This window comes from Novosphingobium sp. (genome assembly GCF_039595395.1).
In the GTDB taxonomy this organism is placed as follows: domain Bacteria; phylum Pseudomonadota; class Alphaproteobacteria; order Sphingomonadales; family Sphingomonadaceae; genus Novosphingobium.
The window spans coordinates 2,159,172-2,216,663 of record NZ_JBCNLP010000001.1 but is presented as its reverse complement, the minus strand read 5'-3'; the positions used below and the strand labels follow the sequence as shown (position 1 = coordinate 2,216,663).

47 protein-coding genes and 1 pseudogene (1 of these 48 cut by a window edge) are annotated in these 57,492 nt (G+C 64.4%); 22 read left to right on the top strand and 26 right to left on the bottom strand.

Features of this window, described 5'->3' with window-relative positions; genetic code table 11:
- Positions 1-272: 272 nt before the first annotated feature.
- Positions 273-1,757: a permease gene (locus ABDW49_RS10220; protein WP_343611663.1), complete on the top strand. Its 1,485-nt coding sequence runs from the start codon at positions 273-275 to the stop codon at positions 1,755-1,757.
- Positions 1,754-2,770 (top strand): serine hydrolase domain-containing protein, encoded by a 1,017-nt coding sequence (locus ABDW49_RS10215; protein ID WP_343611662.1) that lies wholly within the window; start codon positions 1,754-1,756, stop codon positions 2,768-2,770. Before ABDW49_RS10220 ends, ABDW49_RS10215 begins: the two co-directional genes overlap by 4 nt.
- Positions 2,771-2,841: 71 nt before the next feature.
- On the opposite strand, the gene ABDW49_RS10210 is transcribed toward ABDW49_RS10215, so the two are convergent.
- Positions 2,842-5,685 carry a TonB-dependent receptor gene (locus tag ABDW49_RS10210; RefSeq protein WP_343611661.1) on the bottom strand — a complete coding sequence of 948 codons (2,844 nt, stop codon included), beginning with the start codon at positions 5,683-5,685 and terminating at the stop codon, positions 2,842-2,844.
- Positions 5,686-6,088: 403 nt separating this feature from the next.
- Between ABDW49_RS10210 and ABDW49_RS10205 the strand changes: the two genes are divergently transcribed.
- The 6 genes from ABDW49_RS10205 to dgcA all read left to right on the top strand — a co-directional run bounded on the left by ABDW49_RS10205 (position 6,089) and on the right by dgcA (position 14,554).
- A complete protein-coding gene (locus ABDW49_RS10205) occupies positions 6,089-6,973 on the top strand; it encodes a LysR family transcriptional regulator (protein WP_343611659.1) in 885 nt (294 codons plus the stop codon).
- A 94-nt stretch (positions 6,974-7,067) separates the two neighbouring features.
- The gene (gene dgcN / locus ABDW49_RS10200; protein ID WP_343611658.1) at positions 7,068-8,078 is read left to right on the top strand and encodes an N-acetyltransferase DgcN; all 1,011 of its coding nucleotides are present in this window, start codon (positions 7,068-7,070) and stop codon (positions 8,076-8,078) included.
- Positions 8,079-8,154: 76 nt separating this feature from the next.
- Positions 8,155-9,363 carry a dicarboxylate/amino acid:cation symporter gene (locus tag ABDW49_RS10195; RefSeq protein ID WP_343611656.1) on the top strand — a complete coding sequence of 403 codons (1,209 nt, stop codon included), beginning with the start codon at positions 8,155-8,157 and terminating at the stop codon, positions 9,361-9,363.
- A 29-nt stretch (positions 9,364-9,392) separates the two neighbouring features.
- Positions 9,393-10,994, top strand: coding sequence for an amidohydrolase family protein (locus ABDW49_RS10190; RefSeq protein ID WP_343611655.1), 1,602 nt, complete (start codon positions 9,393-9,395; stop codon positions 10,992-10,994).
- 153 nt (positions 10,995-11,147) lie between these two features.
- Entirely contained in the window at positions 11,148-13,523 is a 2,376-nt protein-coding gene (locus ABDW49_RS10185) for a penicillin acylase family protein (protein ID WP_343611653.1), read from the top strand.
- A 68-nt stretch (positions 13,524-13,591) separates the two neighbouring features.
- Entirely contained in the window at positions 13,592-14,554 is a 963-nt protein-coding gene (gene dgcA / locus ABDW49_RS10180; protein ID WP_343611651.1) for an N-acetyl-D-Glu racemase DgcA, read from the top strand.
- A 13-nt stretch (positions 14,555-14,567) separates the two neighbouring features.
- On the opposite strand, the gene ABDW49_RS10175 is transcribed toward dgcA, so the two are convergent.
- Positions 14,568-15,551: a LacI family DNA-binding transcriptional regulator gene (locus ABDW49_RS10175; RefSeq protein WP_343611650.1), complete on the bottom strand. Its 984-nt coding sequence runs from the start codon at positions 15,549-15,551 to the stop codon at positions 14,568-14,570.
- 357 nt (positions 15,552-15,908) lie between these two features.
- Between ABDW49_RS10175 and ABDW49_RS10170 the strand changes: the two genes are divergently transcribed.
- Positions 15,909-17,633: a sulfatase gene (locus ABDW49_RS10170; RefSeq protein ID WP_343611648.1), complete on the top strand. Its 1,725-nt coding sequence runs from the start codon at positions 15,909-15,911 to the stop codon at positions 17,631-17,633.
- A gap of 43 nt (positions 17,634-17,676) precedes the next feature.
- Here ABDW49_RS10170 and ABDW49_RS10165 read toward each other — a convergent pair whose 3' ends face one another.
- Positions 17,677-17,805 carry a hypothetical protein gene (locus ABDW49_RS10165; RefSeq protein WP_343611647.1) on the bottom strand — a complete coding sequence of 43 codons (129 nt, stop codon included), beginning with the start codon at positions 17,803-17,805 and terminating at the stop codon, positions 17,677-17,679.
- Here ABDW49_RS10165 and ABDW49_RS10160 point away from each other — a divergent pair.
- Positions 17,804-19,207, top strand: a complete 1,404-nt coding sequence (locus ABDW49_RS10160) for a nucleoside hydrolase-like domain-containing protein (RefSeq protein ID WP_343611645.1) — start codon at positions 17,804-17,806, stop codon at positions 19,205-19,207. The two genes, ABDW49_RS10165 and ABDW49_RS10160, sit on opposite strands and share 2 nt — an antisense overlap.
- A 42-nt stretch (positions 19,208-19,249) precedes the next feature.
- On the opposite strand, the gene ABDW49_RS10155 is transcribed toward ABDW49_RS10160, so the two are convergent.
- From ABDW49_RS10155 to ABDW49_RS10125, 7 genes and pseudogenes are all read right to left on the bottom strand, one after another.
- Positions 19,250-20,674: an efflux transporter outer membrane subunit gene (locus ABDW49_RS10155; protein WP_343611644.1), complete on the bottom strand. Its 1,425-nt coding sequence runs from the start codon at positions 20,672-20,674 to the stop codon at positions 19,250-19,252.
- Positions 20,667-20,924 (bottom strand): efflux RND transporter permease subunit, encoded by a 258-nt coding sequence (locus tag ABDW49_RS10150; RefSeq protein WP_343611642.1) that lies wholly within the window; start codon positions 20,922-20,924, stop codon positions 20,667-20,669. The genes ABDW49_RS10155 and ABDW49_RS10150 overlap by 8 nt, the downstream gene beginning before the upstream one ends.
- A complete protein-coding gene (locus tag ABDW49_RS10145) occupies positions 20,903-21,190 on the bottom strand; it encodes an efflux RND transporter permease subunit (protein ID WP_343611641.1) in 288 nt (95 codons plus the stop codon). The genes ABDW49_RS10150 and ABDW49_RS10145 overlap by 22 nt, the downstream gene beginning before the upstream one ends.
- Before the next feature lie 195 nt (positions 21,191-21,385).
- Positions 21,386-21,703 carry a hypothetical protein gene (locus tag ABDW49_RS10140; RefSeq protein ID WP_343611639.1) on the bottom strand — a complete coding sequence of 106 codons (318 nt, stop codon included), beginning with the start codon at positions 21,701-21,703 and terminating at the stop codon, positions 21,386-21,388.
- A gap of 477 nt (positions 21,704-22,180) precedes the next feature.
- Positions 22,181-23,793, bottom strand: a pseudogene (locus ABDW49_RS10135) (efflux RND transporter permease subunit).
- Position 23,794: 1 nt separating this feature from the next.
- Complete coding sequence (locus tag ABDW49_RS10130; protein ID WP_343611637.1) at positions 23,795-24,865, bottom strand: efflux RND transporter periplasmic adaptor subunit; 1,071 nt, start codon at positions 24,863-24,865, stop codon at positions 23,795-23,797.
- A 41-nt stretch (positions 24,866-24,906) separates the two neighbouring features.
- The gene (locus ABDW49_RS10125; RefSeq protein WP_343611635.1) at positions 24,907-25,044 is read right to left on the bottom strand and encodes a hypothetical protein; all 138 of its coding nucleotides are present in this window, start codon (positions 25,042-25,044) and stop codon (positions 24,907-24,909) included.
- A gap of 188 nt (positions 25,045-25,232) precedes the next feature.
- Between ABDW49_RS10125 and soxR the strand changes: the two genes are divergently transcribed.
- On the top strand, positions 25,233-25,694 hold the full coding sequence (gene soxR / locus ABDW49_RS10120; RefSeq protein WP_343614233.1) for a redox-sensitive transcriptional activator SoxR: 462 nt from the start codon (positions 25,233-25,235) through the stop codon (positions 25,692-25,694).
- A gap of 4 nt (positions 25,695-25,698) precedes the next feature.
- Here soxR and ABDW49_RS10115 read toward each other — a convergent pair whose 3' ends face one another.
- The 5 genes from ABDW49_RS10115 to ABDW49_RS10095 all read right to left on the bottom strand — a co-directional run bounded on the left by ABDW49_RS10115 (position 25,699) and on the right by ABDW49_RS10095 (position 29,973).
- Positions 25,699-26,412, bottom strand: a complete 714-nt coding sequence (locus ABDW49_RS10115) for an SDR family oxidoreductase (protein ID WP_343611632.1) — start codon at positions 26,410-26,412, stop codon at positions 25,699-25,701.
- On the bottom strand, positions 26,405-27,595 hold the full coding sequence (locus ABDW49_RS10110; RefSeq protein WP_343614231.1) for an MFS transporter: 1,191 nt from the start codon (positions 27,593-27,595) through the stop codon (positions 26,405-26,407). Before ABDW49_RS10110 ends, ABDW49_RS10115 begins: the two co-directional genes overlap by 8 nt.
- Before the next feature lie 157 nt (positions 27,596-27,752).
- On the bottom strand, positions 27,753-28,511 hold the full coding sequence (locus ABDW49_RS10105; protein WP_343611630.1) for an SDR family oxidoreductase: 759 nt from the start codon (positions 28,509-28,511) through the stop codon (positions 27,753-27,755).
- Positions 28,511-29,032 (bottom strand): cupin domain-containing protein, encoded by a 522-nt coding sequence (locus ABDW49_RS10100; RefSeq protein WP_343611628.1) that lies wholly within the window; start codon positions 29,030-29,032, stop codon positions 28,511-28,513. Before ABDW49_RS10100 ends, ABDW49_RS10105 begins: the two co-directional genes overlap by 1 nt.
- Entirely contained in the window at positions 29,029-29,973 is a 945-nt protein-coding gene (locus ABDW49_RS10095) for a fumarylacetoacetate hydrolase family protein (RefSeq protein WP_343611626.1), read from the bottom strand. The genes ABDW49_RS10100 and ABDW49_RS10095 overlap by 4 nt, the downstream gene beginning before the upstream one ends.
- Before the next feature lie 182 nt (positions 29,974-30,155).
- Here ABDW49_RS10095 and ABDW49_RS10090 point away from each other — a divergent pair, with 182 nt between their 5' ends.
- The 3 genes from ABDW49_RS10090 to ABDW49_RS10080 are packed head-to-tail and all read left to right on the top strand — an operon-like array spanning position 30,156 to position 32,037.
- Complete coding sequence (locus ABDW49_RS10090) at positions 30,156-31,307, top strand: alpha/beta hydrolase (RefSeq protein ID WP_343611625.1); 1,152 nt, start codon at positions 30,156-30,158, stop codon at positions 31,305-31,307.
- Positions 31,308-31,311: 4 nt separating this feature from the next.
- On the top strand, positions 31,312-31,719 hold the full coding sequence (locus ABDW49_RS10085; protein WP_343611624.1) for a VOC family protein: 408 nt from the start codon (positions 31,312-31,314) through the stop codon (positions 31,717-31,719).
- A gap of 9 nt (positions 31,720-31,728) precedes the next feature.
- Positions 31,729-32,037, top strand: a complete 309-nt coding sequence (locus ABDW49_RS10080) for an antibiotic biosynthesis monooxygenase (RefSeq protein WP_343611622.1) — start codon at positions 31,729-31,731, stop codon at positions 32,035-32,037.
- 252 nt (positions 32,038-32,289) lie between these two features.
- Here the strand turns inward: ABDW49_RS10080 and ABDW49_RS10075 are convergent, their stop codons facing one another.
- The 4 genes from ABDW49_RS10075 to ABDW49_RS10060 all read right to left on the bottom strand — a co-directional run bounded on the left by ABDW49_RS10075 (position 32,290) and on the right by ABDW49_RS10060 (position 36,047).
- Positions 32,290-33,348 (bottom strand): VOC family protein, encoded by a 1,059-nt coding sequence (locus ABDW49_RS10075; RefSeq protein ID WP_343611620.1) that lies wholly within the window; start codon positions 33,346-33,348, stop codon positions 32,290-32,292.
- Positions 33,349-33,424: 76 nt separating this feature from the next.
- Positions 33,425-33,655, bottom strand: a complete 231-nt coding sequence (locus ABDW49_RS10070) for a hypothetical protein (protein ID WP_343611618.1) — start codon at positions 33,653-33,655, stop codon at positions 33,425-33,427.
- Positions 33,655-35,238 (bottom strand): NAD(P)/FAD-dependent oxidoreductase, encoded by a 1,584-nt coding sequence (locus tag ABDW49_RS10065; RefSeq protein ID WP_343611616.1) that lies wholly within the window; start codon positions 35,236-35,238, stop codon positions 33,655-33,657. The genes ABDW49_RS10070 and ABDW49_RS10065 overlap by 1 nt, the downstream gene beginning before the upstream one ends.
- Positions 35,235-36,047, bottom strand: coding sequence for an SDR family NAD(P)-dependent oxidoreductase (locus tag ABDW49_RS10060; protein ID WP_343611614.1), 813 nt, complete (start codon positions 36,045-36,047; stop codon positions 35,235-35,237). Before ABDW49_RS10060 ends, ABDW49_RS10065 begins: the two co-directional genes overlap by 4 nt.
- 133 nt (positions 36,048-36,180) lie before the next feature.
- Here ABDW49_RS10060 and ABDW49_RS10055 point away from each other — a divergent pair, with 133 nt between their 5' ends.
- Positions 36,181-36,621 carry a helix-turn-helix domain-containing protein gene (locus ABDW49_RS10055; RefSeq protein ID WP_343611612.1) on the top strand — a complete coding sequence of 147 codons (441 nt, stop codon included), beginning with the start codon at positions 36,181-36,183 and terminating at the stop codon, positions 36,619-36,621.
- 9 nt (positions 36,622-36,630) lie between these two features.
- Here ABDW49_RS10055 and ABDW49_RS10050 read toward each other — a convergent pair whose 3' ends face one another.
- The 3 genes from ABDW49_RS10050 to ABDW49_RS10040 all read right to left on the bottom strand — a co-directional run bounded on the left by ABDW49_RS10050 (position 36,631) and on the right by ABDW49_RS10040 (position 41,030).
- Positions 36,631-37,650 (bottom strand): LysR family transcriptional regulator, encoded by a 1,020-nt coding sequence (locus ABDW49_RS10050; protein WP_343611611.1) that lies wholly within the window; start codon positions 37,648-37,650, stop codon positions 36,631-36,633.
- A 13-nt stretch (positions 37,651-37,663) separates the two neighbouring features.
- Positions 37,664-38,584, bottom strand: a complete 921-nt coding sequence (locus ABDW49_RS10045; protein ID WP_343611609.1) for an NAD-dependent epimerase/dehydratase family protein — start codon at positions 38,582-38,584, stop codon at positions 37,664-37,666.
- 73 nt (positions 38,585-38,657) lie between these two features.
- The gene (locus ABDW49_RS10040) at positions 38,658-41,030 is read right to left on the bottom strand and encodes a TonB-dependent receptor (RefSeq protein ID WP_343611607.1); all 2,373 of its coding nucleotides are present in this window, start codon (positions 41,028-41,030) and stop codon (positions 38,658-38,660) included.
- A 175-nt stretch (positions 41,031-41,205) separates the two neighbouring features.
- Here ABDW49_RS10040 and ABDW49_RS10035 point away from each other — a divergent pair, with 175 nt between their 5' ends.
- The 6 genes from ABDW49_RS10035 (at position 41,206) to ABDW49_RS10010 (ending at position 50,424) form a co-directional block, all read left to right on the top strand.
- Positions 41,206-42,345: an FAD-dependent monooxygenase gene (locus ABDW49_RS10035; RefSeq protein WP_343611606.1), complete on the top strand. Its 1,140-nt coding sequence runs from the start codon at positions 41,206-41,208 to the stop codon at positions 42,343-42,345.
- Between the two features lie 191 nt (positions 42,346-42,536).
- Entirely contained in the window at positions 42,537-42,863 is a 327-nt protein-coding gene (locus ABDW49_RS10030; protein ID WP_343611605.1) for a hypothetical protein, read from the top strand.
- A 585-nt stretch (positions 42,864-43,448) separates the two neighbouring features.
- On the top strand, positions 43,449-46,079 hold the full coding sequence (locus tag ABDW49_RS10025; protein WP_343614230.1) for a TonB-dependent receptor: 2,631 nt from the start codon (positions 43,449-43,451) through the stop codon (positions 46,077-46,079).
- A 74-nt stretch (positions 46,080-46,153) separates the two neighbouring features.
- Positions 46,154-47,665, top strand: coding sequence for a tryptophan halogenase family protein (locus ABDW49_RS10020; protein ID WP_343611603.1), 1,512 nt, complete (start codon positions 46,154-46,156; stop codon positions 47,663-47,665).
- A gap of 50 nt (positions 47,666-47,715) precedes the next feature.
- A complete protein-coding gene (locus tag ABDW49_RS10015) occupies positions 47,716-49,752 on the top strand; it encodes a hypothetical protein (RefSeq protein ID WP_343611601.1) in 2,037 nt (678 codons plus the stop codon).
- Between the two features lie 189 nt (positions 49,753-49,941).
- Entirely contained in the window at positions 49,942-50,424 is a 483-nt protein-coding gene (locus tag ABDW49_RS10010) for a hypothetical protein (RefSeq protein WP_343611600.1), read from the top strand.
- 11 nt (positions 50,425-50,435) lie between these two features.
- Here the strand turns inward: ABDW49_RS10010 and ABDW49_RS10005 are convergent, their stop codons facing one another.
- The 4 genes from ABDW49_RS10005 to ptsP form a co-directional block, all read right to left on the bottom strand.
- Entirely contained in the window at positions 50,436-51,668 is a 1,233-nt protein-coding gene (locus ABDW49_RS10005) for a carbohydrate porin (RefSeq protein ID WP_343611598.1), read from the bottom strand.
- A gap of 187 nt (positions 51,669-51,855) precedes the next feature.
- Positions 51,856-53,541, bottom strand: coding sequence for a fructose-specific PTS transporter subunit EIIC (locus ABDW49_RS10000; protein WP_343611596.1), 1,686 nt, complete (start codon positions 53,539-53,541; stop codon positions 51,856-51,858).
- Positions 53,538-54,527: a 1-phosphofructokinase gene (gene pfkB, locus ABDW49_RS09995; RefSeq protein ID WP_343611594.1), complete on the bottom strand. Its 990-nt coding sequence runs from the start codon at positions 54,525-54,527 to the stop codon at positions 53,538-53,540. Before pfkB ends, ABDW49_RS10000 begins: the two co-directional genes overlap by 4 nt.
- Positions 54,527-56,998: a phosphoenolpyruvate--protein phosphotransferase gene (gene ptsP, locus ABDW49_RS09990; RefSeq protein ID WP_343614228.1), complete on the bottom strand. Its 2,472-nt coding sequence runs from the start codon at positions 56,996-56,998 to the stop codon at positions 54,527-54,529. Before ptsP ends, pfkB begins: the two co-directional genes overlap by 1 nt.
- A gap of 197 nt (positions 56,999-57,195) precedes the next feature.
- Here ptsP and ABDW49_RS09985 point away from each other — a divergent pair, with 197 nt between their 5' ends.
- A protein-coding gene (locus ABDW49_RS09985) for a LacI family DNA-binding transcriptional regulator (RefSeq protein WP_343611592.1) crosses the window boundary here: on the top strand, positions 57,196-57,492 show its 5' portion. Its footprint extends 711 nt past the window's final position; 297 of the gene's 1,008 nt are visible here — the first part of the coding sequence; it begins with the start codon at positions 57,196-57,198; the stop codon falls past the right edge of the window.

The following is a 57,492-nucleotide window of genomic DNA, read 5'->3' as shown; positions in this document are numbered from 1 at the left end:
CATGATATATATCTAGGTATGAGACTTTTCAATGGGCCTCGCTGGCTGGGTATTGAGCAAAGCTTCACCGCATTCATGGCGGCGCAGGATATGAGGCCATAACCTCCATCTATATAGGCAGGCGCGCGCGCCCGTGGCATAAGCCAGGCTCTGTAGATCGTTGTTCTGAGACGCTTTGCTCACGCGGAACATCGCCCTATCGTCACAAGGACCAGTTGCGGCATGAGGGAACGCCCCCTGCCCCGCGCTGTCGCAGGGGGAGAGTGTTGTCAGTGCCCGATGCCGTTGTTTCGCAAGCCCCGCATAACCGGCGCCTGATGGCGCTATTCGCCGTGCTGGGCTTTTCGGCGGGGTTGCCTTTCTATCTCTTTGCCACGGTGCTGTTTCTGCGACTGGCCCGGCACGGCGTGGATCTGACGATCATCGGCTTTTTCGGTTGGGTCTCTCTGCTGCCGACGTTCAAATTTGCCTGGGCGCCGCTGCTTGACCGTTTTGCCGCCCCCGGCTTCACCCGCTTCTGGGGACTGAGGCGCGGCTGGATCATGCTGGCGCAATTGGGGATTGGCATCTCGATTGTCGGGCTGGCTCTGGCCGATCCGGACCGCAATCTGGCGATCACCGCCTTCTGGGCCGTGCTGCTGGCCTTCTGGACCACCACCGTGGAAATCGCCGCCGACGCATGGCGCGTGGAACTGGCCCCCGATACTGCCACTCAAGGCCCGCTCTCGGCGGCCAACCTGTGGGGCTATCGCTCGGCCATGGTCGCGGCGGGATCGGGCACGCTGATCATCGCGGACCATTGGGGCTGGACGCTGGCCTATCTCGCCATCGCCGTTACGGCCTGCTGCGCCTTCCCGCTGGTGGCGATCACGTCGCGCGATGCGCATGCCACCACCGCCAGCCGCTGGAACGCGCTGGGCGTGGGCGCGCTGGCCACGCTGGTCGCTTACATCGCGATTGCCGTGCTGGTGGCGGCAGCGGGCTGGGTCGTGCTGGCCATGGCCGATCATCTGGGCATCGGCGCCAAGAGCAATGTCACCACGCCGGTGCTGGTGATTGCCCTGCTGCCCTTTGTGCTGATGGCGCTGGCCTTGCCGAAAATCCGCCGCATGGGGCCGGAGGCACCGCTGCGACGCTCCGCCGCTTTGGGGCCTTATATCGATATCTTCTGGCGGTTCGGTTATGGCTCGATGGTGCTGCTGGGCTTTGTCGCCTTTTATCGCATGGGCGATGTGCTGGCGCTCAACATGTCGAAGCCGCTGGTCAATGCGGTGGGCTATACGCTAACTCAGGTCGGGCTGGCCGACAGTTGGGTGGCGTTGGTCACCAGCATGGCGGGTGTGGCGCTGGCGGGATGGATGGTGACGCGCTGGCCCTATGGCCTCTCGCTGACGATCGGCGCCAGCCTTTCGGCCATCGGCAATTACAGCTTTGTATGGCTGTACCATATGCCGGTGGCGCCCTGGGTGCTCTATGTCGCCACGGGGCTTGAGCAGTTCGGCCATGGGTTCGAGGGGACGGTCTTTGTCGTCTATCTCTCGTTGCTGGTGAACCCGCGCTATGCCGGGTCGCAATATGCCTTCTTTTCCGGTTTCGCCTTTCTGCTGCCGCGCCTGATCGCGGGAGCGGCGGGGGCCTTGACCAAGGTGATCGGCTATGATGGCATTTTCATCATTTCGGGCACGCTGACGCTGGCGCCGTTGATCTTTTTGCCCTTTCTTGCCCGCCTCAAACCGCGAATGGCCACAGACCTATGAGTGACACGATGATCGACGCCGCCTTCGCCCCCGCCGCCGCCAGCGTGGCGCAGGGGCTGATCCCCGGCGCCACGCTGGGCGTGGTGCGCGCCGATGGTAGCCGCGCCGTGCGCTGGGCGGGATTGGCCGCGCGCGAACCCGAGCCCGAGGCGCTGACCCGCGAACACTGGTTTGATCTCGCCTCGGTCAGCAAGGTGATCGCCACCACCACCGCCGTGCTGAAGCTGGCCGACGAAGGGCTTATCGATCTGGATGCGCCGATCATCACCGCCATCCCCGATCTGCGGCAATATGATGTGCTGAATGCTCCGGAACGCCGCATCACCTTCCGCGACTGCCTGACGCATCACACCCATTTCCCCGCCGTCGAGCCGATCTACACCTATGGCGACGATCCGGCGCGGCTGAAGGCCTTTGTATTGCAACGCGAATGGAAAGCTGGGCCGCCGGTCTATTCGGACATCAACTACATCCTGCTGGGCATCGCCATCGAGCGCATCACCGGCCAGCCTTTCGATACGCTGCCCCTGCCCCCGGGGCTCACCTTCCATCCCGACCCCGCGATGAGTGTCGCCACCGAGCATTGCATGTGGCGCGGGCAGATCATGAAGGGGCAGGTGCATGATGAAAACGCCTATGCGCTGGGCGGAGCGGCGGGCCATGCCGGGCTGTTCGGCACGGTGGATGGCGTGCTGGATTTCGCGCTGAGCCTGCTGGACGGTTCGGGCATGTCGGAGGCCGGGCTTTCGGCCATCAGCACCCCCTACGCCCATCACCGCACCGCCGGTTGGGAGCATGCCTTCCCCGGCTGGTCGGGCGGGGAGATCTGCTCACGCGCCACCATCGGCCACACCGGCTTTACCGGCACCGGGCTTTGGGTCGATTTCGAGAAGGGGCTGGCCTGGACGCTGCTGACCAACCGCGTCCACCCCACGCGTCATTTTGACAGCGGCATCTTTACCCTGCGCCCCGCCACCGGCGATGCGGTGATCGCGGCCTTCGCGCCAGACTGAACACCCCCATAAAGAAAGGCCGGGCCACCCTCCTGCGGTGCCCCGGCCTTTCCACTCTGCCCGAGGCAGGATCAGAGCTGGAGGCGCAGCCCCATGCGGAAGCTGCGACCCAGCAGATCGAAATAGCTGCCGGTGGTCGAAAGACCGCCGCTGGCGACGATCGGCGGATCCTTGTCGAGCAGGTTGGTGATGTTGAAATAGACCTCCAGCGAGGAACGGCCCAGCGGCACCTTGCGCGAGAGCGAAAGGTCCAGATAGGTCGCCCCGCCGACATGGTTCTGGTCGATGGTGGGGTAGGAGGTGGTGCTGGCCGGGCAGCCGCTGGCGCACTGGACATAGCTGTTGCTGATCGTGCCGGGCGAGACGCCGCGCACCACCAGCGCACTGGTGAAGTCTTTCAGCGTATAGGTTGCCGCAAAGCGATAGATCCACTGCGGCACGCCATCGCTCATCGAGCCGACATAATCGATGGGCCGGTCGATACCGTTGTTGATGTAATCCTTCAGATATTTCGTGGCCATGCCGCGCAGCGACAGTTCACCCGGCAGCGAAATGCGGCTGAGCGGCAGTTGATACGACGCCTCGAAATCGATGCCGCGAGCATGGATGGTCGAGAAGTTGAAGGGGCTGAGGTTCACCGTCAACTGCGTCACCCCATTGGGCGTGCGCGTGATCGCCGAGCAATAGGCCGTCAGCCCGTTGTAGCAGCGGTTGACGATCTCCTGCGAATAGACCTGACCGATCGCGCCGCTGATCTGGATGTCGTAATAGTCGGTCGACAGGCTCAGCCCCGGAATGAAGCGCGGCTGCACCACCCCGCCGAAGGTCAGCGTGTTGGCGATTTCCGGCTTCAGATTGCGGTTGCCGGTGGTCACCTCCAGGAAGCTGGTGACCGCATTGCCGTTGAAAGGATCGTTGAGCGTGTTGGTGCGCGAGGTGCCCGCCTGATAGAGTTCGCTCAGATTGGGCGCCCGGATATCGCGCGAGCGGGTGAAGCGCAGCGTGATGTCATGGATCGGCTGGAAGGTGGCGCCGCCCTTCCAGGTGGTGACATAGCCCGAGGTGGAATAGCCGGTGAAACGTCCGGCCCCGTTGATGGTCAGCCCCATCCCCAGCGGGACCACGGTTTCGATGTAGCCTTCCTTGACGTCATAGCTGCCAAACGTCGGCAGGAAATTGCCCACCGACCAGCCGGTCTGATACTGGGAGGGCACATAGCCCGAGACCTGCTCGCGCCGATAGGCAAAGCCGGTGGAGAGCGACACCGCCCCCGCCCAGGTGCTGAAGGGATCGACCGAAAGGTTCGCTTCCGCCACGGTCTGCTTGAAGGTCTGGTTGCGATAGGGGTTGCCCAGCACATAGCCCAAAGCCGAGGCGCTCGACACATTGGTGCCAAGGATGTTGAGCGGCGAACAGCCATTGCCAGTGTTGGTCAGGCTGGAGCGGCACACAACCGTCCCCGCCGCCACGCCCAGCGCATTGCCCGCCGGAGCCGACACCGCATCGAGCGCCAGCGCCAGATTGGCGTTGTTGATGATGTTGCGCTCCATCTCATGCGTGTTGGTCACGCCATATTGCGCATAGCTGGTCCAGCGGAAGGTCTTGCCCAGCCATTCGAACTTGCCGTCACCGCCCAGCACATAGCGCTGCACGCTGCGGGTGTTGTCATTGACGCGATAGGGGAAACCCGCGTTCGAGCTGCCCACGGTGATGGTGTTGGTGCCGGTGAGCAGGCTGCCCAAAGTCTGCTGCACGTAAGGGTTGGTTGCCTGCAGGGTGGCCGATGAAATCAGCGAAGGGCCCGCATTGAACACCGTGTGGTGCCAGTTGTAGGAGGCCTCACCATAGATGTTGAGCGCATCGGACACTTCAAAGCTGGTGCGCCCAAACACGCCCCGGCGGTCTTCCTGCGCGTCCAGACCGATGCGGCGGTTGCCATCGGCCAGGGCCCAGTTGCCGCCAACCGAGGTGGTGGTGTTCGAGGTGGTGCCGTAATTGTAGCGGTTGACCGTGCCATTGGCGCCAAAGTAGATGCCGCGCAGCGCATTGGCGGTGGCGCCCGCCGAAGCGTTGATGATGCCGCCGGGCAACGTGTTGTTGGTGCCCGCGCCTGTCACGACCAGATATTGCGGCTGCCCATTGGTGGCAGAATAGCCGGGGTTGGTGAGCAGGCGGTCGCCATTCTGGTTCCAGCTATATTTGCTGGCATCGAAAATGCCGTCCTTATGCGCCCATTCGCCGTCGAGCAGAACATGGCCGCGCCCGCCTGAAAACTTCATGCCCGCCGCGACGCTGCCCTTGTAGTTGAAGCCATCGCCCTTCTGGTTAAAGCCGGATTCAACATTCATCCGCAGGCCGGTGAAGCCCTTGTCCAGCACGAAGTTGACCACGCCCGAGACAGCATCCGAACCATAAGCCGCCGAGGCGCCGCCGGTGACAATTTCGACCCGCTTGATGAGATCCTGCGGAAAATCGTTGACGTCAACATCACCCGTGATGTCCGACCCCACCGAGCGATGCCCATCCAGCAGCACCAGCGTGCGCGTCGTGCCCAGATTGCGCAGGTTCAGAGCATTGATGCCCGCCAGACCCGAGGAAATCGCCAGACGCGAGTTCGCCGGCCGCGTCGATCCCGCCACGGCAGGCAACGTGTTGACGAAATCGGCCACATTGTTGCTGACCGACTGGGTGCGCAACTCGGTCTCACCGATCACATTGAGCGGCGTAGGGGACTGGAAGCCCGAACGCACGATGCGCGATCCGGTCACCAGAATGTCGCTGTTGACCTGTTCTTCGGCCTTGGGCTCGTCGCTCCCGGCCGGGGTGCTGTCCTGCGCCTGGGCTATCGTGGGGCCCCATACCAGGGCCACCGCCAGCGCACCGCTGGCAATCATGCGCTTATGTGCTCGATTCATTTCCGGAGCCCCCATGCTCAATGTTCGTAACAGGTTGACCGCGCCACAAACCATGGCGGATTCCAGTCCTGCACGCTTGATGTTCCCTGCGCCTTCACGTCAGCCTCCCTCCTGTTTTCGCGTCCGGGCGGTCATGCATGTGCCGCCCGATCCGCGTGCCATGGCCTTGACTGTTGCCCAGCCCGGCCATGGTCATGATGTTGCAATCGAGGACGGCTAATCTTTCGAACCGGTCCTTAATTGGTATCAGGCTGCACCTGCCGCTTGTTTCCGTCAATCGCCCAGACCGTTCCTATTGTTGGGTTATCCATAGACTTAGGGCATAAGGTGCAGGATTCCGGCATTTGCAAGGGAAGAGCTACCACTTGACGCCAGACCACTTGAGAGCAATCATGCTGCCTTCATGAATTTTCGGCACATCGAAATCTTCCATGCGGTCTATGTCCATGGCTCGGTCAGCGCCGCGGCCAATGCGCTGAATGTCTCGCAGCCCTCGGTTTCCAAGGTGCTGCGCCATGCCGAACAGACTTTGGGCCTCGAACTGTTCCAGCGCACACGCGGGCGACTGGTGCCCACACAGGATGCCCATGCCCTTTTCGCCGAAGTGGCCGAGGTGCATGACAAGGTCCGCTCGCTGCGCCAGACCAGCCGCAATCTGCGCGATGGGCGCGGCGCGGTGCTGCGGGTGTCGGCGCTGCCCTCGCTGGGGCTGGATCTGATCCCTCAGGCGGTGGCCAGCTATTTACGCCAGCACAGCGAGGTGCTCTTCGACCTGCAAACGCTGCATCACGATGAAATCCTGCGCAAACTCTATGAGCGCGAGACCGATGTGGCGATCAGCTTCCATGTCCCACCCGGCGCGCCTGTCGCTCACCGCGTGATCGGCGAGGGTGAGCTGGTGGTCCTCTACCGCGAGGAGGATATGCCCGAGGCCCCGCCCCGCCTCTCGCTCGACAGTCTGGACGGCCAGCGCTTTATCAGCCCCGTTCAGGCCGGGCCCTTGGGCTGGCTGCTCTCGGGCGAAATGGAGCGGCTGGGCGTCACCCTTCAGGAAACGGTGTCGGCGCGCACCTATTATGTTGCCGCTGGTCTGGTGAAGGCCGGGGTCGGCATGGCTATCGTCGACAATTTCACTGCCGAGGCGGCGCGCGAAAGGGGCCTCTCCTACCGCCCGCTGCAACCGGCGATTGCCTATGATATCAACGCCGTCTTCCTGCAGAGCCGCCCGCCCTCGCAGGCCATGAGCGACTTCCTCGACAGGCTAACAGCGATCATCGACGCCTTATAACCGCCATCTATAGGGTGCGGGAGCAAGGCTATTGGTGCCCGCCCCGCGCTCTCGATAGGCTTGTTTGCACACCTTCTACGCAAACAGGCACGCCATGATCCTTTCTCCCTATCTACTCTACATCGGCCATTCGCGTGACGAGATCGGCATCAAGACTTCCCGAGGTCTGGCCGCCTTCCGCCCGCAGGATTGCACCGGCGAATTCCGCCATGACGATTGCCCGCTAACTCTCGGCCTGCCCCGCCAGACTTTGGCCGAGGGCGTGGCGGCAGGCGCGCGCACTCTGGTGCTGGGCGTGGCCAATGCCGGGGGCCGCATGGGCGAGGATCTGGTGGCCGATGCCCTGGCCGCGATGGAGGCAGGGCTCGACATCGCCTCGGGCCTGCATCAGCGTCTGAAGGATGTGCCCGAACTGGTTGAAGCCGCCAAGCGCCTTGGCCGCAGCCTGCACGATGTGCGCGATCCGCGCCCCGATATCCCCGTCGGCAATGGCCGCAAGCGTGCGGGCAATCGCCTGCTCACGGTGGGCACCGATTGCTCGGTGGGCAAGATGTATACCACGCTGTGCCTTGAGAAAGGTCTGCGCGCGCGGGGCGTCGCCGCCGATTTCCGCGCCACCGGCCAGACCGGTATCCTCATCGCCGGATCGGGTGTGCCGCTGGACGCTGTGGTGGCGGATTTCATCTCCGGCGCCATCGAGCAGATCAGCCCCGAGCGCCATGACGGCGGCTGGGATCTGATCGAGGGTCAGGGCTCGCTGTTCCATCCCTCTTTCGCCGGGGTCTCGACCGGCCTGCTGCATGGCGCCCAGCCCGATGCGCTGGTGCTGTGCCATGATCCCGCGCGCCAGCATATGCGCGGCCTGCCCCATTACGGCCTGCCCGCGCTGGAGGACTGCCTTGAGGCCAATCTGCGCGTTGCCCGCCTGACGAACCCTCAGGTGCGCGCGGTGGGCATTGCGCTCAACACCTCGGCGATGGAGCCCGAGGCCGCCCGCCGCCTCTGCCGCGAGACCGAAACGCGTATGGGCCTGCCCTGCAGCGATCCCTATGCGATGGGTGTCAGCGACATTCTCGACCAATTGCTGGGCGTGCAAGCGGCCTGACAAAGCGGGCCTTGTCAAATGGATGGCAAGGCGGGATGACACGCAAAACACAAGCGTGGGCAAGGAAGCGAAAAGCATGGTGATCGTGAAGCGCTGGCTGGCGTGGCCCCTGTGGCTAAGAGTGCTGGGGGCGCTGCTGCTGGGCGTGCTGCTGGGGCTGACGGCGCCGAGCTTTGTCAGCGGCATCAGCTTCATCGGCGACCTCTTTATGCGGCTGATCCGCATGCTGGTGGTGCCGGTGGTGCTGATCAGCATCGCCAGCGGCGTGGCTGCCATGGCCGACCCGCGCCGACTGGGCGCGGTTGGCGCACGGACGCTGGGCCTGTTTGCGCTCACCACCATCTGCGCGGTCTCGCTGGGCATGGCGATCGGGCTGGTGCTGCATCCCGGCCTCGGCGCCAAGCTGGGGCAGTTGCCGCCCCATGCGCTCGGCCCGACGCCCAGCCTTGGCGAGCAACTGCTGGCCATCGTGCCCACCAACATTCTGGCCGCTCTGGCGCAGGGCGATATGTTGGCGATCATTTTCTTCTCGGTGCTGCTTGGCCTTGCAACCATGACAGCGGGCAGGCAGGGCCGCGCGATGGCGCATGGGCTGCGCTCGGCCAATGCGGTGCTGTTCCAGATGGTGCGGCTGGTGATGGAGGTCACCCCTTTTGGCGTGCTGGCCCTGATCGGCAATGCGGTGGCCAAATTCGGCGTGGCGGTCTTTGCCAATATGGGCTGGCTGGCGGCGGGCGTGATGCTGGGCGTCGTGGCGCAGATGCTGCTGGTCCACGCCCCATTGGTGACGACTTTGGGCCGCATGAGCCCCACCCGCTTCTTCCGCGCCATCCCCGAAGCGCTGCTGGTCGCCTTTTCCACGGCTTCCTCGGCGGCAACCCTGCCCGCCGCGCTGAAGGTTTCGCGTGAGGGACTGGGCGTCGATCCGGCCGTCGCCTCCACCGTGCTGCCCATCGGGGCGAGCATCGGCAAGGATGGCACGGCGATGTATGTCGGCCTGCTCAGCATGTTCGCGCTTCAGGCGCTGGGCATCACGCCCGATCTGCCGATGCTGGCCATCGTGCTGCTGACCGGCGTGCTCGCCGCTTTCGGTACAGCGCCGATCCCGGCGGCCTCGCTCTTTATGCTGAGCGCGGTGATGTCGGCGGTCGGCGTCTCGCCCGAGCGCTGCGCGCTGGTGGTGGGCTTCGTGCTGCCCTTCGACCGCCTGCTCGACATGACCCGCACCGTTGCCAGCGCCAGCGCCAATCTGGCCGTCACCACCGCCGTGGCGCGCAGCCAATAACCTATCCCCCCGCGAAAGGCCCGCTTGCGATGAAACGCTTCAAACTCACGGCTCTCATGCTGGCCACCACCTTGCTGACAGGCGCTGCCGCGCCATCCGGTCAGGCCGATGTCGTGATCAAGGGCGGCACGATCTACGATGGCGGCACCGGCAAGCCCTTCGTGGGCGATGTGGCGATCAAGGGCGACCGCATCCTCTATGTCGGCCCGCACAGCCCGCTGCGTGCCACGCAAACTGTTGACGCCAAAGGCATGATCGTCAGCCCCGGCCTGATCGATGCGCATAGCCATCCCGACACCTATATCCTCTCGCCCGACGCTGCGGTGCGGGTCAATGCGCCATGGACGCGGCAAGGCGTCAGCACGATCCTGGTGGGCGTCGATGGCTATGGCACGCCCGATATCGCCGACTATGCCGCGCAGCGCACCAAGGCCGGCGTGGGCACCAATCTGGTGCCGATGATCGGTTTTGGCGCGGTCCGCCAGCGCGTGCTGGGTCAGGACGCCCGCGCACCCGATGCCGCCGAACTGGATCGCATGAAGGCGCTGGTCGCCAAAGGCATGTGCGAGGGCGCGGTCGGCCTCTCCACCGGCCTGTTTTACCCCCCGCAGAGCTTCGCCAAGACCGAGGAAGTGATCGCTGTCGCCCGCGAGGCGGCCATCCGCGGCGGCCTTTACGACACGCATCAACGCGATGAATCCAGCTACACCATCGGCCTGAAAGGATCGGTGCAGGAGGTGCTGCGCATCGGGCGAGAGGCAGGCATGCCCGTCCATTTCGCCCATATCAAGGCACTGGGCGTCGATGTGCAGGGGCAGGCGCCTCAGGTCATCGCCATGATCGAAGCGGCCCGCAAGGCCGGGCAGGATGTCACCGCCGACCAGTATCCGTGGCTGGCATCAGGATCGAGCCTTGAGGCTTCGCTGCTGCCCGGCTGGTCGGTCGATGGCGGACCGAAAAAGATGCTGGAGCGCTTCGCCGATGCCGCCACCATGGCCCGCATCCGGGCCGAAATGGACAAAAACATGCGCCGCAGGGGCGGGCCGGGCAAGATGCTGCTGATCTCGGCGGGCTTCGACTGGACCGGCAAGACGCTGGAGCAGATGGCCGCAGCCTGGCACCTGGGCCCTCTCGATGCCGCGCTGAAGATCATCACGCAGGACGCCAACAGCGACGACAGGCATTATGGCGGCGCCATCGCCTCCTTCAACATGATCGATGCCGATGTGGATCTGTTTATGAAGCAGCCATGGGTCGTCACCAGCTCGGACGGGTCTGACGGCCATCCCCGCCAATTCGCCACCTTTCCCGAAAAATACGCCCAATATGTGCAGAAACGCCATGTGATCGATCTGGCCAGTTTCATCCGCCAGTCGACCGGGCGCACCGCCGATATCTACAGACTGGACCATCGCGGCTATCTGCGCGTGGGTTACTATGCCGATGTGGCGGTGATCGATCCGGCGCATTACGCTCCGCGTGCCGATTACGTCCATCCGCGCGAACTCAGCGTGGGGGTGCGCCAGCTCTATGTGAATGGGCGGCTGACAGTGGAGTCCGATGCCAACACCGGCACTCTGGCAGGCCGTGTTCTGCTGCGTCCGGCCCCAAAAGCCTGCCCCGCGCATTGAGTATAGACAGGCGGCATACCGCTGCCACCAATTAGCATAGCACAGGGCGGGCCGCCCGCCCTACCCTGTGCCTCCCCCCTGAAGCGAGCGTCCGGGCCTTCCCCTCCCCCCAAGGCAAGGTCGGTCCGGGCGCTCCAACCACCGGGATTGTTCATGTTTCGCATCAATCGCCGCAGGCTCCTGCGTTCTTCCATCGCTCTGGCAACATTGGAAACCGTCATGTGCAGCCCTGCTCTGGCCCGTTCGCTGCCCCTTGCCGCGCGCCGCAACGTGCCCGGAGCGCAAGGCCGGATCGAGATCATCGACGACCATCTGGGCGTCCCCCATATCCGCGCGACCAGCAAGGCAGACGCCTTTTTCGGTCAGGGCTATGTGGTGGCGCGCGATCACCTCTTCGCCATCGATCTGGACTATCGCCGCCGCACGGGCCGCCTTGCCGAAAGCTTTGGCGCACCTTTCGCCGACCATGACGAAGCCTCTCACCTGCTGCGCTATCGCGGCGATCTCGAGGCTGAACTGGCCGCGTTGGGAGAAGAAACGCGCCGCTGCCTCGAAGCCTATGTCAGCGGCGTGAATGCCCGCATCACCGAATGCGAGGCCGACCCCAGCCTGCTGCCGCTGGAATATGGCATCCTCAAACTCCGCCCGCTGCACTGGGACGCGCGCGACCTGATGGCCGGACGCGACATCGCCGTGGGCAATCTGGAGGAAAAGATCCGCCGCGCCGCTCTGGCCCATGCCGGGCGGCTCGATCTGGATGCGATCTGCGCGCCGCTGCGCCCGCCCGCGCCTTTCACCCCGGCGCCGGGGCTCGATCTGGCCGCAATCTCGCCGGAGGATCTGGGCATCCTGCACAAGGCGGCCAAGGGCCTGCCCTTCGGCTCGCTGGTCGATGAGGCCGGGCGCCGCACAGACAATGCCAATGCAGGCAGCAACGCCTGGACGCTGGCCGGAGCGCACACCGCCAGCGGGCGGCCCATTCTGGCCAATGATCCGCATATCGGCATTGGTGGCTTTGCGCCGCGCCATGTCGCGCATCTTACTGCGCCGGGGCTCGATCTGATCGGAGCGGGGGCTCCGGGGCTGCCCGGCATCATGCAGGGACATACCGACCGCTTCGCCTTTGGCCGCACCAATTTCCATATCGATCAGGAGGATGTCTTCATCCTCACCCTCAACCCCGACGATCCCGAGCAATACCGCCACAACGGCGGCTGGCGCCGGTTCGAAAGGCATGAGGACAGCATTGCCATCGCCGGAGCCCCGCCGCGCCAGATCACCCTGCGCAGCTCGGTCCATGGCCCGGTTACCCGGCATGATCCGGCTCATAACCGCGCGGTGGCGATTGCCAGCGTCCATCTGGGCGAGGGCGGATCCACGATGGGATCGATGGTAGCCATCAATCTGGCGCAGGATTGGGACAGCCTGATCCGGGCCGTCGCCCATCATCCGCCGCCCACCAATCTGCATTACGCCGACACCAGCGGCAACACCGGCTGGCACGCCATCGGCTACGCGCCCGAGCGCAAGGGCCACAACGGACTGTTGCCCGTCCCCGGCGACGGCAGCTTCGACTGGCAGGGCATCCGCGCCGTGGCGGATATGCCCAGCATCCTGAATCCCAAAGCTGGCTGGTTCGCCTCGGCCAATCAGGACAATGTGCCCGAGGGCTATACCGGCCCGATGGCGCACAGCTTCTCGGCGCCCTTCCGCTACCATCGCATCGAGGCGGTGTTGCCCGCCAAGCCCCGCCAGACCATCGCTGACAGCGTGGCCTTGCAACATGACATTTATTCCGAGCCCGCGCGCCGCCTGCTGGCGTTGCTGCCGGCTCAGGCGGAGGGTGATGCCGGTCTGGCGCTGGCCATGCTGCGCGGTTGGGACGGCCGGATTGCCGGCGACAAGGGTGCGCCGGCGCTATACGAAATGCTGGTCAGCGCCATACAGCATCACCTGCTCGAAACACTGGTGCCGGAAAACCTGCGCAAGCTGGTGCCGCTGGTGGACAGCGAGGCTCTGCTTACCCTGCTGGAACAGCCCGATCCGCGTCTCGGGCCGGACCCTGCCGCCTTGCGCGCAAGGATGCTCGATCAGGCGCTGGGCGAGGCATGGCAGGCGGCGCGCAAGGCGTTGGGCGACGATCCCTCAAGCTGGCGCTGGGACAAGCTGCACAAGGTCAGCATCACCCATCCCCTGGCGGCTATTCCCGCCATCGCCAAGGCCTTCCCGCCCATCGACACAGCAGGCACCGGAGGCGACACCAGCACCGTGATGGCCCGCTGGTATCGCCCCGGCGGCAGCTTCAACGTGGCGGGCGGGGCCAGCTATCTGATGGTGGTGGATGTGGGCGGGTGGGACAACAGCGTGTTCCTCAACCTGCCGGGGCAAAGCGCCGATCCGCGTTCTCCGCATCGGCAGGACCTTTATGAGCCATGGATCGCCGGGCAGATGCAGCCGATGTTGTTCTCGACCGAGGCCGTCGACAAGCATGCCGCCGCCCGCACCGTGCTGAGCGCGACGGGCGCCTGAACCCTATGGCGGTACCAAAAACCGCCGCCTTCTGCTTGAGACCGGACCATATCGCCATGATGCCGCAGATGACATTCTACAGCGAAAGCCTGCCGCTGTCCCGCCCCTTCCGCATCTCGCGCGGGGCTAAGACCAGTGCCGATGTGGTGGTGGTGGAACTGGCTCAGGGCGGCATGGTCGGGCGCGGGGAATGTGTGCCCTATGGCCGCTATCAGGAAAACTGTGCAAGCGTGATGGCGCAACTGGGGGTATTGCAGGGCCAAGCGTTGGACCGCGCCCAGGTACAACGCCTGCTCCCCCCCGGCGCGGCACGCAATGCGCTGGACTGCGCGCTGTGGGATTTGGAAGCGAAGCTCTCGGGCATCGGCGTGGCGGAGCGTCTGGGCATCGCCACGCCCCCTTCTCTGCCCACAGCGCTGACCGTCACGCTCGACACGCCCGAGGCGATGGCGGCGCAGGCAAAGGCTCTGGGCAAGGCCTCGCTGATCAAGATCAAGGTCGATGCGCAGGCGCCGCTGGAACAGATCCGCGCCGTGCGCCATGCCGCGCCCGCAGCCCGGCTTATCGTCGACCCCAATGAGGCATGGTCTCCCGCCCTGCTGGTGGAGGCTTTGCCTGAACTGGCCGTACTGCGCGTCGATCTGCTCGAACAGCCGATCCCCGCCGCGCAAAGCGAGGCGCTGGCCACCATCACCCCGCTGGTGCCGATCTGCGCCGATGAGGCCTGCCACACCACAGAGGATCTTCCGGCACTGGTCGGGCGCTATCAGGTAGTCAACATCAAGCTGGACAAGACCGGCGGCCTGACCGAGGCCTTGACCATGTTGCGCGACGCCCGCGCCATGGGCTTTGGCGTGATGACGGGCTGCATGACCGCCTCATCCCTGTCGATTGCCCCCGCCATGCTGATCGGCGCGCAATCGGACTTTGCCGATCTGGATGGCGCCATGCTGATGGTCGAGGATCGCCCCGGCGCCATGCCTCTGCGCGATGGCCAGCTATGGCCTGCGGCAGAGGGGTTCTGGGGGTAAGGGCCGCCCGCGATCAGAGGGCGCTCTGGCTGGATTCCCGCAGGATGATCCGCCGGGGCGTCTCCACCTGTTCCTCATCGCGACCGATGGCCATCAGCACGGCCTGACGGGCGATCTGCTCAAAGGGCTGATCCGCCGTGGTCAGCGAGGGGAAGGCGTAGCGGCTCTCCGGGGAATTGTCGAAACCGGCGAAGGCAAGATCCTGAGGCACGCGAAAACCAAGCCTTAGCGCGGTGGTCATCGCGCCCAGCGCTGTGGCATCGTTGACCGCGAAAAAGGCGGTGGGGCGCACCGGTAGCGACATCAACTGGCGAAAGGCTTCCGCGCCGCTCTCGAAGAGCATGGTGCTACGAAAGACGAAGGCGTCCGGAACATCGAGCCCCGCCGCGGCCATCGCGTCGCGATAGCCCAGATGACGCTCCTCGGAAGAGAGTTGATCCGATGGCGGGGCGATCATGGCGATCCGCTGATGCCCCTGCGCAATCAGATGCTCGACCAACTGGCGCGCGACATCGCGGTCATGCACCTTGAGCAGCATGCCATAACCCGGCACCCGCCCCGCGATACGCACGGCAGGAAGGCCCAGCCTTTCAAGCGATGGCAGCATGCGTGGATGGTCCGACCATGGCGGCAGCACGATCACCGCATCGGCATCGCAGGACAGGCCGATGCTCCAATGCTCATCCTCCTCCAGCGCCTGGCGGTCGAAGGTCTCGACGACCAGATGCCAGCCGACCGAACGGCAGGCCTGTGCCATCGCCTGCACCATCATCGAGTAGTACCAATGCGCCGTGTCGGGCACCAGCAGGACGATGATGAAGCTGCGCCCCGTCACCAACTGTCTGGCCGCCAGAGCCGGGCGATATTGCAGCTCGCGGATGGCCTGCTCGACCTTGGCGCGAATGTTTGGCCGCACCGTGTCGGCGCCGTTGAGCACACGTGACACCGTCTTGATCGAGATCCCCGACCGCGCCGCGACATCCTTGATGGTCGCCATGAAGTTCTACCTTCCGCCAGACAGAGTGCGGCAGACGGCGCGCATCGGATCGTTAAGCATGGCGCCATGCTAGGCCAGAACCAGCGCCAGAACAAGGCTTCCCGCCCCATTTCATTCCATCGACAGTCTTTTTGATTGACAAAATACCATCGATGGTATTTTCTAGGCACATCCAGGAAAACTGGCGGAAACGGGAGGGAAAGAGAGGTATGCGCGGATCGGCGCGCTGCCGGCTCGGACGCTTCACGGCGATGCCAGCCCTGACCTGACAGTTTGACTTACCCTGCCTGCCGGGCGGCGCTCAGACGTCGCCCGGTCTTTTGATCACCAGCCTTTTGACCATAAGGACCCTGCGCGATGCCTTTGCTGCGAAAAACCTTGCTGAACGCCGCCGCGACCTTTGCCGCCGCAGCCCTGTTCGCTCAGGGAGCATTGGCTCAGGCGCCGGCGGCAACGCCCGCACCGGCCTCGGCCCCCGCCGCGCAGCATCCGCGCAACATCATCTTCGTGCTGGTGGACGATCTGCGCTTCGATGGCATGGGCTTCCTGCAGCCCAAGGGCCTGCTGCACACGCCCAACATCGATGCGATGGCGGCGCAGGGCACCTATTTTCCCAATGGCGTCACCACCTCCTCGCTGTGCAGCCCGGCGCGCGCCAGCATTCTCACCGGCATGACAGCGCGCAATCACGGCGTGGTCGACAACAACAATTCGACCGAAGAGGGACTGACCTTCTTCCCCGCCTATCTGCAGCAGGCCGGCTATCAGACCGCCTTTTTCGGCAAATGGCATATGGGCAACGACACCGATGCCCCCCGCCCCGGCTTCAACAAATGGGTCAGCTTCAAGGGACAGGGGCACTATTTCCCCCAGACCGACCTGCCTCCGGCCGCCATCGCGGCGGGCAAGAGCAACATGCTCAATGTCGATGGCAAGGAGGTGGCGCAAAAGGGCTATATCACCGACGAGCTGACCGATTACGCCATGAACTGGCTGACCAAAGAGCGTGACCCGAAGAAGCCCTTCTTCCTCTATCTGTCGCATAAGGCGGTGCATTCCGATCCCCTGCCACCGCCGCGCTATGTGCATCAGTACGACAAGACGCAGTTCACCCTGCCTGCAAGCTGGGCCAACACGCCCGAGAACTACAAGGGCAAGCCGCGCTGGGTCTATGATCAGCGCAACACCTGGCACGGCATCGATTTCTTTTACAATTCCGACATGAAGATGACGGAGTATCTGAAGTATTACTATGGCACGCTCTCGGGCGTGGATGACAGCCTTGGCCGCATCATGGCCTATCTGAAGGCCAACCATCTGGAGAAGGACACGCTGGTCGTCTTCACCAGCGACAATGGCTTTATGGTCGGCGACCATGGGCTGATCGACAAGCGCGCCGCCTATGAGGCCTCGCAGCGCGTGCCGCTGGTGATGTGGGAGCCAGGCACGGTGCCGGCGGGCGTGGTCAATCCGGGGCGCGTGCGCGGGCTGGATTTCGCGCCGACCTTCCTCGACATCGCGGGGGTGAAGTCCATGCCCAAGCAGTTCGAGGGACAGGACGCCTGGGGCCTGATCAACGGCAGCGTCAAGCCCGCCGACTGGAAGCCCAGCGACTTCATCTACGAATATTACTGGGAATGGAGCTTCCCCGAAACCCCCACCACCTTTGCCATCACGCGCGGCAACATGAAATACATCCAGTATCACGGCATCTATGACCGCGACGAACTTTACGACATCGGCGCCGACCCGACCGAGATGCACAATCTGGCCGACGATCCGGCGCATCTTTCCGACAAGATGGCGCTGCGCAAGGCGCTGTTCCAGCAACTGGCCAACCGCCAGGGCAAGCATGCGATCCCCTTCACCGAGCGCCAGTCGATCGGCGCGGTGCGGCGCAATATCAACGGCACCGGCGCTGCGCCTTTCCCGCAGGAATGGCTGGTCGAGCCCAACCGCGTCGACCGTCTCGACGATATCCTGCCCGACAGCCCGGCCAAGCAGGCCGCGCATCAGGCGGGCAAGCCCTTTGTGAACATGCCGACGGTGGATCAGCAGCTCAAGAACATTCCCGAGAAGTAAGGTTGTGACTGGGGTGAGCGGACCAATCCGGGGCCGCTCTCCCCTACACATGGATCATTGCCCGCTTGCAGCGCCCGACCACCGTATCTAAGAACGATGACACCGGTGGCAGCAACAAGATGGCGCGGGTGGGGATGATGGCGAGATTGGCGAGAATGATCTTGGCGGCCATGCTTTGCACCGCCATCGCGGGACAAGTGGCGACAGCGCAGACAGGTAGGGCCGACCCCCAACCCGAAAAAATCCGCCTCTTCGTCACCACCGATATCGGCAGCGATCCCGACGACAAGATGTCTATGGTGCGGCTGATGACCTATGCCAACCAGTTCGACATTGAGGGGCTGGTGGCGACCCGCAATGCCGATGGCGTCTTCCCGGAACTGATCGGCCATGTCGTAAGCGCCTACGCCAAGGTGCGCGACAATCTGGAACAGCATGAGCGCGGGTTTCCCGCTGCCACCTCCCTGCAGCCCCTGATCGCCCGAGGGTCGGACCTCGATGGCATGGCGGGCGTCGGCGCCGGGAAAGACACGCAAGGCTCGGATTTGCTGATCCATGCCGTGGACCGCCATGATGCAAGGCCACTGTGGGTCACCGTCTGGGGCGGGCCCAATGCGCTGGCTCAGGCGCTGTGGAAGGTGCGGCAGACGCGCTCGAAAGTAGACCTCGACCGCTTTGTGGCCAAGCTGCGCGTCTATGCCATATCGGATCAGGACGACAGCGGGCCCTGGATACGCCGCGAATTTCCAAAGCTGTTCTACATCGTCAGCCCCGGCGCCACCTTCCATAAATCGACATGGATCGGCATCAGCGGCGACACCTTCCATGGCCGCTTTGCCGGGGGCGATTACGCGCTGGTCACCAACGAATGGGGCCACCGCAACATTCGCGGCAAGGGGCCGCTCTCCGACGAATATCCCGACTGGAAGTATCAGATGGAGGGGGACACGCCCTCCTTCCTTTATCTGCTGAGCAACGGCCTCAACGCGCCGGATCACCCCGACTGGGGCGGTTGGGGCGGCCGCTATGAGCTCTACACGCCCCCGATGCGCAAATGGTTCCTCGCCCCCGAAACCCGCCCGATCTGGACCGATGCCAGCGATGAGGTTCTAGGCCATGACGGCCAGTGGCATGATGACCAATATGCCACGATCTGGCGCTGGCGCTCGGCCTTCCAGAATGATTTTGCCGCGCGCATGGACTGGACGGTCAAGCCCTATGCTCAGGCCAATCATCCACCGGTCCCGCATCTGGGTATGCCCGACCGCATCACCGCCCATATCGGCCAGCGCGTGGATCTAAGCGCGGAAGGATCAAGCGATCCCGATGGCGATGCCCTCTCCTATGACTGGTTCGTCTATGAGGAGCCCGGCACCCGCAGCATGAGCTTCAACAGCAGCGGGGTCAAACTGCCGGTCCAGAACAGCGACCAGCCCAAAGCCTGGCTGACTGTGAAGGCCGACCGCACCGTACCGCCCGGCACGGGCACCATCCATGTCATCCTTGCGGTGACCGACCATGGCACACCACGCCTGACCCGCTACAGAAGGGTGATCATCGATGTCGTGTCCTGACTGTCGAGGCGGGCGACAGAGGCCCGCCCCGACAGGACAGGATCACAAGGCAGGCGGTACGCTCTGCCATCCGCCGCCAAGCGCCTTGAACAGATCGACCCGGTCCGACGAAAGCTGGGTCAGCGCCGCCGCATGGGCAGAGCGCGCATCGAGCATCGCCCCCTGCACCACCAGCATATCGAGCAGCGAGATCGAACCGGCCCGGTAACGCCGGTCGCCCAATTGCCATGCCCGCTCGGCGCGCGCCTGCGCCTCGGCCAGATCGTCGAGCCGCTTTTGCCCGGTTTCCACGCAGGTCAGGGCCTGTTCGACCTCCTTCAGCGCCGTCAGCACCTTGCCATCGAAACTTGCCAGCGCGACATCGCCCTGCGCTTTGGCCTGCTTCACCCGGCTGCGGGCGGCCGCGATGTTCGGGAAGGACCAGGAGACCGCCGGGCCCAGCGAATAGGAGAGGGAATTGCTGCCCGTCACCGTTTCGCTGCGCAGAAAGCCGAGGAAGCCGCCCAGACTGACCTTGGGGTAGAGGTCAGCCGTGGCGACACCGATGCGTGCGGTGTCGGCGGCAAGGCGCCGCTCGGCTTCACGGAGGTCGGGACGACGCCGCAGCAAAGCGGCGCCGTCACCGACCGGCAGCACAGAGGTGGGGGTGGGGGGGATAGCGCACCCCTGCGCTGCCTGAGGAATGGCATCGGGCGTTTGGCCCAGAAGAGCCGCCAGTTCGAAGAGGGCCACCTGCCGCTGCGCCTCGAAAGCGGGCAGAGCGGCGCGGGCTGTCGCGGCGGCGGCGGCGGCGCGCTCCACATCGAAATTCGCGACGGAACCGGCCTTTTCCTGTGCCATTACCAGATCGAGATTTTGCTGGGCCACCTGCGCGGAATCCCGCGCGACCGCCAGTGCATGGCCCTGCGCGCAGGCCGCCAGATAGGAGCGCGTCACCTCGGCGGCGACCAGCACGCGTACGCCATCGCGCGCGGCCTCCTCGGCCTGGGCATCGGCACGGGCGGCCTCGATGCTGCGATGGATGCGGCCGAACAGGTCGACCTCCCACGACAGCGAGCCCGAGGCGTTGCCAAAGCCCTGCCCCTCCCCGATCTGAGCCGAGCCGCCCTGCCCGCTGCCAAAGCTGACGGTGTTGCCATAGCCGCCGCCTGCGGACAGGCTGGTGCCCGGAAGCCGCGCCGACCTTGCTTCGGAGAGAACCGCGCGCGCCTTGGCCAGATTGCCCGCCGCCACCCGAAGATCGGTGTTGGCGGCAAAGGCCTGAGCGATCAGCCCATCCAGCACCGGATCGCGGTACAGCCGCCACCAGTCGTCGGGCAGAGGCGCGGCGGGATCGATGCCCTGCCCTTTGGTCACGAACTGGCCGCCCTTTGGAAGGGCCGCAACCGATCGATGATAGTCCGGCCCAACCGTGCAGGCGGTGGCCAGCAGCGTGGCGAGAAACGCCGGGAACAAGCTCTTACGCATGGGCCATCTCCCCTTCCTGCGCGTCCACGGTGGGCTGGTGGGCCTCCTTGCGCCGATGATCACCGGCCAGCAGCGTGTAGACCGTGGGCAGCACGAACAGGGTGAACAGCGTGCCCACCAGCATGCCGGTCACGATCACCACGATGCCGATCGCGAAGCGGCTGGCCGCGCCGGCGCCGCTGGCGAACAGCAGCGGCACCAGGCCGGCCACCATCGCCGCGGTGGTCATCAGCACCGGGCGCAGGCGCACGGCGGCGGCCTGGCGCCGATCGCCTCGGCGCGCCGCGTCAACCCCTGATGCATCTGCAGTTCGTTGGCGAACTCGACCATCAGAATGCCGTGCTTGCTGATCAGCCCGATCAGGGTCACCAGCCCGATCTGGGTGTAGATGTTCAGCGTGGCGTAGCCCAGCCACAGCGGCACCAGCGCGCCGCAGATCGACAGCGGCACGGTGACCAGGATGATCAGCGGATCGCGCAGGCTCTCGAACTGCGCGGCCAGCACCAGGAAGATCACCACCAGCGCGACAGGCGAAGGAGACGGTCAGCCGGTTGCCTTCCTGCACATATTGGCGGCGGTTCGCCGAGCCAGTCGACGCTCATGCCCGGAGGCAGAGGCTGCGGCCTTCGAGGAAGTCCACCGCTTGGCCCATCGTCACGCCGGGCGCCGGGATGGCCGAGAGCGTGGCCGCGTTCAGCTGGTTGAACTGGGTCAGCTTGTTGGGCTGCGGACCTTAACGGCCACCGACACCACGGTGGAGAGCGGCACCAGCGTATTGTCCTGCGTGCGAACGTACTTCACATAGAAAGCGCCGAGGTTGTCGGGCGTCAGGCGCCTGTCCTGCGGGACCTGCGGGATCACATCGTAGGAGCGCCCGTCCATGCCGAAGCGGTTGACGTAGTTTTCGCCCACCAGCACCGCCAGCGATTCGCCGATGTCGCTCCATGCGGATGCCCAGGCTGTTGGCCTTGGCACGGTCGATCGCACCTCCGCCAGCGGGCTGTCGTAGGCCAGATCGCTGTCCACCAAGGCGAAACAGGCCGCTGCCCCATGCCGCGCCGCTTGATCGCTTCCAGGGTGCGGTAGAGCTCCGGGTAGTCCTGCGGCGCAGCGCAGCACCATCTGCACCGGCAGCCCGCCGGTGGAGCCCGGCAGCGCAGGGGACTGTCCTGAAAGGCGGTGGCATAGACGCCGGTGACCGCAGCGCTCCTGCCGGTGATCTCGGCCTGGATCTGGCCGACGCCGAGCGCTGGCGCGCCTGCCACAGCGTCAGGTTGATGCCGCCGATGCCGGACGCGGTGCCGTCGCTGCCGTTGATGATCCAGCGGCTTTCGGTTTCCGGCATGCGGTTGTAAACCTCGTCCAGCTTGTACGCAAAACGCTCGACATAGTCCAGGTTGGCGTGCTGCGGCGCCTTGATCGCGGTCAGTACGATGGCCTGATCCTCGGTCGGCGCCAGTTCGCGCTGCGGCATCCGGTGAAGAAGACGACAATGGCTGGCCATCATCACCAGCACCGCCAGCAACACCGCGCCGCGCGCCGACAACGGTGGTGCAGCGAGAAATCCAGCGCGCGCGCATAGCGCCGCGTCAGGCCGCCGAAGAACCACTCGGCGGCGCGCGCCACGCGCCCTTCGCTCTGTTTGGCCGGCAGTAGAAGAGAACTCATCACCGGCGACAGCGTCAGCGCGACCACGCCGGATACCACCACCGCGCCGGCCAGCGTCAAGGCGAACTCGCGGAACAGCGCGCCGGTCAGCCCGCCCATCAGGCCGATCGGCGCGTAGACCGCCGCCAGCGTGAGGGTCATGGCGATCACCGGCCCCGCCACTTCGCGCGCGCCGATCAGCGCCGCCGCCAGGGGCCGGCGCCTTCCTCGATATGGCGGTGGATGTTCTCCACCACCACGATGGCGTCGTCCACCACCAGACCGATCGCCAGCACCATCGCCAGCAGGGTCAGCAGGTTGACGCTGAAGCCGAAGGCCAGCATCAGCGCGGCGGCGCCGAGGATCGACAGCGGAATGGTCACCACCGGGATCAGCACGGTGCGCAGCGAGCCCAGGCACAGGAAGATCACCGCCACCACGATCGCCAGCGCTTCGAGCAGGGTATGCACCACCTCATCGATGGAGGCTTCCACGAAATGGGCGGTGTCGAACTGGCTGATGACCTTGAGCCCCGGCGGCGCCACGCGCTGCATCTGCGGCAACAGCGCCTTCACGCCTGCCACGATCTCGAGCGGATTGCCGTCGGGCGTGGGGGCGATGGCGATGCAGACCGCCGCGCGGCCCGAGGACAGCGAGCGCGCATCGTAATTCTGCGCGCCCAGCTCCACCGTGGCGACATCGCCAAGGCGCACAATGCTGTCATCGGCGCCGCTTTTCACCACCATCTGGCGGAAGGAGTCGACATCGCGCAGATCGGTACCCGCCGTGATGTTGATCGCCGTGTTGCCGCCCTTGAGTTGCCCCGGCGCGGCCTGCACATTGTTGGCGCGCAGGGCATTGCCGATATCGCTGGCGCTCATGCCGCGCCCGGTCAGCTTTACCGGATCGACCCAGATACGCATGGCCAGAGGCGCACCGCCGCTGATCTCGGCCGAAGCCACGCCCGGTACTGAGGTAATCAGCGGCCGTGCCACGCGGTTCACGAAATCAGCGATCTGCGATGAGGACAGACGGTCGCTGGTGAAGGCCAGATATTGTACCGCCGAAGCGCCATCGGTGATCTTGGCAATCGCCGGATCGGTCACACCGCTGGGCAGGCGGTATTTCACCTGCTGCACCTTGGCGAGAATATCGGTCATCGCCCGGTCGGCATTGGCGTTCAGCACCAGCTTGGCGGCGATATGGCTCTTGCCCTGCGTCGAGGTGGAGGTGAGATATTCGATCCCCGCCGCCGTCGCGATGGATTGCGCGATGGGCGTGGTGACAAAGCCCTGCATCACATCCTGCGTGGCGCCGGGCAGCGCGGTATCGATGGTGATCGTCGCGCTTTCCATGCGCGGATATTGCCGGATCTGCAGCGCGAACACCGCGCTGAGCCCCACCAGAAAAATCAGCAGGCTGACCACGATGGAGAGGATCGGGCGGCGAATGAACAGGTCTGTGAAGGCCATCTCAGCGCCCCTCCTGCGAAACATGGCGCACGACCTTGACCTGCGCGCCCGGCTGAACCCGCGACGGGCCGTCCGCGACGATAACGTCGCCCGCGCGCAGCCCGCTGGTAACGATCACCGCATTGCCCATGCGCGCGCCGGTCTGCACGGGGACGACCTCCGCGCTGCCCCCGGTCTTCGCATGCTGACCGCGAATGGCGATCACGCTGTCGCCCTGCGCCGAGGTCTGGATCGCGGTGGCGGGCACCAGCAAGGCATCCTTATGCGGCGCCAGGGCCAGAGCGGCGGTGACATACATGCCGGGGCGCAAAGCGAGGTCCGGATTGGCCAGTTGCGCCTGCACCGTCACATTGCGCGTATCCTTGCCGATGGCGGGCTCCACGGCATTGACGCGGGCGGTGAAGCTGCGGCCTGGAAAGGCATCGCTGGTCACGGCAAGCTGCATGCCCGGCTTCAACCGGGTCAGTTCCTGCTGAGGCACGGCGAAGTCGACATAAAGCTGGTCCAGCGCGGTCAGCGTCGCCACCGTGTCACCGGGGTTGAGATATTGCCCAAGGTTGACCCGGCGGATGCCGATCTGACCGGCAAAGGGCGCGCGCACCTGTTTTTGCACCAGCCTTGCCTCAATCTGGCGGACGGCGGCGGCAGCCTGATCACGGTCGGCACGGCGCTGTTCGAGCAATTCGCGCGATTCCGCGCCGCTCGATGCCAGCCCCTGTGAACGGTCGAATTGTGCCTGAACGAAACCGGCCTTGGCGGCCGCGGCCTGACGGTCGGCCTGTTCCGGCCCGTCATAAAGCTGCACGAGCAGCGTGCCGGCACTCACCCGATCCCCGGCGGCGAAGCGGATCGCGGAAATGCGCCCGGCCACTTCGGGCGAGAGCACCACCTCGCGCACGGCGGTCAGGGCGCCCACTGCTTCGATCGATGCCGGGACCTCGCGCGGCAGCACCTCGACGGCGGCGACCGGCACGGCCTGCTGCTGCCATTCCTGATGGTTGCGGCTGCGCATCATGCGCCATGCGAACAATCCGCCCAGCAGGACGATCAGGCCCAGAGCTGTGATCGCCATGATCCGCAGGGGCGCGCCTTGCCTGTTCTCCTCCACAGCCGTCACCGCTCTGCGCCCCGGCTGGAGCTATCGGCTATCGCTTTGGGCGATCCCGAGGTCTCGACAGTGACCGTTTCGCGCCGCCAAACCTGCAAGTTGGGGCAGGTCTGCGGGTTGAGCGGTTGGTAGAACAGGATCATGTCGGCCTCCTCAGGATGCCTCCGCCGGGGCAGAGGGGCCTGCCGGGAAGCAGGCCGACACGCTCCATACAACCTCAACCAAACTTGAGGTCAAGATCGGAATTTCCGATTTTTCCTCCAAGTTTTTCTGATTGGATGATGAGGCGACACCCCCTATCAAACCTGAACATTGGATAAGGAATACCACACTGAACGCACATCCCTCCCTGACCGTGGGCGAAGTGGCTCAACGCAGCGGCGTGCCCGTCTCGACGATCCATTTCTACGAGAAAAAGGGTTTGATCGAAGGCTGGCGCACCACCGGCAATCAGCGCCGCTATGGTCGGCGCGTGCTGCGCCGTGTGGCGATCATCCGCGTCGCCCAGCGCGCGGGCCTGCCGCTGGCGCTGATCAAGGAACATATGGACCGCTATCAGTCCACCCCCATCACGGCGGCACAATGGGATGCGCTCAACCGCGAATGGCGCGCCATGCTGGATGAGCGGATCACCAGCCTGATCCAGTTGCGCAATCAGCTCGACAGTTGCATCGGCTGCGGCTGCCTGTCGCTGGAGGACTGCCCGCTGCGCAACCCAGGCGATGCGCTGTCAGCCGAGGGGCCCGGTGCGCGGCTTCTGGCCGAACCGCCGAGGGCCTCAACCTCCGGGTGAAAGCCTACCAGCCCGTGCAACCGGCATCGACGGGGAAATCCCCTGCCGTGACATAGCGCGCCTCATCGCTGCCCAGCCAGACAGCGGCCCAGGCGATATCCTGCGGCTCTCCAAGCTGCTTGAGCATGTTCTTGGCCAGCACCTTGTCGCGAAACGTCGGGTCCTGATCGAGGTGGCGCGCGGTGGCCTCCGTGCGGATGAAGCCCGGCGCGATGGTGTTGGCGCGAATGCCATGCGGCGCGCCCTCCATCGCCAGTTGACGGGTCATGGCCAGCACGCCGCCCTTGCCCGCGCAATGCGCCAGCGCCGGTGAGCCTTCCAGAGCATGACGCGCGTTCGCGCTGCCGAAATTGATCACGCTGGCCCGCCCGCTAGCCTTCAGCCATGGCCATGCGGCCTGCGTCGGCAGGAAGACGATGTCCAGTTCGCCGGCCAGAGTGACCTTCCAATCGGCATAGCTCAGCGTCTCGATCCAGTCGAAGACCGCAAAGGCCGCCGCATTGACCAGAATGTCGATCCGCCCATGCTCCTGCCCGATGGCGAGAAACAGCGCCCTGACCGCCTCCTCATCCAGCAGATCGCAATCCCGGTCGGCCCCGGCTCGGTCGATGCCGATGACCGTAGCCCCCTCCTGACGGAAGATCTGCGCCACGCCCTGCCCGATGCCATGGGCGGCCCCGGTCACCACCGCCAGCTTGCCTGCCAGACGATCAGCCATGAAGCATGCCCTTGATGGAGGCAGCCGTGTCGGGGCGAGACACGCGCCCCGCAACCAGCAGCACCAGAACCAGCCCGATCACCGCTCCCGCCGACAGCACAGTGAAAGCGCCCAGCAACCCGCCCACCTGCCGGGTGATAAAGGTCACCACCACCGGGCTGAGGAATTGTCCCAAAGCGAAAGAGGCCTGCCACAGCCCGGCACCGCGCGCGCGGATATCAAAGGGCAGCAGGCTCATGGCCCAGACCAGCAAGGTGGGCAGCAACATGCCCGCGCCCAACTGGTTGAAGAAGCATCCGATCAGGAAGCCGTTCGGGGCGCTCGCCCGGCCCATCGTCAAAAAGCCGATCGCCAGCAGGGCAAATTCCAGCACCAACAGGCGCTGCACCGGCCAGCGCCCGATCCGCGAATAGATGAAAGTGCCCAGAGGCACGCCGATGCTGGCGACAGAGGTCAGAAAACCGGCCTGCGCGGGATCGGTCACGCCCAACACATTGAGCCCGCGCGAGGCCTGGATCTGCACCGTGTAAAAGAACACCGAGCCATAGAGGGTGATCCCCATGATTGTCCCGATGCGGCCCCAGGGGAAAGGCGGCCGGGCGCCATGATGCGCCCCGTCGGCAAGGCTGTTCTCGCCGTTTTCGGGTTCGCGGGTGAAGAGGATCACCAGCGCCATCATCACCAATGCCGAGCTGTAGACCCAGAACGGCATGCGCCAGCCATGCGCGCCCAACTGGCCGCCCACATTGAAGAAGATCAGCGCCGACATGGAGGCAAAGGCCGTCTGCCCGGCCAGCCATTTGTCGCGTGCGGCACCCTGATAACAGTCGCCGATCATCGTGGTGGAGAGCACCATGATCAGCGCCTCGGCCAGGCCCACGCCGACGCGGCTGATCAGAATGGCGGTCAGGTCCTGCAGGAACACCGGGGCGATGCCCACCACGCCATAGACCACGAAGCTGCCGATGAGCAGCCGGCGGCGCCCGAAGCGGTCCCCCAGCATGCCCGCGACGGGCGAGAACAGGGCCACGCAGAGCGCCGGGATCGTCAGGATCATCGGCACCCAATAGTCATAGCCGGGCACCGCGCTGAAATTCTGCATGATCTGCGGCAGGATCGGCGCCAGCAGCACAATCGCCATGGTGGAAAGCGTGATCGGCAGCAGCAGCGAAAAGCCGGTCATCACCGTCACTCTCGCGCCTGACGGGCTCCCCGGCGGGATATCATCCCCAGGCATACATCTCCCTTTCCTTTATATGCTGCGCAGTCACGCCTTTATGGCGTCCTTGTCCAATCCATTGTTCCGCAGCCTGTTGATCGATGCGGCAGGAGGGGCTGGCTCAACTGCCGTCGGTGATCAGCGTGCCCCCGTCCACCACCAGATTATGGCCGGTGACAAAGCCAGCCGCCGGGCTGGCCAGAAAGATCGCGGCGCCCGCCACCTCCTCCGGCGTGCCGGGGCGGCGCAGGGGTGTCATGGCCATGCGGCGGGCCATAAAGGCTTCGTTGTCCAGCAAGGGTTGCGACAGTTCGGTGGCGATAAAGCCCGGCGAGATGGCATTGACCCGCACGCCTCTGGGCCCCCATTCCACCGCCAGATTGCGCGCCAATTGCGCCACCCCCGCCTTGGCCAGAGCATAGGCATTGATCGCCCCGTTCCCACGCAGGCCCGACAGGCTGGACATCAGCACCGCGCTGCCCTGGCGCTCCGCCACATGCGGCAGGGCCAGGCCGGTCAGCACCACCTGACTGCGCAGGTTGACCGCCATGACGCGGGCGTAATCGGCCATATCCACGGTCTCGAACCGGCCGGGACGCCCGGTGATGCCGGCATTGCAGACCAGAATGTCGAGGCCGCCCAGCTCCGCCACCGTGCCGGAGACAAGATGCCCCAGCGCATGATCATCGGCGACATCGCAGGCAATGCCCGGCATGCCCAGTTCGGCGGCGACGCTTGCGGTATCCCCGGCATCCTCACTGGAGATCATCACGCGGGCGCCCGCCGCGATCATGCCCTGTGCGATGGCGAGGCCAATGCCGCGGGTGGAGCCGGTGATCAGGGCGGCGCGGCCTCTCAGCCCGAAGTCTGGTGCGCTCATCAATGCGCGACATGCTCGGGCTTGGCCTCGTCCAGAGGTTGGCCCTCATGCAGATAGGCCGGGGCCTCGATCAGGATGAAGGCGATGCGGGTGGGCTTGTCGGTGGTGTTGCGCCACAGATGGTTGGTGCCGCGCTGGATGATGATGCCGCCCTCACGGATGGTCTTCTTGCGGCCATCCTCCAGCTCCAGCTCGATCTCGCCCTTCAGCACGATGCCATAGTCGATGCTGTTGGTGCGGTGCATCGGGCTTTCCTTGCCGGGCAGCATATCGGTGATGCGGATCACGCTGCCACGCTCCAGCGTGAGGCCGGTGGGCAGATCGCGACCGTCGCGCTCGTCATTGTTGTCGGCGGGGACGGTTTCGGTCGTCCAGATCGTCAGGAAGCTGGCATCGCCCGAGGGGATCATTTTTGTGGGGCTGATATCCTCGGATTTGAAGATGGCGCGGCCATCCTCATTGTGCCCGGTGACCACGCGCTGCACGGCAGGCAGGCCGCTGTCGGAGAGGATGTCGCTCATGCCTTGATGACCTTCTGTTCGATGATGCCAAAGGGCGATGCGCCCGTGGGGGTGACGGCTTCCATGCGGACGCTGTCGCCAAAGCGCATGAAGTCGGTGCGCGGGGCGCCCTCATCCACGATCTCGATCCCCCGCTGCTCGGCGATGCAGGAGGAGCCGATCTCGCGGAAATTCTCGTTGGAAACGGTGCCCGAACCGATCACCGTGCCTGCCACCAGATCGCGGGTGCGCGCGGCATGGGCGACCAGTTCGTGGAAGCCATGGCCCATCGGTTCGCCGCTGGCGGCGCCGAAACGCTTGCCGTTCCAGTCGACCAGCAGGTTGAGGCAGACGCGGCCATTCTTCCACGCTTCGCCCAGTTCATCGGGCGTGACGGCAAAGGGCGCCATCGAGCAGGGCGGCTTCGCCTGAACCCAGCCAAAGCCGGTCTTCATCTCGGGACCGGCCAGCTTGCGCAGCGACCAGTCGTTGATCTGCACGATCAGCCTGATGTGTTTCATCGCCGCCTCGGGCGTGGTGCCCATCGGTACGGCATCGACGATCACGCCGAACTCGCCTTCGAAATCGATGCCCAGATCCTCTTCGGGGAAGCGGACATCGTCGTGGGGGCCATAGAAGCGGTCGGAGACGCCCTGATACATCAGCGGACGCTCGGTCTTGAGCGGTTCGACGCCCAGAACCTTGTCCATCAGCGCGCCATGGCTGGCGAACGCCGAGCCATCGAGCCATTGCCACGCACGCGGCAGAGGCGCGGCCAGTTGGGCCGGATCCAGCGCCTGCGGGAAATCGGTAATCCCGGCCAGCGCTGCGGAAACCTTGTCCCATTGCTCAAGAGCCTGTTGCAGCGTGGCGACCGGGGCCTCCGTGCAGCCCTCACCATCGGGCGCGATCACGACCAGACGCCCATCGGCTGTCCCATCGCGCACAGTTGCCAGACGCATCTCTCTCTCCCGTTTCGAAGTTGAGGGGCAGGCTAGCGGCGCGGACGGCGGGCAGCAAAGGCATCGCATCAATAGTGTGCCATCGATCCTATGCGTTGGTCCGTGCGCAAAGAGACGTGGCAGGACGCCGGAGAAACCTGTTTTGCCCCGAGTGCGCCGGGCCATCAATCAAGGATATGAGGATGTTCGAACCCTTCCCCGGCAATTACGTCTGGAATCTGGCGACCAATCTGGCGCTGGTCTGCGGCGGCAATCACGGCGAGATCGACGAAGCCTGCCGCCCCGTGCGCGAGGCCGCCAAATCCGGCGCCGATGCCGGTTCCGCCGCTTTGTTCGATAGCTGGATCGCCGTGGCCGATCAGGTGGCAGCCAATGCCGATGCCGATCTGGCCGATGGCTATGACCTTTCCGCAGGCACCAAATATTTGCGCGCCAGTGGCTATTACCTCGCCGCCGAGCGTATGCAGAGCCGGGATTATGCCCCGCGCTGGGCGGCCTATGACAAGGGCATGGAGCTTTATCTCAAGGGCTCCAAACTGCGCGGGCTGCATGTCGAGAAGGTCGAGATCCCCTATGAGGGCTCCAGCTATACCGGCATTTTCGTGCATGATGGCAGCGGTACAGCGCGCCCCACGCTGGTTTCGGTCAATGGTCTCGATTCCATGAAGGAGCAGGTCAATATGGCGGGCCATGGCGCCTCCAATCTGGAGCGGGGCATGAACACGCTGTTCCTCGACCAGCCCGGCACCGGCGAGGCGATCCGCAAGCGCAACCTGCCCGCCGTCTATGACGCCGAGCGCTGGGGCAGCCCCGCCTTCGACTATCTGCTGACCCGCAGCGATGTGGACCACCGGAAGATCGGCATCTTCGGCCTCTCCTTCGGCGGCTATCACGCGCCGCGCATCGCGGCCAACGATCCGCGCTATGCGCTGTGCGCGGTGATGGGCGCCAACCACGTCTGGGGCCAGCGCCAGCGCGAGCGGGTGACGAACGAGGGCGAAAACCCCGTGCCCCATTACTGGGACCATGTGCTGTGGGTCTTTGGCTTCGAGGACCGCGATGCCTTTCTCGATTATGCCGACCAGATCACGCTCGATGGCCAGGTCGAGAAAATCCGGGTGCCCTTCCTGATCACCCATGGCGAGAACGACCGCCAGATCCCCGCCTTCAACGCCCAGCGCAGCTACGACCAGGCGGTGAACAGCCCCGACCGCCACCTGCGCATGTTCACCAAGGCCGATTTCGAAGTCGAGCACTGTGGGGCCGACAATGGCACCGGCATGCGCGACTATATCGCCGACTGGTGCGCCAAAACCTTCGCGAAGATGGGCTGAGCTCATGGCCGAATTCACGTTCCACCACGGTGGCGTCTCCGTCCCCAGCCTTGACGAGGCGCTGGACTGGTACGGCAATGTTCTGGGCTTCGAGCTGGAAAAGCGCTTCTACATCGAGGCCGCCCGCAGCCACACCGCCATGGTCAGGAAAGGCCCGCTGCGCTTCGAGATCTTTGAGGTCGAAGGCGCCGCCCCCCTTCCCGAGGAACGCCGTCACCCGCCCAGCGATCTGAAAACCCACGGCAACAAGCATGTCGCCTTCCGCGTCGCCGATCTGGAAGCCTTCCTCACCGAGATGGAGGCCAAGGAGGTCGACATTGCTTTCGTGGTGCGCGAAAACTTCGGCAAGGGTTGCTTTATCCGCGACTGCGCGGGAAACCTGATCGAATTCGTCGAAGAATCCAACGATTGAGAGCCCCATATGGTCACCGAAATCGCCCGCCTCACCATCGATCCCGCCCGCGCTGCCGAGTTCGAGGCTGCCGTGGCTGAAGCTGAACCGTTGTTCCGGGCTCATCCGGGCTGCACGGGCTTTGCTCTGGAGCGGGTGGTGGAAACGCCGGAGATCTATCATCTGGTTGTCGGCTGGGTGAGCGTGGAGGCCCATAATGAGGACTTCCGCTCAACCGAGGCATTCCAGCAATGGCGCGCACTGGCCGGGCCGTTTTTCGTGGCAGCGCCTGAGGTGGTACATTTGCAGACGGTGATTGGAACTGTAGAAGTGAAGTGAGAAGCAGGGGGCGTTACGCCCCCTGCACCCCCGTTACGTCTCCCGACGCAAGGGCAGTGGCACCCGATCGGTGCGCGCCAACTCTCCACCTGCACAACGTAAAGCGCCGCAGGCAGGCAAGCCCCGGCGCCATTCTGCATTTTAGAGCCTGCGGCGCAGCGACGTTGCTCTATGGCCGAACCATGTGCACAATGTAGACATTCATGGGAGCGCGAGGGTGTAACACCCTCGCATTTACCCTTCTAAACCCCCTTAAATCGCATGCTCATCATCTTCGGTCAGTTCAGCCAGAACCCCCTCGACAGTCCCCTTCTTGCGATAGGGCTCGAAGCTTTTCCGCTCCGCATCGAACTGCATATCCCATGGGATATCCGGGCCACGAAAGATCGGTGGCGCATTGTTTGCCCAGAGCAGCGAACCGAAGCGGAAATCCCACGCGCGCGGCACCCAATTGTCGTCGACATAGTCGGTATCGGCGTGATATTCTGCTTCTCCGGCGTGGCCGGGCATATCGCAATAGTAGTAGATCGCGCTGGAAATACGGTGGCGGGAAATGCCGCCGCTTGAGTTCATCGACTCGTTTTTCCAGCCTTTGGCTTCCATGATGTTGGCGCCCAGCATCACTTCGTCGATATCGTCGCAACCGAAGGCGATATGCATGAATTTGAAGTGATCCGGAGCGATCGGCAGGTCGCAGTTGACCCAGAAGATCGAGTGATGCTCGAAGGTCCCCGGCGCGCGGGAGAAGATACCCACCCCGCGCGAATGATCGATATAGCGGAAGCCAAGGTGGCGTTCGTAGAATTCGAAGCTGGCGATGTAATCCGGCGAGAAGAAGACGACATGGTTGATCGTCTTGGGGATGGTCTTTTGTCGCCAGATGCGATGCTGGTTGAAGCGCGGATGGCTGGCGGGCGTGTTGACCGGGCTGGCTTCCGACACGAAACTGCGCTTGGCCCAGACACGCAGGGCAATGGGTTGCCCATCGGGGCAGACCGCATGGACGGTTCCGTCAGCATCGTGAACGACAGGGACTTCGCTGGCGAGGCTGGCAGCGATGGTCTCCAGATTGGCCAGCGTGTCGACGCCCCAGACGGTTTCCTTCAGGCCGTCACCGGGGAAAGGGTCGGGCGATGGCAGGCGGGCGTCCCCATGCCGCAGGATCACGACGCGGCTGCCCGAGGCAAGGCGGAACACCGCTTCATCTGGCGTGATGCTTTCCACCGGCAGGCCGAAATCGGTCCAGAAGCGGGCATGCTCGGCCACATCCGCCACGCCGAAAACGGCGCTTTCTACACCCAGAATGCTCATAACTTCTCCCAAGACTATGCCCCCCGTTTATGGCGGGGAGCAGGCTTGGGCAGAAACGCAAAGGATCGAAGCCAAGCTATTTGCGGAACAGCATGGTGATCAGGAACAGGATGGTCCTGACGTCCAGCAGCTTGAGCGCGGCTCTTGCTTCCTCGGGCGTCAGCTTGGCGACCATGGGCATGGCGCCGAAGATCTTGCCGCGGATGACCAGCGCATCGCCATCACGCTCGATCTTGCGGACGGTCATCAGCTCCTTGTCATTGGCGTCGAGCACCCGCATTTGCAGCGGCTTGGTGGTGGTGTTCATCAGATGGGCCCTCCGCAAACCTTGTCGAAATCGATGCCCATATCGTCCATCATCTGGATCGCCGTGGCGCGGCCCGCACCGAAGACCCCGCCGCCCGGATGCATAAAGGGCCCGACCAGATAGAGCCCCTCGATCTGCGGCACGCGGAAGCTGCCGAGGTCCGGTGTGGGGCGATGGCCGACCGACTGATACATGAAGGGCGCGCAACCGTGGATGTCACCCTTGATAAAGCTGGCCGGGCTGTCGCGCTCATGATCGATGGGCGAGCGGATCAGGCGGCCGGTGATGTTGTCGTCGGTGAGGTTGCTGTAGAACTTGCGGTATTGCGCAAGGGCAGCATCGGCCACCTCTTCCTTGCGCTCATCCCAAGCCGCGTGGCCGCCATCAAACAGCTCATAGGGCGCGAAATTCACCCCATAAAACACGCCGGCCCCTTCCGGCGCGCGGCTGGGATCGAAGATCGTGTTGTCGCCACCCGCAATCAGGCGCGGCGCGGTCAGGCCCCGGCGCAGCTTGTCATATTCGAGCAGCATGTCGCGCATGGTGTAGAAGTCCATGAGTTCGGTCATCATGGCATTGGTGTCATTGCCGACCTTCAGCTTGAGGCGTTCTTTCAGCGTCAGATGCGTGAGGTTGATCGAGAAGGTCGAGGGCGTGACGCGCTCGGCCCGTTGCAGCACCGGCTCGGGCGTTTCGGCGACGAATTTGCGCAGCACATGGGGATGGATCGCGCCGATCACGCCATCCTTCGCCATGAAGCTTTCGCCCGTGGTCAATTCCAGCCCGACAGCCTTGCCGGAAGAGATGATCACGCGGCGAACCTCGGCGCTGCAGCGCACCTCGCCGCCCCAATGCTCGATGGCGCGGACCAGCGCCTTGCTCAGTTGCCCCGAACCGCCCTTGGGCATCGAGCAGCCATAGGTATGGATGATCCCCGGCATCAGGAAGGCGCCCATGCCAGTCCCCAATTCATCGGGCATCTGCAGGTTTTCAGTGACCATGCGCAGAATGTGGAGGCGCAGCAGGTCGCTCTCGAAATACTGGTTCACCACGTCCAGAGCGCTGCGGCTCATGACATCGAGCAGGAAGCGGCCCTCGTCGGACTGGTCCATCATCGCCACAAAGGCGCCCATCGGGAAGGGCGGCGCATAGAGCCCGCTCATAAACATTGGCAGGGCGGCCATGCTGGCCTTGGCGAAGGTGCGATAGGCCTCGGCATCGCGCGGGCTGAAGGTGGCGATTTCCTCACAGGTGCGGTCCAGGTCCTTCCAGGAACGCACGATGGTGCCATCGTCCCAAATCGAGGCATGGGGTAGTTCGGGGTAGATATATTCAAGGCCAAACCGGCCCAGCAGGCCGAGTTCGTCCTGACGCAGCATGGGGTTGCCCTGGATCATGATATGCACATTGGAATGCTCATCATGCCAGAAGCCGGGCTTGATCAGTTCGCGGGTGGAGACGCCGCCGCCAAAATGCGGCTTGCGCTCCAGCACCAGCACCTTCTTGCCGGCCTTGGCCATATAAGCGGCGGCGGTCAGGCCATTATGGCCCGCGCCCATCACCACGATGTCGTAATTGCTCAATGGTTTTCTCCCGAAAGGAAAGCACGGAAGGCGGCAAGGCCCGGCACATGGCTGGCACAGCCGCCATCGGCCACCAGCACCTGACCCGTGATATGCCGCGCGGCATCGCTGGCGAGGAAGGCGACCGCCTCGGCAATATCCTCGGCCTCGCCCAGTTGGGTTCGCAGGGTTTCACCCTCGACCGCCGCACGCAATGGGAGCGGGAAAGCCTCACGCAGGGCAGGCGTCATCGTCATGCCGGGCGCGACGGCGTTGCAGCGCACCCCATGGATGCCATGGCTGGCGGCAATCGCACGGGTCATCTGGATGATCGCGGCCTTCGATGACGAATAGGCCGCCTGAATGATATGCCCCTGAAGCGCCAGATTGCTGACGGTGTTGACGATATTCCCGCCTGTTTCGCGCAGATGCGGCAGCGCGGCGCGGCAGCCGATCATCGTGCCGCGCACATTCACCGCATAGGTCCGGTCCCAAAGTGCGGTGGCCATATGCTCGATATCACCATCCTGCTGCGCAATCTCGGGGCCGAGCAGCGCAGCATTGTTGTGCAGCACATCCAGCCGCCCGAAATGCGCAACGGTCTGCGCGATCATCGCCTCGATGCTGTCAGCCTGTTCCAGATCCAGCGCGATCGCCAGAGCGCCCGGCAGCCCCTCCGCCAATTCCCGTGCACGGTCGAAAGCGATATCCGCGATCGCCACCAGCGCCCCGCGCCGCGCCATCAGTTGCGCCGTGGCCCAGCCGATCCCCCCTGCCCCGCCGGTGATCAGCGCGACCTTGCCATCCAGCCGGATTGCGTCCCGAGACATATGCATCTCCCATTTTCCGCGCTTGTCCGCGCGGCTGATCGATGCTCTTAATCCCGCCTCCAACGGGCGGAAGACGGCACTTTTTTGTGCCCTGAACAAAGTCCTGCCCCACGCCAGAACGACGGGAGACGCAGTGATCGATCCGGACGACTTTCCTCAACATCTGCGCTCGGGGCTGAGCACGCTGGCTACGGATATGGCGCAGCATGGCACCCGCCGCGTCGATCCCCCGCGCGAGGTGATGGCCATGCTGGGCGACCGCTGGACCTCGCTGGTCCTGCAGGTTCTGGTGATCGGAGAATGGCGCCATGCCGATCTGAAGCGGGCGCTGTCGGCGCTGTCGGAAGAACAGGCCATCTCGCAACGCGTGCTGACGCTGAAACTGCGCGCGCTGGAGCGTGACGGCTTCGTTGCGCGTCACATCACCACGGATGTGCCGCCGCGCGTCTCCTATCGCCTGACCGCGCTGGGGCTGGAATTGGCGCGCGAGGGGCGGCAGATGATCGATTGGGTCAACGCGCGCAGCGAAGCGATCATCACGGCCCGCGCCAGTTTCGATCAGCGCGAGCCCTGAAACAGCCGATCAGTTGTTGCGCGGTCCGGGCTGGTATTGCTGGAACTGCACCGCGATCTCGTCCCGCCGGGCCTCGGCAATGGGCACCACATTGCTCTCGACCGGCGGTGTGCTTTCCTGCACGTGAGCCGCCAGCCGCTCCACCACCCAGCGCAATGCCCGGTCATTGTTGTTCGAGATATGCCACTGGATCGCCTCGCGGATCGGCGGGATGTCGAAGGGCACCTCACGCATCACCAGCCCCCCTCCCATACCAATAAATCCGGGGACGATCTGGTTGGCCAGACGGCGATGCATCGTGGCGATGCGCCGCGTGCCGATCACCAGCCCCGCCTGCGACAGGAACGTGGGGGCCACCACCTCGATGCGGCGCTGGGTCTTCTGGCGGCGCACGAACCAGTCATCGAAGGCGGGGGTACGGCTCTTGCCGAAACGCGCCGTCACGTGGCCCAGGGCGAAATAGCGCTCGCGCGTGATGTCCCCTTGCAGATCAGGATTGGCGGCATCCCCCACCACCACATAATCATCCTCGAACAGCACCTGGCTGGGATGATCGGCGCTGATCGCGAAATCGATGGTCAACAGCAGGTCGATCAACCCGCGCTCCAGGGTCTCGATGGGATTGTCGCCCATCGGCTGGATCTCGAAGCGCAGGTTGGGCGCCTCGCGCTCCAGCGTGGCCAGAACGCTCGCCAACAGCACCTGCGTGGAATAGTCCGAGGCCATGATGCGCACCTGCCGGTCCGCCGTGGCCGGATCGAACTCGGGCGCGATGGCGACGGTGGTGCGGATCTGCTCCAGCACGGCGCGCACTGGCTCGATCAGTTCCTCGGCGCGGGCGGTCAGCACCATGCCCCGGCCCTTGAGCACCAGAAGATCATCGCCAAAATAGTCGCGCAGGCGGCCCAGCGCGCTGCTCGTCGCCGATTGCGACAGGCAGAGGCGGTCGGCGGCCAGGCTGACGCTCTTTTCCGAAAGCAGGGCGTCGAGCGCCACCAGCAGGTTGAGGTCCAGTCGCTGGAACCGCATGCCCATCCTCTCTTTATGCCAGCGTCTTGAGCGCGCTGGAGACGAGATTAGCAAGATTTCCATCATGCGCAAAGCCCGCCCGATCCGCCGCCGCCGTGGTGATGGGAGGCTGGGCGGCGAAGGCGGCTTCCAGCGCGGCATCGGGTTCATAGCTCACCAGATCGGCCGAGACGCCGCATTGCCGGGCGATCTCTGCCGCCAGATCGCCCATGGTTACGCGCAGGGCAGGCAGGGTCATGGCGCGCGCCGGGGGCAGAAGCGCGGTGTCCACAGCGAGGGCATGGATGAAATTGTCGGCCACTTGCGCCACCGATTCCGCCCAGATCGTGCCCTCGGGCGAAACCGGGCAGGTAAAGACCTCTCCGGCTTTCAGGGCGTGGAACAGATTGCTCATAAAGGCACTCTTCATGCCGGAGGGGCCTTTCGGGCGCGCCAGAATGCCGGGCAGGCGCAGGCTGATGCCCTCGATCAGTCCCCGCGCGGTGAACATGGCGACGGCATGCTCCATCATCGCCTTGTGGCCGCCATAGATCATCTTGGGCACCAGAGGCGTGGCGTCATCCACCTGAGGCGGAAAGGGATCGCCAAACACCGCAATCGAACTGGCATAGGCAAAGCGCGGCACGGAGCCTGCCGCCGCAGCCTCCAGCAGCAGATCATACATCGCATCGACATTGATCCGGCGCGAGGCAGCAGGGTCGGCCTCCGCCGCGCCGCCCGGCACGGTGGCCAGATGGATCACCGCGTCGCAGCCCTGCGACAGGGCATCGGCGCGCACCCCGGCATCACCCAGATCGCCCGCCACCACGCGCGCGCCCTGCGGGATGCCGCCTGCCACCGTGTCCACACCCACCACATCGCGTCCCTGCGCGATCAGGCGGGTGACGATCTGTCGGCCGACAAAACCTCCGGCTCCGGTGACGATGATGGGCATGGATGCGTCCTTCGATACAAGAGAGGAGGAAGCGCAAGGCCTCCTCCCCAAGGCAGGTTCACCGTGATGGGCGTCAGAAATTGACCGACAGGCGCCCGCCGAAATAGCGATGCGAATCCCGCGCGGGCTGGCCGATCACCAGATTGGCCGAGGTGGCGCTGGCGAAGAAATCCTCGATGTTGCTGTAATACATGTGGTTGGTCAGATTGTTGACGAAGAAGGTCAGGCTGGCCGTCTGCGCCTTGTTCTGAAAACCCAGCGACAGATCGACCAGCGCGAAGCCGGCCTGCACCGTATAGGGGTTCTGGTCGGCCTGCATGTTGGTGCTGGTGCGATAGGAGACATTGCCCCCCAGCAGCACATTGAACCTGTCGAGAGGCACGGTCTGCTGCACGCTGCCCGTCAGCTTGAACTTGGGCGAGGAGGGCAGCGGCTTGCCGGTCAAATCCTGACTGTTGGCCGCGACGTTGCAGCCCTGCGCCGCCGTCTGCCCCGGATAGCACACAGCACCCGGAAAACTGGTAAATTTGGCATCGGTGTAGGCGCCTGACAGGTTGAAGCGCGTGTTGCCCCGCACATAGGTCAGATCGCCTTCCACGCCTTGGGTGCGCGCATCGGCATTGGCCAGCACCAGCACGGCGATCAGGCCGGAATTGTCAAAAAGCTGGGCCTGATAGTTGTTGTACTTGGTGTAATAGGCCGCCAGATTGAACGTCAGATGCCGGTCGAGCAGGCTGGATTTCAGGCCCAGTTCGAAGCTGTCGATCGTCTCGCGCTTGGTGGCCGTGGTGAATTTCAGATCGGCGGCACTCGGCGCGGTCTGAGGCGTGGCAAAATCATGCACCGTGTTGAAGGCACGCGGCTTGTAACCCCGCGTATAGGAGCCATAGACCATCACATCGCGCGTCGGCTTGAACTGGATCGCCGCATCGCCGACCAGCGCCGAGGAACTGTCTTTCAGATTCCACGCATAGCCGCCCTGCCCATAGCCGCCGCTGCCATAGATGCCATTGGCCGGATCGAAATATTGGGTGACGTTCCAGCCGATCTTGTCCCAATTGTACCGCAGACCAGCCACCAGCGTCATCTTCTCGCCCAGCTTTGCGGTGCCACGGCCATAGATCGCATAGTTCTGCGTGGTGGAAATGTTGGTCTTGGCCAGCGGATTGAGCGTCCAGTTGCGGAAGCTGGCCTGATTGACCGTCATGTCCGAATAGAAGAAACCGGTGATGTAGCTGAAAGGCTTTGAGGCATCCGATGCCAGCTTCACCTCTTCGGTGGTCTGGTTGACATAACCGTAGAAATGGCCGGTGTTGTTGAAGGGCTGGTTCAGCGCGGCGGGGATCGCGCCCACGCCCTGCAGGAAGTTCTGGAAGATCGTCGCCCAATTGACATTGGCCTCGAAAATATCCTGCGTCTGGTCCTGATTTTCGCGGAACAGCGACGTGGTCGAGGTCAGCACCGAGCCATTGCCCAGATGATAGTTCACCACCAGCGAACCATCCTTGTCCTCATAGCGCGATCCCATCACCGTATGAGAGGCATATTGCGTGTTGCCGTAAGCGACATTGATCCCCGGATACATCACCGCCTGGGTCAGCCCCACCGGCTGGGCGAAGAAATAAGCGCCCGGCGTCATATAGATCGGCACGAAATTCTCGCCGCTGCTGGTCGAGAGCGCATAATGGCCCATCACCTGCGCATCCAGCGCATCGGTGATCTGCCATTTCAGCTTGATGCGCCCGCCCTTGCTGTCAGCGTTGGAATGCTCGTTCAGCGTGGTGTTATAGACCGGATAGGGCGTGTGCTGGTAATAGGCGCTGATGCTGCCGGTGAGGCCGGGCAGGATCTGGCCCGAGCCATGGACATCCATATGATGCTCGCCATCGTCGGTCAGCATGGCGTTGAAGCCGAATTTGGTGATCTCGCTGGGCGCATAAGTCACGAAATTGATCACGCCTGCCGAGGCGGTGCGCCCGCCCAGCGTGGCCTGAGGGCCTTTCAGCACTTCCAGTTGCTGCACGTCTGTGATGGTGTTGGCGGCAAAGCTGTCGGCAGGCACCGGCACGCCATCGACCTGAATGGAAACGCCCGAGGTCAGGCCGATCGCCCCCTCATTGGCATTGGTCGAGATGCCGCGAATACCATAGGGCACGCGCCCGTTGAAGGTGCCCTTGATCTCCACCGAGGGCACGATGCGGTTGATGTCCGACAGGTCGGAGACATGGTTCTGGGCGATGGCGCTGTTGCTCAACACGGCGGCGGCCACGGGAATATCCTGCAGGCGCTCTGTGCGCTTCTGGGCGGTGACCACGATCTCGGCGGTGTCGTCGGGCTTGGCCGGCTGAGCTGCCGCATCCTCGGCCCGCGCCGCATTCACCCATCCGGCCATCATGGCCAGCGCCAGAGCCGATCGGGCTGCCCCCCCGGTCACACAGATCTTCATCACCCTATCCTCCCCAATCGCTTCCGGCCTTCCTGGGTCTGGTGAACAGCCCGGCCGTCTTGTGTTGCTTTGGGGGTAGCGCGAAGATCGGCTCCGGTCTTACCGATTGTATGGATGGGCGCCTATCCATGCTTCGAATTTGCCTGCGCGCGCCCGACCGCTACTTCATAAGGGCATGACACGGGAGAGCATCAGCAGCGTCCATGAGGCGCTCATCGTAGGCGGCGGGATCGGCGGCATGGCAGCCGCGATCGCGCTGGCGGAACGCGGCGTGACGGTCGATCTCATCGACCTGGACCCCCAATGGCGGGTCTATGGCGCGGGGATCACCATCACCGGGCCGACCCTGCGCGCCTATCGGCGGCTGGGCCTGCTCGAAGAGATCAAGGCGCAGGGCGCCATCACCACCAAGACCCGCCTGTTCCGCTATGACGGCACGCATATCAAGGATCTGGACGAACCCATCATCGAGGAAGGCCTGCCCGCCACCGGCGGCATCATGCGGCCTGTGCTGCACCGGATCATGCAGAAGCGCGTGCAGCAATTGAACATTCCGGTGCGTCTGGGGCTGACGGTCGATGCGGTGGAGAATGTCGACCATGGCGTTGCGGTCACCTTCTCGGACGGCACGCAGGGACGCTACGATCTGGTGGTGGGCGCCGACAGCGTGTTTTCGCGCGTGAGAGAACTGGCTTTCCCGCATATGGGCCCGGCTGCGCCCACCGGTCAGGGCTGCTGGCGCATTTCGATCCGTCGCCCGCCCGGCCTGACCGAGGGTGAGTTCTATCTGGGGCATGACAATCCCTGCGGCATCACGGCCTGTGCGCCTGACAGCGTCTATATGTGGATGCTCACGCCCCATGTGGAGCGCGACCGTTTCCTGAGCGATGATGAATTGTTCGACACGCTGAAAGAACTGCTCAAGGATTTCGGCGGCAATGCCGGTTGGGTGCGCGACACTATGACGCGCGAGGACTGGATCAACTATCGTCCGCTGGCCGCCGTGCTGCAGCCGGGGCCATGGTTCAACGGCAGGATCGTGCTGCTGGGCGATGCGGTGCATGCCACGACGCCGCATCTGGCGTCCGGCGCGGGGATGGCGGTGGAAAGCGGCCTGGTTCTGGCCGAGGAACTCGCCGGCCATGACACCGTGGCGGATGGTTTGCAGGCCTATCAGGAGCGGCGTTTCCCGCGCTGTCAGGATGTGATCGAAAGCTCTGTCGCGGTGGGGCGCCTGCAACTGGCCCATGGCGACCCGCGTGAGCATGCCCATATTCTGGAAGGCGCATTGGGGCGTCTGAACGAGCCTTTCTGACAGAACGGGGCGATCGCGATAACCACGGTCGCCCTTTCCTGATCTAACAGCGAACGGAGTGCCTCCCAAGCTGTGAGCATCCTTAAATTCCGCGAAAGAAGAACGAACGAAGCGTTATCAGTTTTTCCAGTAAACGTATGGAAGACAATCCAATCCGTGCTAGGCAGCGTGTTAATCGGATTGGAGGCAACATGTTCGCCCTGGCACTTCTCATCGCGGCGCAGGCTGCACCCGGCTCTGCCCCATATGGCAATGAGCATGCATTCCGCGTGTTCGGTATTGGCGCGACATCCTGCGCGGCAGCCTATGCCAACCCGGATGCCGAAGCCATGTCGGAGGCATGGGTTCTGGGTTATTTCACCGCGCTCAACACACATAACGACCCCGGCGTGGGCAGAACCGTCAATGCCGAAGGCGTGCTCGCCTCGGTGAGGAAAGCCTGTTTTCAGACTCCCTCGGCATCGCTGGATAGAACCGCCTTTGGGGTCTACACCTTCATGCAGAGCATCGGCCGGTAAATCTCGCGGGGATGATCCTGCGCTCCGGCGGGGCATCCCCGGCCGAACCCGCCAATCGGGCGAATGACCCATAGACCCCCAGAAGCGCGGCACTGCGCCTTTCCCAGACCCGAGTCTCGCAGGCGCTTCCAGAAATGTGACATTTTGGTCACATTGCAGCCCGACAGAAGGCCATCAAACCCCCTCTCAGAGCCCTCCTAACGGCCCGTTCATCATAAAATTACAAGGGAATTCAAGAGCACCAAAGAGGGCTCAAAGCCTGCTGTTTTCGGGCCACAGAGGCAGGAACACGATGCCGCTCCGATCGTTCGACATACGATTGCAAGCGAGCGATCGACCAAATCCATTGATAAGATTGTGCTCGCATTTTAAAACTTATGGAAAGCCCGGATCGACAAGGGCGCTGCAGGGAGACGAGCATTTTCAGGCATTGAGGCAGACGTTCTGCGCTGTTGTCGCATGCGTCATGCCATTTCACACATCCATATGGCCCCATCCCCCCGCCTGACGGCCGAGGGGCTGTATGCCGCATAAAATCAAAAGGTTCAGGGAATTAACACAATGAGGGAGATGAACGTGGACAACATGTCATCCAAAAAGGCTTTTCTGGTAGGCGCCGCCTCCACACTGGCCGTTTCCATCGCCGTGATCAGCCAGCCCGCCTTCGCGCAGGGCACCGCTGCGGCCACCACCGCGCCAGCCGAAGCCCCCACCACGGTTGCCGATCCGGCCAATGAGATCGTCGTGACCGGTTCGACCTCGAAGCGTACCCTGCTGAACGCCTCGGTTGCCATCACGCAGATTTCCAACGCCGATCTGGCGCAAAAGGCGCCGCGCAACACCGTCGACATCCTCGAAACCATCCCCGGCATCTTCGTGGAAGGCACGGCGGGCCCGGTGTCGAACAACTATTCGGTGCGCGGCCTGCCGGGCGGCGGCCAGCAATTCGTGCGCCTGCTGGAAGACGGCATGCCCTCGATCTATGGCGGCCTCAACGATGACGAAGTCTTCCAGTATGATGCCTCGATCGATCACGTCGAAGGCCTGCAGGGCGGCACCTCGGGCATTCTGGCCCCCAATGCGGCGGGCGCCTCGATCAACTTCATCTCGCGCAAGATGAATTATGATCACGGTGGCGGTCTCTTCAAGATCACCGGCACCACCTATGGCGAGGCGCGGACCGACTTCTGGTATTCGGCTCCGCTCAAGTTCCTGGGCGACGATGTGGCCTTCGCGGTCAGCGGTTATCTGGATTCCAACCCCGGTCAGCGCGATTCCCAGTTCCGCTACGACACCTATCATGTGAAGGCGCAGCTCGAAAAACGCTTCGATGATGGCGGCTACATCCGCGCCACCTACAAGCGCTGGAACGAGCACGATCCCTATTACGCCGACCAGCCCTACTCCTATGTCGACGGCAAGATCGCCAGCGTGCCGGGGCTGAGCGGGCAATATGGCAACATCATCGGCAATGGCTTCGGCACGATCACCATGCCCAATTCCTGCGCCGTGGGCCAGTGCACCCGCACCTTCAGCGCCAAGGAAGGCATCCATGCGCAGGGCAATCTGTTCCGCATCGATGTGAACAAGCCGGTCGGCCACGGCATCACCCTGTTCGCCAAGGCGCGCTACACCCAGACCAACTGGGACTTCAACGGCGTCTTCGCCGGCAGCGGCTCCGGCAATGCGGGCCTCGAAACGGCGGTCAACTATCTGACGCCCAGCTCGGTCTCGCCGCTGTGGGGCAGCACCCTGCCCTCGTCGAACCCCATGTATGGCGGGCTGAACCTGTTCCAGGCCGCGGCCCTGGCCTTCCCCGGCACGGCGCAATATGGCATCCGCAATCTGACCACCGGTCAGGTGATCGCGGGCAACAACACCGCCGCGCTCAATGCGCTGAACGGCAATGGGCTGCTGCAGCAGACCTGGCTCAACCGCCAGACGATCAACATCCATGATGTCGGCAGCGATTTCGGCGCCAAGTGGGATGCCAGCGGCAGCGGCTGGAAGAACAGCCTGACCGTGGGCGGCATGATCTATCACCAGCGTCAGGACAATGACCAGTCGGCGGTGTCCAACCTGCTCAACGATGTGTCGAACAATTCGAACATCTATGATGTGGTGGCGCTGAACTCGGCGGGCGGCGTGATCGGCACGCTGACCAACAACGGTCTGCTCGGCTATGGCGACTGGGGCGCCGGCGTCAGCTATTTCGACCAGAGCAGCCAGTCGGTCTATGCCAATGACGAGTTCACCTGGCATGAGAAGTTCCACTTCGACGTGGGCCTGCGCTATGAGCATGAAAAGCAGACCAGCTACAGCGGCAACAGCTCGCCGTCGCTGATCGCGCCCGGCACCACCGGCCTGCTGCAGGTGAACCCGAATGCCTTCAACGGCACCTATTCGGTCAACTCGGGCTATGCCGAAAACCCGCTCAACTGGACGGCGGGCATCAACTACACCCACAACTCCCATCTGTCGGTCTATGGGCGCTATGCCCATTCCTATCAGACCAATGGCAACAACTCGAACGGCGCCACCGCGATCACTTTGTGGGAAGCGGGCATCACCTATGCCGGGCATGGCTTTGTGGGGTCGGTGCGGCCCTTCCGCACCATCTTCAAGAACCAGAGCTTCAACGGCCTGATCCTTGACGCGGGCACCAGCACCTCGGAAAGCTTCGTTGCCAACATCACCACCAATGGTGTTGACCTCGACCTGTCCTACCGCCCCACCTATGAGCCGCTGCGCGCCTTCTCGATCCGTGGCCAGGCCACCTTCCAGGACCCGAAATACGCGGGCGCCTGCCTTGGCAGCATCAGCAACGGCATTCTGTCCAACTGCGCGCCCTATCCGCAGGCCGATGGCCTGACGCCGGGCCGCACGCCCAAAGTGATGTACACCATCACCCCGGCGGTGGATCTGCCGCATCATCTGGGCAGCATCTATCTGCGCTACAAGTACATCGGCAAGATCTTCGCCGATCAGACCGGTACGCTGCCGCTGCCCAGCTATGGTGTGCTGTCGCTGGGTGCGGAGCTGAACGTCACCGACCGCATCACGGTCAATGCCAGCGTGGACAATGTCACCAACACGCAGGGCCTGACCGAGGGCAACCCGCGTCAGGGTCTGTCCGAGCAGGTGGTCAACGGCTATTTCTATGGCCGTGGCATTGTCGGCACCAACGGCATGGTCTCGCTGCAGTACAAGTTCTGAGCGGACTGAGCTAACTTATGGGAGGCAATCCTCGGTGAGGATTGCCTCCTCTGCTTCCTGATGAAAGTGGCGAGATGGACCAGCGTATCGGCAAGGTGGTGATCCTGGGGGGAGGCACCGCGGGCTGGATGGCCGCCGCCGCTCTGGCCAAGGTCAACAACCCGAAACTCTTCGACATCACGCTGATCGAATCCGACGAGATCGGCATCGTCGGCGTGGGCGAAGCGACCATCCCCACCATCCACTGGTTCAACCAGTTGGCGGGCATCGATGAGGCCGCGCTGCTGCGCGAAACCCATGCCACCTACAAGCTGGGCATCGAGTTCACCGGCTGGAATGGCGAGGGCAGCGCCTATTTCCATCCCTTCGGCCGCTATGGCGCGCCTTCCGACGGGCCAATGTTCTACCATCGCTGGATCCGCGCGCTTCTGGCCGGCGACACACACGGCGCCGAGGCTTACTCCCTGACCACGCAACTGGCGCGCGCCGGGCGGTTTGCCCATCCTTCGAACGATCCGCGTTCCCTGCTCTCCACTTTGGGCTTTGCCTATCATTTCGACGCCGCCTCCTATGCCGCCTTCCTGCGCCGCCAATGCGAGGCCAAGGGCGTCAGGCGCATCGAGGGTAAGGTCGAACGCGTCGAACAGAACGGCGAAACCGGCTTTGTCACGCGCCTCACCACCCAGCGCGGCGAGGTGATCGAGGGCGATCTGTTCATCGATTGCTCTGGTTTCCGGGGCCTGCTGATCGAGCAGACGCTCAAGACCGGCTATGAGGACTGGACGCATTGGCTGCCCTGCGATCGTGCTCTGGCCGTCCCTTGCGAAAGCGCCGGGCCGCCCACGCCTTTCACCCGCGCCACCGCGCGGGAGGCGGGCTGGCAGTGGTGCATTCCGCTGCAGCATCGCATCGGCAATGGCTATGTCTATTCCAGCCAGCATATCAGCGACGATGAGGCGGCGGAAAAGCTGCTCTCCCGTCTCGATGGCAAGGCGCTGGCCGATCCACGCCCGATCCGCTTCACCACCGGGCGGCGGCGCAAGGTGTGGAACCGCAATGTCATCGCCATGGGGCTGGCCAGCGGCTTCCTCGAACCGCTGGAATCGACCAGCATCCATCTGATCCAGAGCGCCATCGCCAAGCTGCTTTCGCTCTTCCCCACGCGTGGCTGCGACCCGCTGGTGGCCGAGCAATTCAACCGCGTCTATGGCGAGGATGTGGAGACCGTCCGCGATTTCCTGATCCTGCATTACCACCGCACACAGGGCCGCAACGAACCCCTGTGGCGCCAGTGCCAGGCCATGAGCCTGCCCGACAGCCTGACCTACAAGGAAGAGCAATTCACCCGCACCGGCCGCATCGTGCTGGGCACCGATGAACTCTTCCGCGAGGCAAGCTGGTTCGCGGTGATGATGGGGCAAGGCCTTGTGCCACAAGACTACAACCCGCTGATGGACAGCTTTTCGGCCGCGGCCAATGACCAGCATCTGGCCCGCATCCGCAGCGAGATCGCCGCCGCCACACCCAAGCTGCCCCGCCATGAGGATGTGATCCGCCAGCGCCTGCAAACGCCCGCGCCGCGCTGACCCAATTTTGACCGCAGAGCCATACGTTCGGCTTGATCGGAGTTCTATCGATGCTTTTGAAATCCTCCCTCTCGCTTGCCGCCGCTGCCTTGTTGGCCGCGCCTGTGGCGCATGCGCAATCCGCCGCTCAGCCGCTGCAGTTCGAGGTGAAGGAAGGCAACAATCTCAACAGTTTCTACCGGCAGGGGCCGGTGGCGGCGCATCTGCTGCTGCGCTCGGGCCTCGATCCGCGCATTCTGGTGGCCTTCCCGGCGGGCAACAGCGGCGTGGGCCTGTGGTTCGACCATCTTGGCCAGAGCGCGACATGGCGCATGGTCACGCCGCCCACCGCCCAAACGGTGGAGGATGCCAAGGGCCGCAAGCTCTATGGCATCACCGCCACCGCCGAGATCACGGCTCCCGCCTTGCAGGTGAAGCAGGCGGTCCTCTCCTCCGTGCGCGTGCTGCGCGATTATCAGAGCGACGGCATCAAGACCCCAGAGGTGGACACGCTGCCCGTCATCAAAGGCCAGACCCTCCTCTGGCAGCGTGACCGCCTCGATGGCGCGCCGGGCTATCGCCTTGCGGTGACGGTGGTGCAGGGCTCGCTGGCGATGGGCCGCATCACGGCGGGGGCCGATGGCAGGATCACCCTGCGCATCGAGGCCCAGAGCGGTGAAACCCCGCTCACCCCGCTGCAGGGCGACGCGCTGCTCTCGCCCAAGGCCAACCGTGATCCCGCCGCGCGCAACACGCTCAGCTTCCTGAGCTATCGCGAGAAATTCATGGCCGGCTCGTGGCGCTTCAACACCTATTTCGGGCGCGACACGATGATGTCGCTCAGCCTGCTGATGCCCGCGCTCCAGCCCGAGGCCATCGAGGGCGGGCTGCGCTCGGTCATCGCCCGCCTCTCGCCGCAGGGTGAGGCAGCCCATGAGGAAGGCATCGGCGAATTTGCCGTGCTGGACCATCTGCGCCACCACCAGCCCCTCAGCGGCGCCCCCGATTACGACTACGCCATGATCGATTCCAGCTATATGCTGGCCCCGCTGGTCGAGCGCTATATGCTGGACGGCCCGAGCGGTCTGGCCCGCGCCAAGGCGTTCCTCGCCGCCCCCAGCGGCAAGGCAGGCGATAGCAGCGAAACCGCAGGCGCGGCGCTGATGCGCAATCTGCGCTTTGTGCTCAGCACCACGCAGCCCTTCGTACAGACGCCCGCCGTCGCCCATCTGCTGGCGATCAAGGATGGCCGCCCCACCGGCGAATGGCGTGACAGCAACACCGGGCTGGGTCTGGGCCGCTATCCCTATGACGTGAACGCCGCCCTCGCCCCCGCCGCCCTGCGTGCCATCCAGCGCTTGACGGCCTCCGGCGTGCTGACGCCCTATATGACCGGCGAGGACAAGGCCGCCTTCGCCAAGGCCGGCGCCGCAGCGGACATCTGGGCCAGCAAGGCGCCGGGCTTCTTCGATGTGACGGTCCCTGCCGCCCAGGCCAAGGCGGACATCACCGCCTATGCCGCCGAACTGAAGGTGCCCTCCCAGGCCGCGCTTAAGGCTGTGAATGGCCAGCCGGTGCGTTACCACGCACTGTCGCTCAATGCCGATGGCTCGCCCGTCCGCATGGTGAACTCCGACCCCGGCTTCGATCTGATGTTCGGCCACCCCGCCCCCGCCCTGCTGGATCGGGATGTGACCGCCATGATGCGCCCCTTCCCCGCTGGCCTGATGACGGATATCGGTCTGCTGGTCGCCAATGCCGTCTATGGCACGCCCGAGGACAAGAGCCGCTTCACCCAAAGCGCCTATCATGGTCTGGTCGTCTGGTCATGGCAGCAGGCCCTGCTGGCCGGCGGACTGGACCGCCAGTTGAAGCGCACCGATTTGCCGCCCAAGGTCCGCGCCGATCTGGTTGCCGACCGCAAGACCCTGTGGACGGCCATCGAGGCGCATCGCGACATGGCCAGTTCGGAACTGTGGTCCTGGGCCTTTGAGAACGGGCACTACAAGGTGGTGGCCTTCGGCGCAGGGGCTGGCGATGCGGATGAATCGAACGCCGCCCAGCTCTGGAGTTCGGCCTATCTGGGGCTGACGCCTCCCACGCGTTGAGGAGGTTTTGCAGGGAGACATGTGAGGGGGGAGCCCTCCTCACATTCTTCTCTCTTCTACCTCGACAAAATGTGCCCATGCCAAGGCCAAATGCCTGCAAATAAGGGGTAATCCCTAGTCGGGATTCTCCCCAAGGAAGGGATGTTTCACCTAAAATCCCGGTCGAAACATTCAAGGGAGGCCTGGAGCATGACCACCATATCCAGCACCACTGGCGCCGTCGGCGCTCTGGCGACCTATCTCAACCAGCTCAGCGCGGGCAGCACCAGCGGGTCGGGCAGCGACAGCACCGCCAGCTCGCTAATCTCCATGGTGCAGGGCACGGATAGCTCCAGTTCCTCGAACATTGCCACCTTGTTGGGGACCAACAGCTCGACCTCGGGCAATGCCCTGAGCGCGCTGCTGGGCACCACCTATGACACGACCAGCGGCCTGTTGACCGAGATCAGCTCACTGGCCCAATCGCTGGCCGCGACCAGCACCGCCGCGTCGACTTCCACGGACACAACCGGCGCCAGCACGGGCACGACGACGGGCTCCACATCAGGCAGCGATACGTCGACAACCGACACAACGCCCACCGATCCGGCGGCCACACGCGCCAAGATCACCAAACTGCTGAGCGATGCCTTTGCCAGCCAGCAGCAGGGTTTCATCTCGCTGCTGGTCTGAGGCGCCAACTCTCATCGATGCGACAGCAGCTTCATCGCATCGACGTTGAACTTGAAGCCCACGATCCAGGCATTGGGGATGGCATTCGCCCGCAAGGGTGCTCCCGATGAATCCGGGTGCAGCACATATTGCACATTGGGCGAAATCCGCAACGCGCGGCCAAGCTGCGCACCATAGGCCAGTTCCATCATGATCTCGTCCCGATGCGCATCGGGCCTGCCGCCGGCAGCCACGCGCAAGGCGTTCATCCGCTGCATCGCCAGACCGCTGAAGTGCTGGTCATTGATCATAAAGCCGATGGTGTCCTGATCCCGGCCTCGCCAGGTTCCCGTCTGCACCAGTCCCAGATCGAAGTAATGGCTTTCCTCCACCCGGCCCGAGATGTTGGCCATCGCCACGCCGAACACCGCCAGCCCGCGCTGGCTGCGCGGATCGGGCCGCGTCAATTGCTGATCAAAGCGCAGATAAAGCCCGTTGCGCCCCTTGAGCGTGGCGGAAGGCCGTCCTGTCAGTGCCGCGATTCCGCCCGAGGTATCACGCAGAGGATCGGCATAGTCGCCACGGTCAATCCAGCCGCCCAGGATCACATGGCGCGGCAGCCGGGCCGTGTTGTAATCCGTGCCATAGCCCAGTTCGAAGGGCACGATAAAGCCGGTGCCACCCTTGAAGCTGAAGCTGAACCCGTTGTCATCGGCGGCCTTGCGGTTGGGGTTCACCTCATAGATGCCGACATGGGCGAACCAGTCGCGCGCCACCGTCACCTTGACCTTGGCCATCCAGCTTGAGGCCGGGAAATAGGTGAAGTTGCTGTCCTTGAACACCATCGTCGGGTTGCCGCAGGTGGAGTTCGACTGGAAGTTGCAATAGATCGGCGAATTGAGGAAATGGATGTTGGCCTGGCTCTTGCCCGCCTCGATATCCACCGCGCCGCCCAACAGCTTCTGCTCCCAGGTGAGGATCGCCAGATGGGTGTTCTGCGTGCCCCAGATTTCCTGCACCGATGTGTTGTTGCCCAGCGCGATGCTCGACAGGCTCTGGCCATGACGGTTGGTGATGGCCAGATGCAGCGTGGCGCCCGGCACATGGGCCAGTTTACCCAGATCGGCATCGGCGCCGACATAGACCTGCCCCGCATAGGCCGCTTTCCGGTCCAGACCACCGCTCAGATTGGCCGCGGCCTCGCCGGTGTAGCTGAGCGAAAAACTCAGCCCCTTCGCGGCCAGACTGTCGAGCGTCGCCGCCACAGGTGCAGCCTCCGCGCTTGTTTGTGGCGCGTCCACCGGTACCGTCTGAGCCCATAGCGCAGGCGCAAAACCTGCCACCCCCGCGGCGAGCAACGCCGCGAGCCCTTTCATCGCAACCATGACACGAACTCTCCCGACCCGGTTTATTGTTCAGATTTGGGCGCGCCCGCTTGAACGGGCGCCGCTTTCAGCCCTTGACCAGCGGCTTCTTGAGCAGGCCGACCAGCAATGCGCTCACCACGGTTCCGGCCACCAGCGCCAGCGCGTAACCGCCCAGATGGGTCACGGCTCCGGGAATGGGCAGCACGAAGATACCGCCATGCGGCACCCGCAACTCGGCGCCAAAAGCCATCGCGATCGCACCTGCCACAGAGGATCCGACCATCAGCGACGGGATCACCCGGAAGGGATCGCGCGCGGCAAAGGGGATCGCTCCTTCGGAAACAAAAGCCAGCCCCAGCACCGCCGCCGCGCTGCCCGCCTCGCGCTCTTCGGGCGTGAAGCGGTTGGCGAACAGGCGCGTGGCCAAAGCAATGCCCAGAGGCGGCGTCATACCCGCCGCCATCACGGCCGCCATCGGCGTGTAGACCTGCGAGGAAATCAGCGCGACCGAGAAGGCATAGGCCGCCTTGTTCACCGGCCCGCCGACATCGAAGGCCATCATCGCCCCCAGAATGATGCCCAGCAACACCGCGCTCGATCCCTGCATGGCGCGCAGCCATTCGGTGAGAAAGGCCAGAGCCGCCGCAACGGGCGTGCCCACGGCATAGATCATCGCCAGACCGGTCAGCAGTGTGCCCAGCAGCGGCAGGATCAGCACCGGCTTCAATCCGGCCAGATTCTTGGGAAGCACGATCAGCCGGTTCAGCGCATCGACGCCATAGCCAGCGATAAAGCCCGCGACGATCCCGCCCAGAAAGCCCGCGCCCAGATTGGCCGCCAGCATGCCGCCGATCATGCCCGGCGCGATGCCGGGCCGGTCGGCAATGGAATAGGCAATATACCCCGCCAGCGCCGGAACGATGAGGGCAAAGCCTCCCTTCGCCCCGATCAGGAACAGCGCATGAGCCAACGTGCCCGCAGCCGCATCCTCATTGGCGTGAATGCCGCCCAGCGCAAAGGCCAGAGCGATCAGCAACCCGCCCGCCACCACGAAGGGCAGCATGAAGGACACGCCGGTCATCAGATGCTTGTAGGGGCCTGCACGCTTGGCGCCGCTGTCGGCATTCTCGCTGCTGACGGCGCTGCCCTGCTCGACCACCGCCTCGGCCAGCGCCTTGTCGATCAGCGCGGCGCCGCCGGTGATCGCGGGCTTGGTGTTGGAGGTGAAGACGCGCTTGCCCGCGAAGCGGCTGCGGTCGACCTCGCGGTCGGCGGCGATCAGCACCACATCGGCCTGCGCGATCTCCTCGGCGGTCAGCGGATTGCCCGCGCCCACCGAACCCTGCGTCTCGACCTTCAGCGTGTAGCCCAACTGGCGGGCGCCCTCCTGAAGTCCCTCGGCGGCCATAAAGGTATGGGCGATGCCGGTGGGACAGGACGTCACCGCAACGATGCGGGGGACGGCCTTGTCCTCAACAGGCGCGCTCAGCGCCGAAGCGAGCGCCGCATCGGGATCGGCCAGCACCGCCTCGATGGTCAGGCGATGATGCGCGCGCGCCTCAATGGAAGGATCGCTGGCGCCTTCGGGCGCGACGAAAAGCAGCGCTTCATCCGCCCTGGGCGTTACGGGGTTGATAACCCCCTGCGCACTGCGCAATTCGATCTCCAACGGCTGATCGCGTCGTTTGGCTGCGCGGCGCAAAGCCTCTCCGGCCAGCACGCCGGAGACGCCCGTCTCGCCCGCTTCCACAATGGCATAAAGTCTGGTCATCGGGCCTCTCCCGTCCCGCTCGCGCCGATCTGTTCGGCGCTGTCGATTGTTGTGATGGTCACGTCTTCGCTCATGGCATGGATCGTGCCCAGATCGGGCAGATGCGGCCCCGGTCGGCCCAACTTGGCGACAGCAAAGGCGGTGGCGAGGCGGGCTGTCCGCTCCAGCCCGGCGCCTTCGATGACCGCCGCAGCCAATCCCGCCACCATGGCATCGCCCGCGCCCACGGTGCTGGCCAGTTCCCCGGCAGGCAGGCGCGCCAGCAGCGCGCCCTCTCCGGAGAGGAACAGCGCCCCCTCCTCGCCCATTGACACCACCACCAAAGCGATGCCCTGCGCATGCAACCGCTGGCAACAGCGCACCACATCCTCGATGGTCTCCAGCGGCTCGCCCGCCCATGCGGCCAGTTCGCGCCGGTTGGGCTTGATGATATCGGGCAGAACCTGCGCCTTGAGCGCCAGGGTCAGCGGCACCCCGCTGGTGTCGAGCAACACTTTCGCCCCGCGTGACCGCAGGCGCGCGACCATCTCCGCATAGATACCCGCATGGCATCCGGGCGGCAGGCTGCCCGACAGCACCACCAGAGCATCGTCAGCGGCAAAGGCCTCCACCGCTGCCACGACCTTGCCCGTGGCGATATCATCGGCCGACAGGCCATCCATATTGATGTCCGTCGTCTCGCGATCATCGACGATCTTGATGTTGACGCGGGTCGCACCGGGCAGGCGCTCGAAGCGGTCAGCGATGGGCTTGGCGGCGCACAGGGCCTCGAAAGGCGCCGCATTGTCCGCGCCCAGCAGGCCGAAGGTGGTCACCGGCACACCCCAGTCGGCCAGACAGCTCGCCACATTGACGCCCTTGCCGCCGGGGTCCTGCCGCACGGAGTGCGCGCGATGGACCTCGCCGCGAGTCAGATGGCCGACCGTGATGGTCTGGTCGATGGCCGGATTGAAGGTGACCGTGGCCACGCGCGAAGGGGTCGTCATCACAGGTCTCCGCTGTTGAGGGCACGCACATCGGCGGCGGTATGCGCGGCCAGCGCGCGGGCGGCCAAAGCCTGAAGCTCGCCCATGGTGCTGGCGCGGATGCGCGCCTTGACGGAAGGGATATCGCGCGGCGTCATCGACAGTTCGGTCACGCCCAGCCCTGCCAGCAGCGCCGCGCCAAAGGGATCGCCCGCAATGCCGCCGCAGACGCCGACCCAGCGGTTATGGACCTTCGCGCCCTCCACCGTCATGGCGATCAGGCGCAGGACGGCGGGGTGCAGGCTGTCGGCCTCGCTGGCCAGTTCGGGGTTCTGGCGGTCGATGGCCAGCGCATATTGCGTCAGGTCATTGGTGCCGATCGAGAAGAAATCGGCATGGGCGGCCAGCGCATGCGAGACCACGGCGGCGGCAGGCACCTCGATCATGATGCCGATGGGCACATGGGGGGCGTCCAGCTCGGCGCGGATCGCTTCGCAGCGCTCGCGCAGGGCCAGCAGTTCGGGAACGGAGGTGATCATCGGGAACATGATCGAGAGATCGCCCCCCAGCGCCGCCGCGCGATACAGCGCACGCAATTGCGGATCGAGCAGATCGGGCCGGCGCAGCAGCAGCCGCGCCCCACGCACACCGAGGAAGGGGTTCTCCTCCCTGGGCAGGTCGAGATGCGGCACCTGCTTGTCGCCGCCGATGTCCAGAGCGCGCACGATCAGCGGCCGGTCGCCCAGCGCCTCGATCATGCCGCGATAGATGGCGAATTGTTCGTCCTCGGAAGGCGTGTCACCCGCTTCGAGGAAGAGAAATTCGGTGCGCATCAGCCCCACGCCCTCGCCGCCCTGCGACAAAGCAAAGGGCGCCTGATCGGGCCGGTTGATGTTGGCACCGATGGCAATGGAGACGCCGTCGCGCGTGTCAGCGGGGCGGCTGCGTTCGGCCTCCTGCTCCAGCCGCTGGGCCTCCTTGCGGGCGATCCAGTCGCGGGCCGAGGCCAGATCCTCCTGCGAAGGGTTCAGCCACACGCGGCCCACATCGCCATCGACGATGGCCGTGCCGCCCGCTGCGAGGCTGAGCAATTGCGCCCCGCCCGCCACCACCGAGGGAATGCCCAAAGTGCGCGCCAGAATGGCGCTGTGCGAGGTGGGGCCACCCAGCGCGGTAGCGATGCCCATCACCTTGCTGGTGTCCAGCAGCGCAGTGTCGGAGGGCGACAGATCCTCGGCCACCAGAATGCAGGGCGCATCCGGCAGATCGGCCAGCGTGCCGATGCCAAGGCCCGGATCGATCTGCGCCAGAACGCGGCGCCCGACATCCTGAAGATCGGCGGCACGCGCGGCCAGCACCGGATTACCCAGCGCGGACAATTGGCCCGCCATACGCTCCACCGCCTGATGCCAGGACCACGCCACCCCATGCCCCTCGACCATCAACTGGCAGGTCAGGGTGATCAGATCGGTGTCATCGAGCAGCGCGGCCTGCGCCTTGAAGATCGCCGCCTCGCCCGCGCCAAGGCGGCGGGTGGTGTCGTCGATCAGCGCGACCATCTGCGCGCGGGTCCTGACCAGAGCATTGTTGAGCACAACGCCGCCGCTGGCCAGATCGACCGGCGCATCGGCCACGGTCAATTCCGCGGAGGCCAACACATGCACCGTGCCAATCGCCAGCCCCGGACTGGCCGAAACGCCGCCGATCATCTGCGGCGTGCCCGGCGGGGTCCAGCCATGCACCGGCTTGGCTGCCTTTTCGGCGGCGCGGGCAGCATCGGCCTTTTCGCGCGGGGTCAGGCGGGTGACCGCACGATGGAAGGACTGCAAAGCCGCAGCGGCATCCTTGCCAGCGGCCGAGAACACCACCTCATCCCCCGCCTTCAGGCCCAGTTGCAGCAGGGCGATCAGATTGCGCGGATCGGCCATCTCCTCGCCATGGCGCACGCGCAGGGCAGCTTCGCTGGCCTTGGCCGCTTCCGCCCAGGCCGAAGCCGGGCGGGCATGCAGGCCGGTGGGATAATCGACCACCCAACCGATCGTCTCACCCAGATCGCGCGCCTTTTCCGTCGCTGCCGCCGGAGCCGCGTCATCCTGCAAGGCCTGAGCGATCAGATCGGCATCATCGGTGGTGGACAGGATCTTGAGCCGCGCCTCATCCTGGATCAGGCGGGTCAGGCGGCGCAGGATGGTGATATGGCTGTCCGAACTGGCGGCGATGCCCACCACCAGATGCGCGATCTGGCCGGGATTCCACTCGATACCGTCCACGAATTGCAGCACCACCACGCCATCGCGGCGCACCAGCCCCTTGTCCTCGCCCAGCCCATGCGGGATCGCCACGCCCGAGCCCAGATAGGTGTTGGCCACGGATTCGCGCGCCACCATGCTGTCCTCGTAACCGGAAGCCACGCAGCCCGCCGCGACCAGCATCTGGCCGGCCTGGCGGATGGCGTCCTCCTTGCCGGTGGCGCGCGCGTCGATGCGCACCATCTGGTTCAGGGCAACGGCAGTCGGGTTCACGTCGAGCATATCTCTGGCCTCTCCGGGGCGATTTGTGTCGTCGCCTCGCCCTTGAGAAAACGTTTTCTCATATTTTTGTCAAGAGCCCTTGCGCACAGCCATGAAAATCGGGCATTCCTCCCGCAGCGGACACAGAAGCTGCGCCGAATGAGGAGAAAACGTTTCCCATGACGACTGTTGGCATCAAGGATGTGGCCCGAATCGCCAATGTGTCGATCGCGACCGTCTCGCGCGTGTTGTCGGGCCGCACGGTGGCCGCCGATCTGCAGGAGCGCGTGCAGGCCGCCGTCAAGGAGGTCGGTTATCGCCCCAATCTGGCGGCCCGCCGCCTCCGCTCGCGCCACACCAACACCATCGGGCTGATCGTGGCGGACATCCGCAACCCCTTCTTCACCGCCGTCTCGCGCATGGTGGAGGACATTGCCTATGCGCGTGGCCAGCGGGTGATCCTGTGCAACACCGAC

What these genes read in the sequence shown, in the direction of transcription:
- ABDW49_RS10000 (WP_343611596.1), bottom strand. Translation starts at nt 53,541, where the DNA reads ATGACCAGACTTTATGCCATTGTGGAAGCGGGCGAGACGGGCGTCTCC.
- ABDW49_RS10050 (WP_343611611.1), bottom strand. Translation starts at nt 37,650, where the DNA reads ATGCGGTTCCAGCGACTGGACCTCAACCTGCTGGTGGCGCTCGACGCC.
- ABDW49_RS10015 (WP_343611601.1), top strand. Translation starts at nt 47,716, where the DNA reads ATGCTTTTGAAATCCTCCCTCTCGCTTGCCGCCGCTGCCTTGTTGGCC.
- ABDW49_RS10205 (WP_343611659.1), top strand. Translation starts at nt 6,089, where the DNA reads ATGAATTTTCGGCACATCGAAATCTTCCATGCGGTCTATGTCCATGGC.
- ABDW49_RS10165 (WP_343611647.1), bottom strand. Translation starts at nt 17,805, where the DNA reads ATGGCCGCCAAGATCATTCTCGCCAATCTCGCCATCATCCCCACCCGC.
- dgcN (WP_343611658.1), top strand. Translation starts at nt 7,068, where the DNA reads ATGATCCTTTCTCCCTATCTACTCTACATCGGCCATTCGCGTGACGAG.
- ABDW49_RS10010 (WP_343611600.1), top strand. Translation starts at nt 49,942, where the DNA reads ATGACCACCATATCCAGCACCACTGGCGCCGTCGGCGCTCTGGCGACC.
- ABDW49_RS10075 (WP_343611620.1), bottom strand. Translation starts at nt 33,348, where the DNA reads ATGAGCATTCTGGGTGTAGAAAGCGCCGTTTTCGGCGTGGCGGATGTG.
- ABDW49_RS10085 (WP_343611624.1), top strand. Translation starts at nt 31,312, where the DNA reads ATGGCCGAATTCACGTTCCACCACGGTGGCGTCTCCGTCCCCAGCCTT.
- ABDW49_RS10095 (WP_343611626.1), bottom strand. Translation starts at nt 29,973, where the DNA reads ATGCGTCTGGCAACTGTGCGCGATGGGACAGCCGATGGGCGTCTGGTC.
- ABDW49_RS10020 (WP_343611603.1), top strand. Translation starts at nt 46,154, where the DNA reads ATGGACCAGCGTATCGGCAAGGTGGTGATCCTGGGGGGAGGCACCGCG.
- ABDW49_RS10130 (WP_343611637.1), bottom strand. Translation starts at nt 24,865, where the DNA reads ATGGCGATCACAGCTCTGGGCCTGATCGTCCTGCTGGGCGGATTGTTC.
- ABDW49_RS10160 (WP_343611645.1), top strand. Translation starts at nt 17,804, where the DNA reads ATGCTTTGCACCGCCATCGCGGGACAAGTGGCGACAGCGCAGACAGGT.
- ABDW49_RS10195 (WP_343611656.1), top strand. Translation starts at nt 8,155, where the DNA reads ATGGTGATCGTGAAGCGCTGGCTGGCGTGGCCCCTGTGGCTAAGAGTG.
- ABDW49_RS10215 (WP_343611662.1), top strand. Translation starts at nt 1,754, where the DNA reads ATGAGTGACACGATGATCGACGCCGCCTTCGCCCCCGCCGCCGCCAGC.
- ABDW49_RS10030 (WP_343611605.1), top strand. Translation starts at nt 42,537, where the DNA reads ATGTTCGCCCTGGCACTTCTCATCGCGGCGCAGGCTGCACCCGGCTCT.
- ABDW49_RS10060 (WP_343611614.1), bottom strand. Translation starts at nt 36,047, where the DNA reads ATGTCTCGGGACGCAATCCGGCTGGATGGCAAGGTCGCGCTGATCACC.
- ABDW49_RS10210 (WP_343611661.1), bottom strand. Translation starts at nt 5,685, where the DNA reads ATGAATCGAGCACATAAGCGCATGATTGCCAGCGGTGCGCTGGCGGTG.
- ABDW49_RS10125 (WP_343611635.1), bottom strand. Translation starts at nt 25,044, where the DNA reads ATGATCCTGTTCTACCAACCGCTCAACCCGCAGACCTGCCCCAACTTG.
- ABDW49_RS10040 (WP_343611607.1), bottom strand. Translation starts at nt 41,030, where the DNA reads ATGAAGATCTGTGTGACCGGGGGGGCAGCCCGATCGGCTCTGGCGCTG.
- ABDW49_RS10035 (WP_343611606.1), top strand. Translation starts at nt 41,206, where the DNA reads ATGACACGGGAGAGCATCAGCAGCGTCCATGAGGCGCTCATCGTAGGC.
- ABDW49_RS10110 (WP_343614231.1), bottom strand. Translation starts at nt 27,595, where the DNA reads ATGACCGGCTTTTCGCTGCTGCTGCCGATCACGCTTTCCACCATGGCG.
- pfkB (WP_343611594.1), bottom strand. Translation starts at nt 54,527, where the DNA reads ATGACGACCCCTTCGCGCGTGGCCACGGTCACCTTCAATCCGGCCATC.
- ABDW49_RS10155 (WP_343611644.1), bottom strand. Translation starts at nt 20,674, where the DNA reads ATGCGTAAGAGCTTGTTCCCGGCGTTTCTCGCCACGCTGCTGGCCACC.
- ABDW49_RS10070 (WP_343611618.1), bottom strand. Translation starts at nt 33,655, where the DNA reads ATGAACACCACCACCAAGCCGCTGCAAATGCGGGTGCTCGACGCCAAT.
- ABDW49_RS10115 (WP_343611632.1), bottom strand. Translation starts at nt 26,412, where the DNA reads ATGGCTGATCGTCTGGCAGGCAAGCTGGCGGTGGTGACCGGGGCCGCC.
- ABDW49_RS10090 (WP_343611625.1), top strand. Translation starts at nt 30,156, where the DNA reads ATGTTCGAACCCTTCCCCGGCAATTACGTCTGGAATCTGGCGACCAAT.
- ABDW49_RS10175 (WP_343611650.1), bottom strand. Translation starts at nt 15,551, where the DNA reads ATGGCGACCATCAAGGATGTCGCGGCGCGGTCGGGGATCTCGATCAAG.
- ABDW49_RS10185 (WP_343611653.1), top strand. Translation starts at nt 11,148, where the DNA reads ATGTTTCGCATCAATCGCCGCAGGCTCCTGCGTTCTTCCATCGCTCTG.
- ABDW49_RS10190 (WP_343611655.1), top strand. Translation starts at nt 9,393, where the DNA reads ATGAAACGCTTCAAACTCACGGCTCTCATGCTGGCCACCACCTTGCTG.
- ptsP (WP_343614228.1), bottom strand. Translation starts at nt 56,998, where the DNA reads ATGGTGCGCATCGACGCGCGCGCCACCGGCAAGGAGGACGCCATCCGC.
- ABDW49_RS10170 (WP_343611648.1), top strand. Translation starts at nt 15,909, where the DNA reads ATGCCTTTGCTGCGAAAAACCTTGCTGAACGCCGCCGCGACCTTTGCC.
- ABDW49_RS10045 (WP_343611609.1), bottom strand. Translation starts at nt 38,584, where the DNA reads ATGCCCATCATCGTCACCGGAGCCGGAGGTTTTGTCGGCCGACAGATC.
- dgcA (WP_343611651.1), top strand. Translation starts at nt 13,592, where the DNA reads ATGACATTCTACAGCGAAAGCCTGCCGCTGTCCCGCCCCTTCCGCATC.
- ABDW49_RS10100 (WP_343611628.1), bottom strand. Translation starts at nt 29,032, where the DNA reads ATGAGCGACATCCTCTCCGACAGCGGCCTGCCTGCCGTGCAGCGCGTG.
- ABDW49_RS10080 (WP_343611622.1), top strand. Translation starts at nt 31,729, where the DNA reads ATGGTCACCGAAATCGCCCGCCTCACCATCGATCCCGCCCGCGCTGCC.
- ABDW49_RS10105 (WP_343611630.1), bottom strand. Translation starts at nt 28,511, where the DNA reads ATGAGCGCACCAGACTTCGGGCTGAGAGGCCGCGCCGCCCTGATCACC.
- ABDW49_RS10025 (WP_343614230.1), top strand. Translation starts at nt 43,449, where the DNA reads ATGTCATCCAAAAAGGCTTTTCTGGTAGGCGCCGCCTCCACACTGGCC.